The sequence below is a fragment of the Streptomyces sp. NPDC005262 genome, assembly GCF_042872425.1.
Lineage (GTDB): Bacteria > Actinomycetota > Actinomycetes > Streptomycetales > Streptomycetaceae > Streptomyces.
In genome coordinates this window covers 1-57,671 of the sequence record NZ_JBIAKK010000016.1, presented here as the reverse complement: position 1 = coordinate 57,671, position 57,671 = coordinate 1, and the positions used below count along the sequence as shown (strand labels likewise).

The window sequence follows — 57,671 nt, the reverse complement described above, 5'->3', positions numbered from 1 at the left end:
GGTCCTTCAGGTAGCGGCCGATGAGCTGTTCGCTGCGGCCGTCGCCGTACACGTCCGCCGTGTCGAAGAAGGTGACGCCCGACTCGACCGCCGCGTCCAGGACACCGAACGCGTCCGCCTCCTGCACCTCGCCCCAGTCGCCGCCGAGCTGCCAGGTGCCCTGTCCGACGACGGATACGTCCTGTCCGGTCCTGCCCAGTGTGCGCTGTTCCATGGGGATCATGCTACGCCGGTACGCACGGGCCGCCGGGGGCGGCGGAGCACACGGCTGTCCAGAACCGCCGCCCCGGTTCGAACACCGTTTCCCCGAAAGGCTATCGGCCGCCTCGCGCGGCATGCCGATAGAGTGGCTGCCGGGCGATGCCCATGGAGCGAGGAGTTCTTGCCCTGAACGGACACCTGCTGGCGGTCAGCGACCTGCACGTCGCATACGCCGACAACCGGGACATCGTCTCGTCCCTGCGCCCCGGCACCGATGCCGACTGGCTCATCGTCGCAGGTGACGTCGGCGAGAAGGTCGCCGACGTCGAGCGGGTACTGGCGCTGCTCGGCGAGCGCTTCGCGAAAGTCGTCTGGGTCCCCGGGAACCACGAGCTGTGGACCCACCCGAGCGATCCCGTCCGGCTGCGGGGCGAGGCACGCTATCTCCACCTGGTCGACCTCTGTCGAAGCCTGGGCGTCCTCACCCCCGAGGATCCCTATCCGGTGTGGGAGGACGCGGACGGGCCGGTGACCGTCGCCCCCCTTTTCCTGCTCTACGACTACACGTTCCGCGCCCCCGGCGCGACCACCAGGGACGAGTCCCTCGCCATCGCCCACAGGGCCGGCGTCGTCTGCGCCGACGAGCGCTTCCTCCATCCCGATCCGTACCCGACGCGCGACGACTGGTGCCGGGCACGGGTACGGGAGACCGAGCTGCGGCTGGCCGGCATCCCCGAGGACCACCGCACGATCCTGGTCAACCACTACCCGCTGGTGCGTGAACCGACGGACGTGCTGCGGCACCCGGAGTTCGCGCAGTGGTGCGGGACGGAGCTCACCCGGGACTGGCACCGCCGCTTCCGTGCCGCGGCCGTGATCTACGGGCATCTGCACATCCCGCGGGTGACCCATCACGACGGGGTGCGGTTCGAGGAGGTGTCGATCGGCTACCCGCGCGAGTGGCGGGCCCGCCCGCCGCGCGAGGCACTGCGGACGGTCCAGCTGTCGCCACGGCCGTCCGGCGACACTCCCTGAAGCCGGCACTCGTCCGGCCGCCCCGCCCTGCGCCGCCGCCGCCGGCAAGGCCGTACCGATGAGCCGGTCGCTGCACACCATGCGTTCAACTCTTGTTCCCAACAGACCCTGAAGCGGTACCTGTTGCACACCTATTGACGTGTCCGAGTCAAGAGAGAACTATCGTCCACAGCCTGAGAGCGCTCTCAGGCTGCGCGTCGTGCACCCGCACCACGACTCAGGAGACGAACCCCCATGTACGCACCCCCCGTACTCCGCAGACCTGCCCGTTCATCGCCCGGACGACGTACCGGTGTGCTCGCCGTCGTCGTCGGTCTCGTCATCTCGCTGCTGGCGTTCGTCCCCGCAACCCCGGCGAGCGCGGCGCCCTCGCTGCTCTCCCAGGGCGGAACCGTGACGTCCTCCAGCGAGGAGAACGCCGGCACCCCCGCCACCTCCGCCGTGGACGGCAATGACGGCACCCGCTGGTCGAGCGCCTTCTCCGACCCGCAGTGGATCAAGGTCGATCTTGGCTCCTCCGCCTCGGTCTCCCAGATCGTGCTGAAGTGGGAGGCGGCCTACGCCACCGGCTACCGGATCGAGTTCTCCACGGACAACAACACATGGACCACCGCCTACTCCACCACCGGCGGCCCCGGCGGCACGGAGACCCTGAACGTCTCCGGCAACGCCCGCTACGTCCGGCTGGCCGGCACCGCCCGGGCCACCCCGTACGGCTACTCGCTCTGGGAGTTCCAGGTGTTCGGCACCACCGGTGACCCGGGCGGCCCGCAGATTCCCGGCGGAGGCGACCTGGGACCGAACGTGCTGGTCTTCGACCCGTCGACGCCCGGCATCCAGGCGAAGGTCGACGAGATCTTCAAGCAGCAGGAGTCCGCGCAGTTCGGGAACGGCCGCTACGCACTGCTGTTCAAGCCGGGCACGTACGACAACATCAACGCGCAGCTCGGCTTCTACACCTCCATCGCAGGGCTCGGCCTCAAGCCGGACGACACGACCTTCAACGGTGACGTGACCGTCGACGCCGGCTGGTTCAACGGGAACGCCACGCAGAACTTCTGGCGCTCGGCGGAGAATCTGGCACTCAACCCGGTGAACGGCACGGACCGTTGGGCCGTTTCGCAGGCCGCGCCGTTCCGGCGGATGCACGTCAAGGGCGGGCTCAACCTGGCGCCCGACGGCTACGGCTGGGCCAGCGGCGGCTACATCGCCGACAGCAAGATCGACGGCCAGGTCGGTCCGTACTCCCAGCAGCAGTGGTACACCCGCGACAGCTCGGTCGGGGGCTGGACCAACGGCGTCTGGAACATGACGTTCTCCGGAGTCGAGGGCGCTCCCGCGCAGAGCTTCCCCGACCCTCCGTACACCACGCTCGACACCACCCCGGTCTCCCGTGAGAAGCCGTTCCTCTACCTGGACGGCTCCGAGTACAAGGTCTTCGTCCCGGCCGTGCGCACCAACGCGCGCGGCGTCTCGTGGACCGGTACGCCGCAGGGCGAGTCCATCCCGCTGAGCCAGTTCTACGTGGTCAAGCCCGGCGCCACCGCACAGACCATCAACGCCGCGGTGCAGCAGGGGCTGCACCTGCTGTTCACGCCCGGTGTCTACCACGTGGACCGGACCATCGACATCGACCGGGCGAACACGGTCGTTCTCGGTCTGGGGCTCGCGACGATCATCCCGGACAACGGTGTGACAGCGATCAAGGTCGGCGACGTGGACGGCGTGAAGCTCGCCGGTCTCCTGATCGACGCCGGTCCGCAGAACTCCTCGGTGCTGCTCCAGGTGGGCCCCGAGGGCGCCTCTGCCGACCACTCGGCGAACCCGACCACCGTGCAGGACGTGTTCATCCGGATCGGCGGCGCGGGCGCCGGCAAGGCCACCACCAGCATGGTAATCAACAATGACGACACCATCGTCGACCACACCTGGATCTGGCGCGCCGACCACGGGGACGGGGTCGGCTGGGAGACCAACCGTGCCGACTACGGGCTCCGGGTCGACGGAGACGACGTCCTCGCCACCGGCCTCTTCGTCGAGCACTTCAACAAGTACGACGTGCAGTGGAACGGCGAGAACGGCAGGACGATCTTCTTCCAGAACGAGAAGGCGTACGACGCGCCGAACCAGGCCGCCGTCCAGAACGGCACCGTCAAGGGGTACGCCGCCTACAAGGTCGCGGACTCGGTCGCCCACCACGAGGGCTGGGGCCTGGGCAGCTACTGCTACTTCAACGTGGATCCGACGATCCGCCAGGACCACGGCTTCGAGGCCCCGGTGAAGACCGGGGTGAAGTTCCACGATCTGCTGGTGGTGTCCCTGGGTGGCCAGGGACAGTACGAGCACGTGATCAACAGCACCGGTTCACCCACGTCCGGCACCTCGACCGTTCCCTCGACGGTGGTGTCCTTCCCCTGAGGAGGGTCCGGCCAGGACCCGGTGCCGTGAACGGATGACGTGGGGCCCGGCAGTGACCGGAGCCGGACCCGGTATGCGGGCCCCGCATCCACGGCGGCTGATGCGGGCCGGCCGTCCGCCCCGTTCGGCGGCGGCCGCCCCGAGGCGCATCAGCCGCCCGCCGGCCGGCCTGCCGTGTCGAGCCACCGGTGGCCGCCCGGCGAGATCTTCATGTGCGCCCCGGGCGCTGATGATCAATCGCCCGCCCGCCCGGGCCGCTCCACGGACCGGCCTTCCGGGCCCCCGTACGTATCAGTCTGGGTCCGCCGCGATCCGCCGACACCGTCCGTTGATACGGCCCTGACACGTCGCACACCCGAATTGACGCCACGCTGACATCGGGGCGAGGGGTGAAACAGACGTCCTGCCGGGTGCGTGAACGGACCGGTGCGGCGAACCGATACGCACCGCGCCGTTCCGCTCACACCGCGCCACCGGTGAAGGTCCTGGCCTCCGCATCCACGACGGGCGCCGGTGCGCTTCCGCTCGTCCCGACGGCCGACACCGCACATGATGAGAACGAGGGCATGACGCGAACGGGACGTCGCCCCGACGGTTCACTCCCGACATTGGAGGTGACATGGACATCGACACCACGATGGGCGACGAGGTCTACCAGCCGGACGGCTCGGAGGTGCAGGACGACGCCGGGCTGCTCGACGTGGAGGACACTCTCGACGACCGGGCCGGTGCGGATCCGCTCGATGCGGGCTATTCGCCCCCCGAGCGCCCCTGGGCCGTGGAACACCACGGTGTCACGGCGGCCGAGCAGCACGAAGGTGAAACGCTCGACCAGCGCCTCAGCGAGGAGGAGCCGGATCTCGTCGTACCGGACGGAGACGAGATCGGCGATGTGTCGGACACCGACGGTGAGGTCCGTGACGAGGAGGTCGGCGGTCTGCGCGCCGGACGGCTCGTCGCACCCGACGAGGGAGCTCACGAGGACGACGAGAAGGACATGATCGCGTTCGACATCGGCGTCGACGGCGCAGCGGCCTCGGCCGAGGAAGCGGCCATGCACGTGGTCCCCGCCCCGGAGGGTCCGTAGACCCGCCCCGCACCACCGACCGCCGCGCTCCCGGCACAGGGGTCGCACGGATCGTGGCGACGCGGCGCCGCATCCGGGCGCCACGCGGGCCGAGCCACGCGCCGGCTCGGCGAGCCTTCCGGCGGCGTCCCTCACATGCTTGCACGACGGCACCGAGCCGAACGACGACGTGGCCGGGTTGCCGAGCGGCGAGCACGGGCGGCGGCTGGTCGCGGTGGAGGCCGGTATCGACTGCCGGCATCGACCGATGCTCCCGCAGCCCCGCGGGTCGGCACGGAGTCCGCTCCGTCCGGGCAGGGAGCCCTGAGGACCCTTCGCCGGTCGACGACCGGCTCAGGCCAGCCGCAAGTCGATGAAGCGCACGCTGTCACCCGGCAACAGGTATCTCTCGACCTCGACGAACCCTCGCGCCTGCGCGAACCGCAGCCCGTCCGGGTTTGACTCCAGAACCACCGTCTCGATGACGTCGGCTCCGAGCTTTCGCGCCTGCGCCAGCCCCCGCGCGTAGAGTGCTCCGCCAAAACCCTGTCGCCGGTGAGCCGGGAGCACTCTGGCGATCACCGTGGCAACCGATGCTTCGCTCGTGGGCGGGCGCACGGTCGAGCAGCCGACAAGGACATCACCCAGATACGCAACCTCCAACCGGTTGCGTTCGACGCGCTCACGTACCTCGTCGAGAGACAGGGCGGCCGTGGGGACGATCGCGTTATGGACATGCTGCCAGTCGTGAAGCATGGCATCGCCGGCCACGTGCTCGATGCGAAGATCAGTCATCGCAGCAGGAAACCGCGCCCCCGGTGGGCCGTCAACTGCAATAGCCGTCCGGCGCGTCATGTCATCGTCCGGTCGGGCTTCCTTCCGCGGCAGCGAGGGTCAGCAGTTCGGCCCGGCTGATCAGGTCGGTCCCCGTCGCCGGCACGGTGCAGGCGTGGGCTCCGGCGATCGCGCCGTAGAGGCCGCACCGCTGTGGTGACTCGCCGGACAGCCGGCCGAACAGATAGCCCGCCACGAACGCGTCGCCGGCGCCGTTGGAGTCCACCACCCGCGCGGGCGGTGTGACCGCCGGAATGTGGGTCAGCTCCCCGTCGAGCAGTTGGTACGCCCCCTCGGCTCCCGCTGTGGCGACGACCGCTCGGGCCCGGCCGCGTTCGGCGATCTGCCGCATGGTCTTCTCCGGGTCCACCAGGGCGGCGGTCGACAGGAAGACCAGGTCGGCCTCGTAGGCGAATGCTTCGTGGTACGTCTCCGCGCCGTCCCAGTTGTGCAGGTCGGTCGAGATGCTCACCCCTGCCTCACGCAGCGTCGGAAGGGCGAACGCGCAGGGATAGGTGATGGAGACGTGGGCGTGGCGGCTGACCGCGGCGAGGGCACCCACTGTTTCCGGGGGCAGCCGGTCCGCTTCCTGCGAGCGGCTGTTGTCGTACAACGACAGCCGCCGCCCGTCGGGGCCGACGAGGTTCACCGCGCGCTTGGTGCCTGCGGGCAGGGGGACCTCGGTGAACGCGATGCCCCGGTCGCGGTGCAGCGCGCGGATCAGGTCGCCCGCGTCGTCATCGCCGATCATGTCGATGTGATGCGTGCGCAGTCCCAGAGCGTGTACCCCGAGCGCCACGAAGTCGCCGGTCTGTCCCGCCCTCGTCTCGATGGCGGGCACCATGTAGCTGTCGGCGTACGGAAGGGGTAACTGGGGGACGTACACAATGGTGTCCACGCCGGCACCCCCCAGGACGAGGATGTCGGTCTCGGTACTCAACGGCACTCCTCCGGCTCCGGTCACTCCGGGGTACAGGGTATCGGCGCGGAGCACCCCACCGAAGAGCATGGCCGCCACCCGGTCCGTTCGCTTCGGCACGGCAGTGGTGGACAGCGGTCCCGGCCGGACGCGTCCCCTTGTCGCCGCTCGGCCGGTCTGGTTGACTCCGCCCGCCGGGTCGCCAACTCACAGGCGGAGGACGCCACATGGAGATCACCCGCAGACGTCTGCTGGCCGCTCTGTCAGCCGCCGGTCTCCTGACGGTGATCCCCGCACGACCGGCCACGGCCGCCGGTGTCGCCGCGGGCAGCACCCGCCTGATGGCCAACACGATGGCGGTCCTCGCCGGGACCGCCGAGTCCAACTCCCGTCCCGAGACGGCCGCCAAGCTCGCCGCCGTGGACGACGTGGCGCGGGCGAATCTCAGGGCGATGGACTCCGCGGGCCCCGGTGAACTGTTCGCCGGGCTGGTGCTCGGCAGCAACGAGGCCAACCTCAACAGCGCCTTCCAGCGGCTGTACGAGATCGCTCTCGCCACCTGCACACCCCCGGGCGGCACCCCCTCGGACCTGTACGGGAACACCGTCGCGCGGCGCCGCGTGCTCGACGGCCTCGGCCGGCTGCACGACCACTACTACGGCGACCAGTCCAAGGGCTACTACGGCAACTGGTTCTACTGGGAGATCGGTCTCGCGCAGCACATCAGCAGGACCCTCGTGCTCCTCGCGGACGAAGTGCGTGCCTACCGCCCGGACCTCGTACAGACCTACGTCGCCTCCATGGACGCCTACCTCCGCAACGGCATCGACGGCGACGTGAATCTCGATTCGCGCTTCCACACCGGCGCCAACCTCGCCGACATCACCACCAACCGCATCCTGCAGGGCGCACTCCTCGGCGACGAAGCCCGCATCCGCAAGGCCCTCACCGACCAGCTGACGGTGTTCGCCACCATCGACCCGTACCACCTCGACCACGGCGTCACGGACGGCTATTACGCCGACGGATCCTTCGTCCAGCACGCCTCCGTCGCCTACACCGGTTCGTACGGAAAAGGCCTCCTGACCCGCGTCGTACAGACCCTCAAGCTCCTCGACGGTACGGGTTTCGCGCACGGCGAGGAGCTCGTACCGACAGTCCGCAGCTGGGTGCAGAACGGCTTCGCGCCACTGATCTTCGAGGGCTGGATGATGGAGATCGTCAAGGGGCGGGCGGTGTCACGGACGGACAGCGGCTACACCGACGTCGCCGTGATCGTGGAGGCCGTGGTCGACCTGGCCTCGCTCGCGAGCGGCGCCGACGCCGCCGCACTCAAGAGCTACGTCAAGCACATCCGGTCGACCTCGCGCGGCACGCTCGATCCGGGGCGTTTCGTCTCCCCGGTCAGTGTCGTACGTTACGCCGACATCATCGGCGACCCGTCCGTACCTGCCGAGGATCTCAACGACGCCTCGCGCAGCGTCGCCTTCAACGCCATGGACAGGAATGTGCATCGCAGGCCCGGTTACGCCTTCGCGCTCGCCCGCAGCTCGGACCGGATCAGCAAGTACGAGTACATGAACGGCGAGAACCTCATGCCATGGTTCCAGGGCGACGGGGCGTACTACCTCTATCTCTCCGGGCAGGACCAGTCGCAGGCGTACGGCGTCGACTACTTCACCACGGTCTCGCCGTACGGCCTCGCCGGGGTCACCGCGCCGGTCGAGCAGCGACGGACCGTCCCCGACCTGTACGGGAAGCCGTACTACGACAACCCCGGCCACCCGCTGAACTTCACCTCGTCCTCCGAGTCGCAGAACACCTACGTCTACTTCCCTCGTGGCACCGATCAGCGCTCCGGCGGTGCCGTTCTCGGGGCGTACGCCGCAGTCGGCATGGTGCAGTCCAGCGATGTCGCCGACCGCGACAGGCGTCTGCTGCCGGACGATTTCGTGGTCTACCGCAATGCGTCGGCGACGAAATCGTGGTTCCTGCTCGACGAGGAGATCGTGGTGCTTGCCGCAGGCGTCGGTGATCCTGACGGGCGGGCCGTGACCACGACCGTCGACGCCCGCACCGCCTCGCCGGGCGACCAGGTCTCTCTGACCGGGATGCTCCGAGGCGGACGTCCGTGGACCGGCGCGGGCACCGGTGACCTGCACTGGCTGCGCTACGCCAACACCACCCGACGCACCGCCGTCGGCTACGTCTTCCTCGACACCCCGCAGGTCCGGGTCTCGCTGGACGAGGTCACCCGCAGCCGCCGGATCGTCCGCACCTCGAACCCGGACACGGCCGTCACCCGCACCGTCCTCGGCGTAACGGTCGACCAGGAACCCGGAGCCGAACCCGCCCGCATCGCCTACGCGTTGGTGCCGAATGCGGGCGGGACTCAGTTGGCGTCGTACCCGAAGGGTCCGTTGCGGGTCCTGGCCAACACCCCGCGACTGCAGGCCGTGTCCCACACCGGCCTCGGTCTGAGGGCTGCCAATGCGTTCACGCCCGGCCGGCACGAGGTCGCGGGCCTGCGCATGGACGGCCCGGCGTCGGTGATCGTGCAGCGCCGCGGCCACCGGGGCCGGACCACCGTCGCCGTCTCCGACCCGACGATGGGCCGGGACACGGTCGGTGTCCTGATCCGAGGCAGGTCGCTGGGGAAGCTGGCGTCGGACGACGGGGTACGCGTGAGCCCGGTCCACGGCGGAACCCGGGTCGACGTCGACACCCGCCACGCCTACGGCCGCAGCTTCACGGTCACACTGCAGGACTGAGTCCGTGCCGTGACGGTGGGTGCATACCCTTGGCAGGTACCACTGCCTGACCGGCCTGGATCGAGGGAGCCACCGAGGAGACCGCGACGTGGGACGTCGGCGCCGTGCTCAGCGCGACCGCCGACGCTGCGGGCGAGGAGCTCACCCGGAGCGTCCTGCTACAGCTACCAGTGGGTTTCGACCTCCTTTTCGGCCACCCCCTGCCCACGTGACCGTCCGCCGGGAAGGTGCGCGGCATCCGGAAGTCGTTCGATGGCGACCATGGCCGCATCGTCTCCCAGACGCCCGCCCGCGTGCCGGAGGAGGTCGGCACGCACGTACTCGAGCAGCGATTCCGCACCGTCCCCGGACCGGGACGCAACTCGCTCGAACAGCGGGTAGAAGCATCCTGACCGGTCACGGGACTCGATGACGCCATCGGTGTACAGGAGCAGGACATCACCGGCGCCGAAGGTGAACGTCTCCGCCGTGAATGCGGGGGCGAGCAACTGCGCCAGCCCGAGAGGCGGAGCGGGCTCACCCACCTCGAGGGACAGCACCTCGCCCGCACGGAGCAGCAACGGCGGCGGATGACCGCAGCTGACCAGGCGAAGTTCGCAGGCGGTATCGGGGATCTCGAGCACGGCCGCGGTGACGAACGCCTCCGCAGCGTACGCGTCCTCGTCCTCCTCGTCCGTGGTGCCGTTGCGGTCCACCGTGACCCCGTCCTCCAGGTGTCCCACCAGCTCGGTCAGCCGCGCCTCCCTGTGGGCCAGAGCCCGGAATGCGCCAAGTACGCCGGCGGCTTCACCGATCGCATCGAGTCCCTTGCCGCGGGCGTCGCCGACGATCACGCGGGTGCCGTCGGCGGTGCGGGCGAGCGCGTAGAGATCGCCGCCCAGCTGCGCCTCCGCCTCTGCGGCCAGGTAGACCGAGGCGATGCGCAGGGGGCCGCTGCGGCGGGGCAAGGGCTGCATCAATACGTGCTGCGCCGCCTCCGCCACCGAGCGCAGCTGCGTCATCTCCTGCTCGTGCCGTTCCCTCAGATGTGCGAACAACGTGACAAAGGCCGAGATCAAACAAAGGGCAATGATCTGGTAGGTGTGATTGAGGTCGTTGAGGCTGGTGCGTGCGATGGCGACCACGGACTGGGCCAGCACGGCGACCGCGCCCACGAATGCGGTCATCCGGGGGCCGGCGAACGACGAGGTCACAGCGGGCGCTGCCACGAGAAACGGACCCAGGTGGACCTCCGGCGGCGCGCTGATGTCCACCACGGTGACGGCGGCGATCAGGGCGAAAGGCATCGCCACGAGTGCCTTCGAGTGCCGCCGGCTTGCGTGGAGGGAACGCAGGAACCGCTGCGAGTTCATAGTTCCGGAATACCTCAGACCGTCTGCGACCGCCCTCTCGGTGCCCGTGGTTCCGGGTGGGGCACCGCCGTCCGGGCGCTGCAGCATCCTGGATCTCACGCACGCGGCTCCGCCCGTGAGTGAACCCGGAGACCGCGTCCTCGGAAGGTGGGACGCAGACCGGCGGCCCTCTGTTCTGGCAGCCCCGGGGCCGAACCTCCAGAACCGGCCGACCGCACCCGAGTCCCTGGCCCGGCGCAAGCCCCGCCGGTAGGCTCACCGCCCATGCCCGACATGGACGAACAGGGTCGCCCGGAACCTCCCCTCGCGGCCGACGAGGCCAGCACGCTCCTGGGCTTCCTGGAGTTCCACCGCGCGACCCTGACGTGGAAGTGCGCCGGACTGGACACGGGCGGCCTCGGGGCGACCGTCGGCGCCTCCTCGATGACACTGGGCGGGATGCTCAAGCACCTGGCCTTCGTCGAGGACTACTGGTGCTCCCGTTGGCTGCACGGGCGGGACCCGGAGCCGCCGTGGGACACGGTGGACTGGAAGGCCGACCCCGACTGGGACTGGCACTCGGCTGCCGAGGACAACCCCGAGCAGCTTCGTACACTCTGGCAGGACACCGTGGCCCGCTCCCGCGTCCTGGTCACGCAGGCGCTGGCCGACGGCGGCCTGGAGCGACTGGCCCGGCGCACCTGGCCCGACGGTCGCGCACCCAGCCTGCGATGGATCCTGGTCCATCTGGTCGAGGAATACGCGCGCCACAACGGGCATGCCGACCTCCTCCGGGAGTCGTTGGACGGGCGCACCGGGGAGTAGCCACCGGGGCAGCGCTCGTCCCCGCGAACCCCGGCGCCACCGAGCGGCCGGCGGCCGCCCGCCATCGTTTCTCCTCCCATGACGCCGTGCGCCCGCTCCGTCCCCCGTCCCGCTGTCCCCGCGATCGGTTCAGAACTTCTCCGCGCCTGCCGTGATGGCCTCACGGATGCGGTTGTAGGTGCCGCAGCGGCAGATGTTGCGTATCTCGTCGAGGTCGGCCTGGTCGATCTCGCGTCCCTCCTCCCGGGCGCGCCGGACCTTGGCGACGGCGGTCATGATCTGTCCGGGCTGGCAGTAGCCGCACTGTGCGACGTCGTACTCCAGCCACGCCTCCTGCATCGGGTGCAGGTCCCGGCCGACCGTGGCGGGCAGGCCCTCGATCGTGGTCACCTCGTCGGCGGGACCGACATCCTTGACCGGGACGCTGCAGGGGTTGAACGCCTTGCCGTTGATGTGGCTGGTGCACGCCTGGCAGACGCCGAGCCCGCAGCCGTACTTCGGTCCGGTGACGCCCAGGACGTCGCGAAGCACCCAGAGCAGCCGGACGTCGTCCTCGATGTCCACGGTCACCGGTTTGCCGTTGAGGATGAAGGTGTGTTGCGGCACGGGAGCTCCTGGTCTTCTAGAAGGTGCGGTCGAGGCCGTCGGTGGGCGAGGCGGGGATCGGCGGGGTGGTGGGCAGCGGCTCGAAGCCGAGAGGTTCACCGTGGTTGATGGGGAAGGTGGTGGGCATGGTGCCGGTGGCCCGGCCGTAGGCGCAGGCGACGGCCGCCATCGCGCCGGCGACCGCCAGTTCCCCCGCACCACCGGGCTTGCCCGTGGTCGGTGGCATGACGACGATCTCGAGCTCGGGCGGGGTGTTCCACTGCCGGGTGTAGAAGTAGTTGTCCCAGCTCCCCTCGAGGAAATGCCCGTTCTGGAGGTGGAGGCCCGCAGTGAGGGTGATGGCGATGCCGTCGATGATGCCGCCCATCATCTGGGCCTCCAGGCCCCGCGGGTTGACGGCGAGGCCGACGTCGACGGCACAGACGACCTTGGTGACACGCGGGCCGGTGTAGCCGTCACGGACCTTCCGACCTGTCGTCTCCGGCCTGCAGTCGATCTCGGCGAGGACAGCGACGAAACCGTGGTACTCGGGGTGCACCGCGATCCCCTGCCCCGTTCCGGCAGGCATGGACCGGCCCCACCGGCCCACCTCCGCGACCTTGTCGAGGACGGCCCTGGCCCGCTCGTCCTTGAGGAACCGACGCCGGAACGCGTGGGCGTCCTTCCCCGTCCGTTTCGCCAGCTCATCCACGACGAGTTCCTGCGCGCAGCGGACGTTGGGCGAGTAGATGTTCCGCATGGAGCCGGTGTTGAAGCCTTTGTCCGTCTCGGCGAGGAGCTGGGTGGTGACCCCGAAGTGGTAGGGACTCTGCTGCGTCAGAGCGAAAATCGTTTCGGAGAACGTCAGGTCACCGACCGGCAGTCGGGCCGCCTCCGAGGTGATGATCTCGCCCAGGCCATGGCCGAAGTCGGTGGCCACGGACGTGTGCCGCTGCTCGTACGTCAGGACCTCGCCGAGCGTGTACGTGGCCCGCACCCGCGAGGTGGCCATCGGATGCGTGCGACCCTGGCGGAAGTCGTCGGTCCGGTGCCACATCAGCCTCACCGGCTTGCCCATGGCCCGGGAGATCTCGGCGGCCTCGCGGGCGGCGTCGTGGAAGAGTTTGCGACCGAACGAGCCGCCTCCCTCTGTGACATGGACCTTGACTGCGGTGGGCGGCAGACCGAGCTGGAGGGCGATCTCCTCCTGTGCGGCGATCGGTGACTTCAGGCTCGCCCAGATCTCGGCGGAGTCCGCTCGTACGTCCGCGACGGCGCAGTTGGTCTCCAGGGCACCGTTGCTGGCGAAGTGGAAGGTGAACCGTGCGTCGACGGCCTTGGTGAGGAGGGGCAGCGGCGGTACGACCAGGGGCAGTTCGGCTGTCCGCAGTCTGTTGAGGACGGTCGTGTCCGAGGCACCCTCGGCGGTACCGGGTGCCCAGGTGACCTTCAGGGCGCGGACCGCGTCGATGCACTGCCCGAACGTGCGGCCACGGACGGCGACGCCGGTGGAGATCCGCGCGACGTCGGTGATGCCCGGCATGGCCCGGACCTCGTCCAGGTTCTCCACCGAGCGGACCGTGCCGTTGATCGTCGGCGGCCTGCACACCATCGCGGGCAGGGCGCCGGGCACCTGCACGTCCATCGCGAACTTCTTGCGGCCCGTCACCGCCGCCAGGGCGTCGATGCGCCGCTGCGCCGTTCCGATGACCTCGAACTGCGAGGGCTCCTTGAGCGTGACCTCGACCTGGGCGTCCGCGTGGGCGGCCGCCTTCACCGCCAGATCGCCGTAGGTGATGCTCGCCCCGGCAGCGGAGGTGATGACACCGGCCTTCGCCGTCAGGGAGCCGATCGCTTCACCCAGCTCCAGAGCCGCCGCCTTCAGCAACTGCCCCCGTGCCACGGCCGCGGCCACCCGGATCGGGGTGAAGGTGGAGATGGTGGTGTTCGAGCCACCGGTGAGCTGGTTGAACAGCAGCTCCGGCCGGGCGTCGGCCAGCGTCACCGATATCTTCTCCAGCGGGAGGTCCAGTTCCTCGGCGATCAGCATCGCGGAGGACGTGGTGATGCCCTGCCCGACCTCCGCCCGCGGCAGGGCGAAGGAGGCGGTGCCGTCGGCACCGATCCGGATCGTGATTAGATTCGACGTGGGCAGTGCGGCGTGGGTCAGCATGTCGTTGAGGTCGTAGACCTCGGACGGTCCCGGCACCGAGGGGACCACGGCGGCGGCCCGCGACGGCGCCAGCACCACCTCTCCCAGTTGGGCGGCGACAGTGAGTGTCGATCCCGCCACGACGTATCCGAGGAACCGCCGTCTGCTCACCCCGGCCGCTCCACGACCGGAGCCATCGCCCGGGTTCTCGTCCCGCAGGCGCTTCTCCACATCCATCAACTGTCCTCTCGTGGAGTCGGAGTCGGATTGGGACCGGCGACGGCCGGCGCGGCGGGGCCGGCTCGCGCCCGGCCACCGCCCGGAACCACCTGTCATGTCGTCGGAATCACCAGAGTTATACGCGAACTGAAGCGTCGCGCCGGGCGGAGTGGTGAAAACTTCTACCGTATCGGCATGAAGAACGCACCAGTTGCGTCCCGCCTCGCCGGGCTCACCTGCCTCGACGGCCTGCGGCCCGCCCACCGCCTGCAGGAGGCACGCGGGCGAGCAGGCTGCCGGCGGCGGACGACCTGATCTCCCCCGGCCGCGCGTTCCTGGCCGGCCCCGGCCTGGTGAACGGCTCCGCATCGGCTCACTGGTCGATCCGGTGCGCGACGAGGGTGATGCGGGTCGGTGGAGAAACCGGTCACGCCGACCACCCCGTAACGATCACCGCGCCCCACCTGGCCAGACATCCGAACCGGCTCGGCAGGGAAGGCGAAAGGGCGTAATGATGGAAGACAACAAGCCGATGTCACTCAGTGCGTAACGACAACGACCGGCGGCCTGACCGGACTGACACGAGAACGCCGGCGGTGGTCCTGCTGTCGTCCTGCTCCGGCTGTGTCGCGGTCCGCCACATATGGCATGCCGCTGAAGGCGCCATGGTGACCAGACAACCGCCCTGCTGTGTCCTCGGTGGTCAGTCGGCACCGCCGCGGGACCTCGGAGCAGAGAAGAGCCCCCGGTGAAGTACATCCCTGAACAACTTCGCGCCTCCCCCGAGCCCGCCCCCGCTTCGGCGCGGTCCGCGGTGTCCGCGGCCGACTGCGGTCTGCTTCTCATCAGGTTGACGTTCGGCCTGATCATGGCAGGGCACGGCTCCCAGAAGCTCTTCGGCCTGTTCGGTGGCGACGGCCTCACCGCCACGGGGGCGTGGTTCGCCGCGAGGGGTTACCGCCCCGGGAAGGTCTACGCCGTCATCGGCGGCGGATCCGAATTCCTGGGGGGCCTCGGACTGGCTGTGGGACTGTTCACGCCACTGGCAGCGGCTGCCGTGATCGGTGTGATGATCAACGCCATGGCGACCGTTACGGCGACGCACGGTTTGTGGGCCCAGGACGGTGGCATGGAGTACAACCTGTGCATCGCGGTCGTCGCGCTCGGCATTGCGGCCATCGGCCCCGGGCGGCTCGCCCTGGACCGTCCCTTCCGCTGGGGGAAGGGCGGCTGGCGCGAGGCCGCCTTCGCTCTGTGCCTCGGCGGCGTGGCGGCCGCGATCGTGCTCAGCCTCTGAAGGTGGTCCTGTGTCTGCCGGACACCGCTCGTCCTGGAGTGCGTCGGCACCCCCGAGTCGATGCAGCAGGCCCTGCTCGACCCGCCCGGGTGTCGGCTTCGTCGGTGCCTCGTACGGCGAGCGGGTCGCCGGCGAGCCGTTGTTCCGGTCGCACGTCGCTCTGCGTGGCGGGCCGGCGTCGGTGTGCCGACTTCTTCCCGACATGACCGAACGGGTCCTCGACGGCCTGGAAGCCTGACCGGTCAGCTCTGAGGCCCGGTGCCAGGTGGTCCTGGCACGGCCTCCTGGGCTCTCCATCCCCAGGCCGTGATCATTCCGGGCGACAGCGCGGCGCAGTCGGGCGAGTCGAGATACCGGATCGCCGCGTCGACCGTCGCGTCGTCCACCAGTCCGGTGGCCACGATCGCCTCCCTCGCCCGCTCCCAGCTGCGGGCCCAGAAGCGGCTGATGGGGCTCCCGGCGACCAGGGGTGGTACCTGGATCTCGGCGGCGACGGAAGCGAGCCCCGCGGCGCGGAGCAGTTGTGGATACTCGGCCACCCAGGAGACGTCGGTGCCGATGGTGTCGCGAAGCCCCTGCCACATGGCCTGCATGACCCGGGTGTACGGCGTCGTGGACGCGGTCGCGGTGGTCAGGTCGACGGCGTCGCTGAGGACCAGCACCCCGCCGGGAGCCAGGAGTTCACCCAGTCCGGCGATCAGGCGGCGCCATGAAGGCAGATGCATCAGGAGGAATCGGGCGTGGACCAGCTCGAATCGGCCGGGGTCGAACCCCGGGGCGCTGATGTCCGCCTCAAGCACACCCAGGCCGGGCGCGGAATGGGCGGTGAGGAAACGTACATCGCGGTCGACAGCGAGCACGGTCGCTACGCCCGCCTCGTACAACAGCCGCCGGGCGACGGTGCCGGTGCCGGCTCCTACCTCGAGGCAGTTCCAGCCCGGCCCGGCCCCCAGGCTCCGCAGACGGGCCATCGTGATGTCGTCGTAGGCGAGAGCGCCGAGGTCGATGCGGTCGCTTTCCCCCGGCTGCTCGGGCCGGAACACCGCCTCGCCGTAGTGGCCTGCTGTGGACGGTCCCGGCGGCCGTCCACCGGGCCGGGCGCGTGCGCACATGTGTCAGCCACCGCCTCCGTGCCTCGTAGGGCATCATGCGCGGGGCGTGGTGCCCCTGGGTGACGGTCACCGCCCGCGGCGCGTACTCGTCCATTATGAGCGGAGTGCCCCGCGCCTTCCTGGCGGGACTGCGGGTGGCCCCGCGCTGCGCGACCCGGGCGCTGCCGGGCCGGCCGATCACGTCCTGTTCGTGCTCGGCGTCCTGCGTCACGTCGGCCCCGGCCCCGACGGCGAAGCCCGCGCCTACCGCCTCGCCGATCCTGTCCTCGACGGTCCGCGCCACGTCATTGATGCCCACCAGGTGGCCTGCCACCGGGCCCACGGGAGTGTCATCGGCCGGTGACCTCCACCAGTTCCAGACCGCCGAGGTCCGCCAGCGCCCGGAGTTCGGGCAGCAGCCGGCCGGTGGCCAGCACCCCGTGGTGCCCCACTCCGCTCGCGCTCCAAGCGCCCGTCCACTCCCCCGGGTCGGTCCCTGTGGCTGCTCCAGGAGTGCCTGCGCGCCTGGGAGTCGCAGGGAGGTACTGCAGCCCGGTGGCCGCGTACAGAGCGGTGGGCGGCAGCGCCCCGGCGACCTTCGCGGTGGCGCTTCCCGTACGGCCGTCCCGGTAGTGCACGGGGTTGCCGATGAGCGCGCCGTCCGCGTCGAGAAGCCGGACGTACGAGCTGGACGAACTGCTGCGCCGCGCCGCCGAGTCCGCTCCCCTTCGCTCGTTCGTGCACCGGCTGACCGGGGATCCAACAGTCGGTGGGGCACCCGGACTTCGGGTGCCCCACCGGCATGTCCGCCGACAGGTCCGTCCTCGGTCCGCGCACCGTCGGCCGGGCTCCGTCACATCGCCGCGCAGCGTGGGCAGGCGCTTCAGCACGCCGCACACGGGGCCGCCGGTGTCTGCGGCTACGTGCTGCTCCGCGGGTCCGTACGCGCCAGAACGTCGCGTACGGCATCCGTGGCCAGGCCGGAGCCGGCCCGGCCGGCCGCTCGCACCCTCGTGCCGCCGTCGACGAGCAGGTCCGTGCCGGTGACCCAGTCCGCCTCGTCGGAGACCAGCCACAGCACCGCGCGCGCCACGTCCTCCGGCTCGCCGATCCGGGCCAGCGGCAGGCTCCGGGCGATCCTCTCCTCGGCCCGCTCCCACACGAATCGCGCCATCTCGGTGCGCACCAGACCCGGCGAGACAGCGTTGACCCGCACGTAGGGCGCCAGCTCGCCTGCGAGCTGGCGGGTCAGGTGCAGCAGGGCCGCCTTGCTCGTGCCGTACGCGCCGACGTGCGGCCCCACGCCGTAGGTGCCCTCGGTGCAGATGTTGACGACTGCGCCGCCGTGCTCGCGCATCCATGCCCGCCAGGCGAGCTGGATCAGGCGGAGCGGCGCCTCCACGTTCACCGCAAAAGCGTCGCGCCAGACCTCGGGCTCGGCCTCCATCAGCGGCCCGAACGGAGCATTGGTCCCCGCGTTGTTGACGAGGATGTCGAGCCGGCCGAACTCCCGCACGGCGAGATCGGTGCACGCCGCCAGGTGCGCGGGATCCGCGACCGAGCCGGCGCAGCCGACCGCCCTGATGCCGGCGGCTGTGAGCCGGTCCACGGCCACGTCCACTCCCGCGGGATCGCGGGCGGTGATGCAGACCATCGCTCCCGCCTCGCCCAGGGCCTGCGCCGTGGCGAGGCCGATGCCCCGGGAGGCGCCGGTGACCAGAGCCGCCCTTCCGTCGAGTTCCGGTGATGACGTCATCTCCGCACCGTCTCATGACGGACCGTCAAAAAGGAGCGTACGTAGGCGCGGACCATTCACTTTCAGGACCACCGCGCGCAGCTGTCGGGACGTCGATGCGGCCCTAGCGGGGGCGCAGGCCGTCGAACGTGATGTTCAGATGGCGGGGGCCCCGCAGGACCGCGTTCTGCCGGTACGGGGGCGGGTCCTCCACCAGGCGAGGGTTGTCGAGCCTGCGGGCCAGCTCGGTCAGGGCGAGCTGCGCCTCCAGCCGGGCGAGCGGTGCGCCGAAGCAACTGTGGATGCCGCTGCCGAAGCCGAGGTGCTGGATGTCCTTGCGGTCCGGGTCGAACTGCTCGGGGTCCTCGAAGCGCTCCGGGTCCCGGTTTCCGGCGGCCAGCAAGAGCCAGATCGACGAGCCCTTCGGGATGGTGATACCGCGGACCTCGATGTCGGCGATACACGTGCGCTGCGGCACCAACTGCACCGGCGGCTCGTAACGCAGCAGTTCCTCGACGATGTTGACGGCGAGGCGCGGGTCGCCCCGGAGCCGCCGCAGTGCCTCCGGGTGTCGAAGCAGGGTGAGCATCCCATTGGTGATCAGGTTGACCGTCGTCTCATGGCCCGCGATCAGCAGCAGGGCAGCGGTGCTGAGCACTTCCATCGTCGTCATCGGACCGTCCGGTCCGTGGCTGGTCACCAGCTCGGACAGCATGTCGTCACCGGGTGCCTTGCGGCGCTCCTCGACCAGCCCGGCCAGATACATGCCCAGTTGCATCCTGGCCTCGTGCGTGACGCGGTTCCGCTCGGTGGGGTCGTCGCCCGGAACCGGGTCGAGGCCGGCGGCGATGGTGTCCGCCCACGAGTGGAAGCGGGCCTCGTCCTCCCGCGGCACCCCGAGCAGCCGGCAGATCACGGTCACGGGAAAGGGATACGAGAACTGGTCGACCACATCGATCCGGTCCGTGTCCCCGAAGCCGGCGATCAGGTCCGAGACGATCCCGGCGAGCTCGCCGCGCATGTCGTGGACACGTCTGGGGCTGTGCGGCGGGCCGAAAGGACGGTTGGTCATCCGACGCAGCCGGTCGTGCTCCGGAGGGTCGAGCCGCAGGAAGCTGGGCGGCAGAGCCGTCTCCTCCTGCTGCTCGGTCAACTCGCCGTCGCCGTGGGCGGTCAGATTGGAGGCGTCGGAGCTGATCCGCGGGTCGTGGAGCAGCCCCTGGATGTCCCAGTACGTGCTGATGACGAACGGGCCGCCGTCCTCCTCCTGGAACACCGGGGTCTTGCGGAGTTCCGCGTACAGCGGATACGGGTCGGCACGATTGGCGTAATCGGTGATCTGGCGCAGGAGCGGGGCTTGCGTCATGGCTGGTCCTTGGGGCGTGGGAGCAGAAGGGGCCGTTTCGGCGTCGGGCAGTGGGCTGTCGGGCCCCCGTGGTCAGGCGTGGGCCGGCTTGAAGACCAGCCGCCGGTCGGCCGGCGAGTAGCCGCTGAGGGTGACGGTCGGCCCGTGGGTGGGCAGTGAGGGGTCCGGGAAGTCGGCCGGGACGGGATGCCTGCCCTCGGGCCTGCGGTCCACGGTGAGGAACGCCGGCGGGAACGGTGCGGCCGTCTCGATCAGCCCCTGGTAGAACTGCAGCCACCGTGAATTGTCGAAGGTGACCGCACCGATGACGCGGCCCTGGTAGCCGTACGCACCGGTGAAGCGGCGCTCGGCGAGCGCCCCCTGCGCAATGAGGATCTCCTCGCCCATGGACGGGACGCCGACCGACTTGATGTTCACCCCGAACTGGGACGACCAGAAGGCCGGTACCCACATGTGCGGGCGGCGGTCCGTGCTGGAGCTGATCATGTTGTGCGCCGCCACCTCGGCCTGTGTGACGGCGTTGCCCCAGTGTTCGAGGGAGAGGAACTGATAGCCGAACAGCGGATGCGGGGACCGCGCCACATCACCGGCCACGAAGATGTCGTCGGTCACGATGCCCCGGTAGTCGAAGGCCCGGCATCCCGCGTCGCAGGCGATCCCGCGGGGTCCCGCGCCGAGTCCGGATCCGGCCAGCCATTCGGTGTTGCGGGTCGCGCCGAGCGAGACGACCACCACGTCCGTCTCGACGGCGGTGCCGTCGGACAGGTGAGCGGCGCGCACCCTCCCCACCGAGTCGCCTTCGAGGCCGGTGACCATGACGCCGGTGCGCAGGTCCACCCCGTTCTCGCGGTGCAGCTCCGCTGCGACCGCACCGACCACCCCTCCCAGCGCACCCACCAGGGGCGCGTCGGCACGCTCCGCCACCGTGACCGAGAGATCCTGCGCGCGGCAGGCGGACGCGATCTCCGAGCCGGTGAAGCCGGCGCCGATCACGAACACCCTGCGGGGCGAGGCCATCAGCCGGCGCTGCAGCGCGGCCGCGTCGTCGCGCGTCCGCAGGACGAAGACGCCGTCCAAGTCGGCCTCCGACTGGCGCGGCCACGGCCTGGCCCGTACACCGGTGGCGATGAGCAGCCGGTCGTACTCCGCCTCGTCGCCGTCGGCCAGCAGCACCCGCTTGGCCGCCATGTCCAGCCCGGTCGCCGCGACACCGAGCCGCCACTTCGCGTCCACCGATCGGCGGCGGGGCAGCTCGGTATGGTCCGGCGACGCCTTGCCCAGCAGCACCGACTTGGAGAGCGGCGGCCGGTCGTACGGCTCGTACGGCTCGTCACCGATCATGGTGAGCGACCCCTCGAAACCCTCGGCGCGGAGCGTCTCGGCCGCCCGCAGGCCGGCCAGCGAGGCGCCGACGATCACGATCCGGCCCTCGCGCCTGAGCCACTCCAGGAATGCGTCAGCGGCCATGGCACTCCTCCTCGCCCGGCGCGGCCGTCATCTCTCCCGGTGTGTCCAGAGCGTCGGCCAGAATGGCCTGGACGGGGCACGCCGCGACAGCCCGCGCCACGTTGTCGCGCTGCTCCTCGTCGGCCCGTGGGTTGTAGGTGAGCGCCTCTTCGCCGTGCATGGCGAAGACATCGGGCGCGAGGAACGCGCATTGCGCGTATCCCTGACACTTGTTGAGATCGACGACAAGCCTCATCGATGCTCCGCCCCTTCCGGCAGCCTGGTCCGGCGCCGTCCACGCTTGCTCGGCGGCGGGACGGCGGGTCTTCTCCCCCACGCCAGCATCGAAGGGCCGGTGGGCTCGGCGCTCGCGCTGGAGAGCCGAAGGAGTGAGCGTGCCCGGAAGGCCGGGCCGCGGCAGTGACGGTCAGGCCGCCTTCGCTTCACCTGGCCCGGGGGCGCGGCTGACCACGAGAATGTAGATGCTGACGATCAGTGACCAGAGCGGGAAGACCAGCTCGGACCAGGCGACGGTGGCCGCCACGAAAAGCAGCGTCAGGGCGACGAGGAGGCCCAGCAGGGTGAGCCACCGGGAGAAGATCCCGAGGCGGTACCCCAAGGTCGACGTCGTGAGTGTGAACACCGCGCCATCCGCATCGCGTAGTCCGTCAGCAGCGTGTACGCGAAGTGGCGGCCGAAGTCCCAGGACGGCGGCCCCGGATCGTTCCCGGACGGAGACCCGACGGACAGCACGCCCCCTGCTGCCGCGGCCGCCGCGAACATCGAAGCCACGAAGATCAGACCGCTTCCCAGGAAGACGGTGGCGACGAACTTGTCCTCTGCGTCCCCGACGTGCGCGCGCAGCACGCCCACGAACCACAGGAAGAAGATGCCCGCGAAGGGGACGAGCGCGAGCGCCGCCTTCACCGCGCTCCGGCGCGAGGAGTCGTCGAACCCCCGGACCGTGACCGCGTCGGCACCTTCGGGGATCGCCAGCCGGATCAGGATGATGGCGGCCGCGAGCAGCACCGCGAAGACCACCCCGGCCAGTCCTGCCGCCCGTGGAGTCTGCAGCGGGTGCCCCTTCGTCCTCTGTGTCGCCATGAGCGCTCGCTTCCTCTCCCCGGGGGACCCTGGGACCAGCAAGCAGCCGGCTGTGCGGTGTCGCCACCGGGAGGCGGCCGAACGGCAGTGCGCCGTACCCGTCGAAAGAGCGAGGTGCGGCGCGGGAGATGTGTACGGGCCCGGTCGTCCGGAACACTTCCCCGGCCGACGGCGGCGACGGCCATGACCGGGGACTCGTGCGGCGGGCCGACGGAACGTCCCCGATCTCGCTCGTCGCCGTGCTGCCGGGCCCGTGCTCCCGCCTCCGACCCGGCACCGCGGCACTCACCGCCTCCGCTGTTCCCCGCGGCCCGGACGTGGGCGTCGAGCAACCCGGCCTCAGCCGGCGGCCGGCCACGGTGTGACCACCGGGCGAAGAGACTGAGGCGTGGCCCGCCCCTCCGCCCCGTCTGCCGTTGTCCGGGGGGCCGGGGCACTTCTGGCTGCTCGCTCGCCCGGCTCACCTGACGCCCGCATCCTGCTCAGCAACTGGGTTACCGTGAGCGGCGTGCCCAGTACCGCGCGGGTCGGACGACGCCGACGGAGCTGCTGACGTGACGGGTGGCAGCTCTCGGCCGGGGCGGGCACGTACCTGTGCTGCCGGCGCCCGATGTCGCGGGCCAGAGCCTCGCGGAGCAGGGGCAGGTGTGCGGATACCGCTGCGAGGCAGTCGTGTTCGTCCCGGCAGGCGGAGCAGGTGGTCAGGTGGGCGCAGACCCGAGCGGCTTCCTCGGGCGCGAGGGTGTTGAGTGCGTATCCGGCGAGCAGCTCACGGATCGTGCTGCATTCCTGGGGCGAGGTGAACATGATGGGTCCTCTCCGTGCTGTGCGGTCCGCGCGGTCGGCGCGGCCATGGGTTCCGGCGGGGGCGTCATCGTGGTGTCGCTCGGTGACGTCCACGGCGGTGCCCGTTGTGCGGTGCTGTCGTGAGGGGTGTGGGTTGGGGTTCGGCTGCCGGCTCGTGCTCTGGCGAGGAACGGCGGCATGGTGATCCGGAGGGTTCGTCCATGGACCGGGGATACGGTGGGGGCTCCGTCCGCAGCGTGTCGATCAGGCCGCAGGGTCCCGCAACGGCTCTTGTCCGGGCCGGTGGCGCCGGTGCGGCGCTTCCTGCCGCGCCGTCAGGCGTCGCGTCGCTTGAGGAGCCATGCGGCGATGCCCAGGAGCGCGGCTGCGTATCCGGCGAACAGTGACAGACCTGTCCAGGGGGCCATCGCGGGATCGGGGAGGACCGAGAGCACGGCTTGTCCGGCATTGCTGGGCAGGTAGGGGTCGATGCGCTGAGCCCAGTCGGCCGGAAGCAGGGCTCCCAGTCCGGGCAGCACGAGCAGGATGCCCACCAGTGTGGCAATGGCTCCCGCGGAGCTGCGGATGATGGCGCCCAGGGCGACGCCGAGCAGTCCGACGACGGTGAGGTAGAGGGCGGTTCCGAAGACCACACGGGTGACCCCGGGGTCGGAGAGCTGCATGGACAGGTGAGCGTGAGCGGAGGACAGGACAGCCTGGCCACCGAGGAAGGCGGCGATGGAGGCCGCGGTCATCAGGACGAGGACGACGCCGGTGAAGACGGCTGCCTTGGCCGCCAGCATGGGCAGCCGCCTGGGGACGGCCGTGAGGGTGGCGCGGATCATTCCGGTGGAGTACTCACCCGTGAACATCAGGACGCCGAGGACACCGACGGCCAGCTGTGCGGGCCGGTACATGCTCAGACTGACCTCGGCACCGTTGAAGTGCGCCAGTTCCCGCGCGTCGAGGTCGCCTGCCCGGAGGTGGGTGACCAGCATGCCCAACCCGACCATCGCGGCCACGGCGGTCAGCAAGGTGATCGACGTGGAGCGCACGGTGCGCAGCTTGATCCATTCGGACCTGAGCACCCGGAGCAGGGTCACCTTGCCGGGGCGCACTGTCGCGCCGAGCGGGCGCGTGAGGATCGTGGTCATGACGCGCTCCTCGCTGCGACCGTTTCGCCGGCGGTGGTGGAGCGGTACTCGACCGCGTCCCGGGTCAGTTCCATGAATGCCTCCTCCAGGGAGATCCGCTGGGGAGAGAGTTCGAGCAGCGTGAGCCCGTGGTCGGCGGCCGTGAAGCCGATCTGGTCAGTCGTCAGGCCGACGACATCCAAGGTGTACGGCGCACAGGTGGTAAGGGTGACGTCCGGACCCGCCAGCAGCTCTTTGAGACGGTCGATGTCCGGGCAGCGCACGCGCACCACGGTGCGGGCCGCACTGCGGGTGAATTCCTCGACCGAGGTGTCCGCGATGAGCCGGCCGCGGCCGATGACGACAAGATGTTCGGCGGTGACCGCCATCTCACTCATCAGATGCGACGAGACGAACACCGTTCGCCCCTCCCCCGCCAGGCCCTTGAGAAGATTGCGGATCCACCGGATGCCCTCCGGATCGAGGCCGTTGACCGGCTCGTCGAGGATGACGGTGGCGGGGTCGCCGAGAAGCGCGCTGGCGATGCCGAGGCGCTGGCCCATGCCCAGGGAGAAACCGCCGGCCCTTTTGCCGGCGACCTCGCGCAGGCCGACGAGGTCGATGACCTCGTTCACACGCCGGCGGGGGATGCCGGTGGTGGCGGCCAGGGCCAGCAGGTGGTGGTAGGCGGAGCGCCCGGTGTGGGTGGCGCGGGCCTCCAGCATCGCCCCGACCTCGTACAGGGGTGCTTCATGGTGTGCATAAGGGCGGCCGTTGACGGTGACATGCCCTGCGGTGGGGGCGTCCAGGCCGAGGATCAGCCGCATGGTGGTGGATTTGCCGGCCCCGTTCGGACCGAGGAACCCCGTCACGATGCCGGGGCGGACCGTGAAGGACAGATCCTCGACGGCTGTCTTGCTGCCGTACCTCTTGGTAAGGCAGTGGGCTTCGATCATTGCGAAACCTCCGTTCACCACCTCACTCTCGCCCGTGACCAGCCCCTCGCACATCGTCCCCGTGCAGCGATTCCCGGCTACCGCGTCCGCGGTACTGGGTACATCGGCCTACGGCCGGGACAGAACGCCCCACGTACCCGTGCCTGCGACTACACGGGTGTCGACGGACCGCTCGGCTCCATGGCCGGGCTCACCAGGCCGCACTGGTAGGCGATGACCACGAGCTGGGCCCGGTCACGAGCATCCAGCTTGGTCATGGCCCGGTTGACGTGGGTCTTGGCGGTCAGCGGGCTGATGAACAGGCGATCGGCGATCTCGTCGTTCGACAACCCCAGTGCGACGAGCGCCAGGACATCTCGTTCCCGTGGCGTCAGGCACGCCAGCCGCTCGTGCATGACCGCCGGGCACGCTTCCGGCTGCGTCAGAAAGCGCGTGATCAGCGCTCGGGCGGCCGACGGGCACAGCAGTGCCTCCCCGCCGGCGACCGTGCGCACGGCATCGAGGAGCTCCTCGGGCCGCGCGCCCTTGCCGAGAAAGCCACTCGCACCCGCGCGCAGCGCCTCGGCGACGTACTCGTCGTCCTCGAAGGTGGTCAGGATGAGGACCTTGACCCCCGCGAGGTCCTCCGACTCGCTGATCAGCCGCGTCGCGGCGAGACCGTCCATCTCGGGCATGCGGATGTCCATCAGGAGCACATCGGGGTGCTGGGCATGCGCCAGCTCCACCGCCTCGCATCCGTTGGACGCCTCGCCCACGGTCTCCATGTCGTCCGCGGCATCGAACAGCATCCTGAAGGTGCCCCGTAGCAGGGCCTGGTCATCGGCTAGCAGTACGCGGGTCGTCATACCCATCTCTCCTCGACGGTCCGTCCGCTGCCGGTCCGCCCGTTGCCGTGCCGGCTCGCAGGGGCAGATCGGCAGTCACAGCGAAGCCGCCCTGCGGGCGTGCTCCCGCGTACAGCGTGCCCCCGACGATCGCAGCACGCTCGCGCATCCCGATCAGCCCGTGGCCGGTCCCCTGGCGGGGCCGGTGGTGGTGCGGGCCGACGCATCCGTCGTCCTCGACGGTGATCGTCAGCCATTCGGGGCGGTAGTGCAGAAACAATCGGGCGTGGTCCGCGCCGGCGTGCTTGTGCACATTGGTCAGCGCCTCCTGCACGATGCGGTACGCGGCCAGGTCCACCGCCGGCGCCAGCGGTTCGCTGATTCCGCGCTGGCTGTGCCTGACAGCCAGTCCGGCACCTTCGAACGACGCGAGCAGGTCCGGTAGCTGTGTCAGACCCGGCATCGGATCGCGTGGCGCCGCCGGATCGTCGGTCTGCCGCAACAGACCTACGGTCGCCCGCAGTTCGTCCAGTGCTGACCGGCTGGTGTCCCGGATGGTCTCCAGGGCGGCGAGTGTCTGCTCCGGCTGCCGCTCCGCGAGATGGACGGCTACGCCCGCCTGAGCATTGATCAGGGCGATGTGGTGCGCGACGACATCGTGCAACTCACGCGCGATCCGGACCCGCTCGGCCGCCACCCGCTGTTGTGCCTCCTGCTCACGGGTCCGCTCCGCGTGCTCCGCCCGTTCCTCCACGGCCGCCACATAGGCATGGCGCGACCGCACCGCGTCGCCGATGGCGGCAGCCAGAGCCGTCCATGCCAGCATCACCGCCTTCTCCGGCTCAAGCCACGATCCGGGGGTGAACAACAGGGCCGTGCCCACCAGGACGGCAGCCGTGGCCGCCGCCGTGGTCCAGGTGGTGCGCCGGTCGGTCCGCACGGCAACGGTGTAGAGGGACACCACGACCGGGCTGGACACCAGCGGACTCTCCCGGAACCCGAGCACCTGGAATGCCACCCCGCAGCCGACCGCGACAGCCAGTACGCCGAACGGGTGGCGGCGTCGCCACATCAACGCCGCGCAGCCGATCGCCGCCAGCACCACGCCCGGCCACCGGAACGCAATCCGGTGCTCGTCGGGCACCACGGCAGAAGCCAGTCCCGACAGCGCGAACAGCACGGCCGCCAGCAGCGCGTCCACCGCACCGGGCCGGGCCCGCGCCTCCCGCCTCCAACCGTTGATCACTGCCATCCCACCACCGTAAGCGCGGTGGCCGGACCGGGCAGTGCGGCAGCGCCGACCCCTGAACACACTGCCCGATCCGCAGTGGACGATGTGCGGGCGAGCCGTGGAACGGGCCGGCCTTGAACCGGTTGGCCGCGACGAACGGTGCAAACCCTGTTCCGCGGGTCACCGGCGCCACTTCGGACGCCTGTCGTGGCAGGAGCGCCGTCGGCCGCTGACCGGAGCGCCGGATGACAGCGGGACACCCCCCCTGCGAACCGGCGGCAGAGCGCTCACCCTCTGCCGCCGTTCCCCTCGTCGGTCAGCAGGAGTGCGTCAGCCGTGGTAGGTGATGTAGCCGTTGCGGTCGCGGTCGGAGCCGGTCTTGGTGTAGGAGTGGACGTCCGCCCGGCTTCCTGACGGCTTGTACAGGTAGATGGTGTCCTTGTCGTTGTTCCAGATGAAGTTGCAGTTCTGGCGGTAGACGACGTTCTTGGCGTCGGAGTCGGTGCCGTGGCCGCCCCGCAGCTTCACGTAGTCCCCGGGCTGGAGATAGTGGCTGGCCGAGAACGTGAAGCGATTGCCGGTGGCGTCCTTGACGACGTAGCCCTTGAGATTGACGGTCGCCGTCGACGAGTAGTTCTTGATCGTCAGGTACTCGTCCTTGCTGTTCCCGGTGGAGCACTTGTTGGAGTCCGTGCCGGGCGCGTCGTACTGGACACCCTTGACCTTCAGCGCCGACGAGTACTCGGCTGCCTGTGACGGAGCGGCGGCGACGACTACGACGGTTCCGGCAGCGACAACAGTGGATATGACATGGCGTATGCGCATGAGGAATCCCCCCAGTGGTGCGAACAGAGCGCCTGGAGCATACATAATCCGTGATGATGAGATGTCGAAAAGGTGATGAACATGTGAAAGTGGTCGTGCGGTACATGCCGATGTCGGTCGGGTGCACGGCACAGCTGACGAGTCGGCAGACCTGGCGGACCGGGCGATCACGGTCGTCACGGTTTCGGCGCCGATCGTCCGATCCGCGCCTGCTCCACCGCTCCCGCTCCGCCCATGGAGCGCTTCCCCCCTGCGGGCAAGGGCGGTGAGCCCTACCAGATCGTCGGCGAAGAACTGATCCCGTTCAGCGACGTGGCCACGGTGCCCGAACTCGCAGCCGCGCGAGGGTGGCAGGCGGCAGCCTCAGGTCACCCTCGCTCGCTCCGTGCCCGCTGCGGAGGTCGTGCCGGGAGGTGGCGCGGAGGGGTTGTGCGGCGGGACGCTCTCGGATCCCGGCGCTCTCAGCCGGCGCCGCCGGAGGCGAAGGTGACAGGCAGACGCTCGGGGCCTCGCAGCCCGCCCGGCCGCCAGCGCAGGTCGCCCGGCGGCACGGCCAGCGCGAGGTCCGGGAGGCGGCGCAGGGCGGTTCCGATGGCGATCTGTCCCTCCAGCCTTGCCAGCGGCGCCCCCAGGCAGTAGTGGATGCCGTGGCCGAAAGCGAGGTGGGCGGTGTCCCGCCGGGTGATGTCCAGCCGGTCCGGATCGGAGAACCGTGCCGGGTCCCGGTCCGCGATAGCGGAAGCGATCAGCACGGTGGCACCGCACGGGATGTTCACGCCCGCGATCTCGACGTCCTCGCGCGCGAACCGGGCGATGCCGGGGTTGACCGGTCCGTCGTAGCGCAGGAACTCCTCGATGGCACCCGGCAGCAACGCCGGATCGTCCCGCAGCATCTCGAGCTGACGGGGGTTGGCGAGCAGCGCCGCGATGCCGCCGCCGATCAGGTTGACGGTGGTGATGTATCCGGCCACCAGCAGCAGGAACGACATGGCGATCAGCTCGTCCTCGTTCAGCTGATCCTCGTCCCTGGCGGTGATCAGCGCGCTGAGCAGATCGTCCCCGGGCCGGGCCCGTTTGGTTTCCAGGAGCTTGGCCAGGTACGAGTGCATCCGCTGCCACGACTCGTCCACGAGTGCCGGGTCCGGAAGTTCCGCTCCTCGCAGGAGCATGTCGTCCGTCCACCGCTGGAAGTCGTACCGGTCCTCCACGGGCACACCGAGCAGCTCGCTGATCACGGTGACCGGCAGCGGAAGCGCAAAGTCCGCGACGAGTTCGGCGCGGCCGGCCGGCGCGACCGCGTCGAGCAGCCGGTCGCTGATCTCCTGGATACGGGGCCCCAAATCGGCCACCCGGCGCGCCGTGAACGCCCTGGAGACCAGACGGCGCAGGCGGGTGTGGTCGGGCGGGTCGGAGCGGAGCATGTTGCTGATCATCGACTCGCGTTCCGTCACGGGCAGCTGCCGCAGCAGCCGGGGATCCGAGGCGTCGCGGACGTCGCTGCTCAACCGGGGGTCCGCCAAGGCCGCGAGGCCGTCGTCGTACCGCGTGACCAGCCACGCCTCCAGGCCGCCGGCGATGACGGCACGGCGCACCGGGCCCTCCTCACGCAGCTGCCGGAAGAGCGGGAAGGGATCCGAGACGAAGTCCGGGTCGGCATAGGGCAGAAGTACCGGCTGCTGGCTCATGATGCCTCCAGGGACACGTTGCGCCCCACTGGTGCTGACTTGTCGGAACTGAGGGTATATCTCCCGATATGACTTACCCGGGGATTTCACCGAAGGAAGCGGTCGCGACGGAGCGGACCACGTGCTGCGTGGTGGGCGGTGGCCCCGCCGGTATGGTCCTCGGGCTGCTGCTGGCCCGGGCGGGGGTGGCGGTCACGGTCCTGGAGAAGCACGGCGACTTCCTGCGCGATTTCCGCGGTGACACCGTGCATCCGTCCACCCTGGCGCTGCTGGAGGACCTGGGGCTGGCTGAGCGATTCAGCCGGCTGCCGCAGCGGCGGGTGACGACGGTCCAGCTGCCCCTCGGCCCGAACCGTTCGCTGGTCACCGTCGGAAACATCGCCGCGCTGCGGAGCAAGTACAACTACATCGCGATGGTGCCTCAGTGGGATCTGCTCAACCTGCTCGTGGACGAGGCCGGGCGGGAGCCGTCCTTCTCCGTAAGGATGAACACCGAGGCGACCGCCTTCCTCATGGAGCCCATGGAGGTCCCACCCGGTCGGGCGAAGCCGCGAGCTCGCGGGAGGGTCACGGGGGTCCGGTACCGCACGTCCGACGGCCGTACCGGTGAGCTGCGGGCCACCCTCACCGTGGCCTGCGACGGCCGGTCCTCGCTGGCCAGGGCGCTGCCCGAACTGGGACTGCGGAAGTTCGCCTGCCCGATGGACGCCTGGTGGTTCCGGCTGCCGCGGCGGGAGGACGACCCGCACGGGCTCGTGGGAGGCGTCGGCGACCGGTTCTTCAGCGCCATGATCGACCGCGGGGACTACTGGCAGTGCGCGGCACTGATCCCCAAGGGAACCGACACCCGGCGCCGCGCCGCCGGTCTCGGCCGGTTCATGGGCGAATTCACGGCTGCCGTCCCCTGGCTCGCGGACCGGGTGCACGCGCTCGGGTCGTGGGACGACGTGAAGCTGCTCGACGTACGGCTCGACCGCCTACGGCGCTGGCACCGCCCTGGACTGCTGTGCATCGGCGACGCGGCACACGCGATGTCACCGGTCTTCGGCATCGGCATCAACCTCGCCGTCGAGGACGCGGTGGCCGCCGCCCGGTATCTCGTCGAACCGCTGCGCGCGGGCGCGGTCGGCCTGCGGTCCGTACGCCGAGTCCAGCGCCGCCGCTGGCCGACCACCGCCGCGACGCAGGCCCTGCAGCGTTTCGCCCACACGAACGTCGTCGAACCGGTCCTGTCGGGCCGCCCGGCATTCGGAAGCCGGAAGCGCGCCCAGCGGCTGAGCGAGCTCATCACGACCTCACGGTGGCTGAACCGTCTGCCGGCGTATTTCCTCGCCTACGGCGCCCTGCGCGAGCGCCCGCCGGCCGCGTCGGTGCGCTGAGCAGGGCCCCGGCCGGTCCGTCACCAGGCAGTCGTCCAGCCTGGTGACGGTGTCGTACTGATCCACTTGCAGCGCCGTTCCTCAGTGCCACCGGGAGACCGTGGCTCTGGGCCGGGGGCCGGGGCGACGGTTGGACCTTCCCAACCCGGGCCACCGCCGGCCTTAGGTCGGGAAGGAATCTCAGGTGATCTTGAACCTACGGTGAGTGCCGTCGCTCGGGCCTTGGGAACCCGCCCGCGACCGATCGGCGAAACGGCCGCGGGCGGGAGTCATTGAGCGCGCGGCTGCGCGCCGGCGAGCTCGTCCAGGACGACGGTGCAGTCCGAGAGGGAGCGGACCAGCTGACTGGCGAGGACCCACCGCCCGGCGGGGTCGCCGTACTGCACGACACCGGGCGTCAACGGTCTGCCAGGCAGATAGCAGACTCCAAATATCCCACTCACCTCGGATGCCCCGACCCGTACAGCCCCACACCGGCCGGGGAGGTTGGGGCAGGAGCGGACGGCGGGCGCACGGGGCGCACACCGGCGGGTGCGTCGTCAGCAGACCGATCGGCCAGCCCTCCCAGTGAGCGCGGTGGTCCTCCAGCAGCCAGAGCGTGCCCCGCTCGTCCTGGTCGGCCGACCCGCCGCAGTCCTGGCACAGCAGTCGGCGCATCACGCGCCGCTGCCGCAAGGGATGCACCCTGCCGAAGTCCGGGCGCCCGCAACCCTGCTTGGCCGGCGCCCGTAGCCACCGGTAGCCGTCGGCATCCCGGTCGTACGGGCCCTCGTCCTGGTAGGCGATGCCACCGCGGGGACCGACCACCACGAGGCTGCGGGCCTGCTCCTGAGACCAGGACGCGATGTACGGAACGACGAGCGGCCGGGGGAAATTCACCGGCACTGCCGCGAGGGCTTGCAGTTGTCGCACAGAGGGATCGTCGCCCCTGCGGCGCTGGGGGCGGGAAGGCTGGTCGTCCCGCAGCTGGCGCAACGCCGGCAGGTCGTCCTTCCCCAGCGTGGCGAGGCCGTAGTCGAGGAGCTCTTGCCAGAGGCCGGCCGTGAATTCGACCGTCCGCCGCCCCGCCTTCGACTTCGGCGGTCCCAGGTACCACTCCTCGCCCGGCACCCGCTTCCAGGCCCGGGTGACGCGCAGCTCGTACTCGCCGGACCGGGGGTTGCGGGCGTGGCACGCAGCGAGCGCGCTGATCTCGCCCCACCGCAGTCCGGTCTCGTACGCCGTCCGTACGAGCATCCGATCGCTGGGCCGCGGGAAGCACTCGACGAGGGGGATGGGGGATGCCGCGGCCCACGGGGCACGGGGCGTGCCGACCCCTCGGGCCGGCACGGTGGTGCCAGCCGACCCGTCGGGCCGGTCCGCACCACCGCGCGGCGCCGGCCGGCCGGCTACCCGGCCGGCCAGTGCGGCCACGCCGGGGCGAACGCGCACCAGTACTCGGGGCAGCCGACTCGGTAGGCCCGCGTGACGGTCTCCGCGACCGACGCGCCGGAGTGGTCCGCGGCGGTCACCTTCAATGAGACCCAGCCGGTGCTCATCGCGGGTACGGTCACCCGCCGGACGCCGTCACGGCCCCGAACCTCTGCCGGCTGCCAGCTGGCGCCGTCGTCCGTGGAGTACCGCACCGACACCCGCTCGATGCCGGCCCTGCTGTGCACGCCCACCTGGCGACCGATGTCCAGGCCGAACGTGAACTCCCGATCCTCCGGCACCGAGTTGTCCCCATCGAGCCCCGCCATGTCGAAGCGCGTGTCGAGCAGTGGCAGCGGACGCTCGCCACCCGTGTGCTCCGAGCGGAACCGCCAGGTGTCCGTGACGTGCGTGCCCAGCGTCCACTCCGGGGTGTCGCGGTGTGCGGACGACGTGAGTTCGTACCACCGGCCACGCGCGGGCACGTCGAAGACACCCTGCCCCGGCTCGTCGTTACGGGCGAGCACCTTGCCCGAGCCGTCGCGCAGCACCGTCTCGCCGGACTCCAGATCCCGCACGGGATCCGACTGGTGGCCCGCCGCGTCCGAGAACATCGGCAGCGAGAGACGCAGTTTGTCCCCGTCGCGGGTGGCCTGCGCCCGGCCGTCGGGTCCGTTCACCGACAGCGACGGGTTGAAGGGGCCCGTGAGCCAGTTGTCGCCGGTCGTGCGTCCCTTGCGGTAGACGGTCGGATTGGTGAACTGCAAGCCGAGCGCCCCGACGGAGTCCAGCGCGTACTCGAACGTCGCCGTCGTCCACGGGACATCGGGCGTGTAGTACGCCGTCATCCGGTGCGGTGCGCGGAACAGCGTCGACTGCTGGGCCAGACGCAGGCCGCCGTAGGTCACCCAGCCGTAGATCCCCTTGGTGTCGTTGGGGAAGCCGGTGGTGCGGAAGCTGTGGTCCACGCGCGCCAGGTCCCGGCGCCGGTCCTGCCAGTGGGCACCGGCCGGTACCCCGTCGTCATGGGTGTGGAAGGTGAAGTAGGTGCGTTCACCGTTGCGCTCACCCTTGATCCGAAGGGTCACCTCTCCCTTGGCGAGCTGCTCGCGCAGCAGCTCCACGCCCTGGGGATCGATGCCCAGCGGCGGATCGGCCGGGTCGATCGACGCCGACCCCGCCAGCAGGATCGCCGCTGGCTGCTGCTCCTTGATCGCGTCGTAGCGCCGGCTCTGCTCCTCCCACGGCACGCTCCAGTCCGACTCGAGGAGCACGATCCGGTCCTTGAGCTGCAGACCCGTCAGATCCCCGCCGTCGCCCGCGTCGGTGACCCGCTTCTCCATGTTCCATTCCAGCCGTTGCCACGACATCAACCACACCGGCACGTCCAACGGGGCGCCGGAGCCGCCGACCGTCGTCGCGAGGACGTACGGCTGCTGCCAGGATGCGGCGGAGAAGTACGTCAGCCCGGGTATCCGGCCGCTGCCCGCGGCATACGACCTGTACGCGCCGGCGTAGATCGGTGCGGCCAGTCCGACGGGAGTGCCCGCGCCGGTCGACGAGACCTGCCCGGTCGCCGACCCCTGCTCATTGATCCGCATCTCCGGATCATCGATGCCCGTAGTGACCGGCTTCGCCGCGGACGTGTCGGTCTTCAGCGTCCGGTCGCCGGTGAGGGAGACGCGCCTGGCGACGGCGACGGACCTCTCGGGCATGCTCGCCGTGCCGTGGCGGACGTACTCCCACACCCCGCCGAACACCCGGTAGTCGCCGACCGGCAGCCGGACCTCCTCGGGCTCCTTGGTGAGGCCGACCAGCTGTGCCTCGCCGGTCTTCTCGTTCTGCACCACCAGATTGGTGTACGCCGCCTCGACCCCGGGCCTTACGGCGGCGGGTTCGAGGGTGAGCGTGGCGGCCGCGGCCTCCGCGTCGATGCCGACGGGAGTGCGCACCGTGCTGCCGTCACTGCCGCGCGCGGTGATCCAGCCGCCGTGGGCGCCGGCGGACGCCCTGCCGGTGTCGATCCGGACGGTCGCGGCGGCGGTGCCGCCCGCCGGAACGGTCAGTTGCCGCGAGGCGAGCGAGACCGGTGCTGTCCCGGCCAGGGAGAGGCTCAGTCGCACGTCCTTGCCGCCGTCGTTGCGGTAGGTCACCGTGCGGGTCGGGCTGCCGCCGTACGGCCAGGCCAGCTCGGCGGAGACCGTGCTGGGGGAGGCGGTGATCCGGGACGAGAGCGCGTCGGGCACGTTCACGCTGCCCGAGCCCTCCTCGTACACGTCCGCGCCGACGACCGGGTCGGCGGTGGCGACGAGAGCCGCCTTCAGCCGCTGTGCGTCCCAGTCGGGGTGTTGCTGCTTGAGGATGGCGGCCGCCCCGGCGACGTGCGGGGTCGCCATGGAGGTGCCGCTGATCGTCGCGTAGAACTCGTTGTTCGCGGCGGCGTCCAACGTCCCCGCGGCGCGGGCGGCGGTGATGGAGCTGCCGGGCGCGGTGATCTCGGGCTTGACACCGCCGTCGGTGACCGCGGGTCCACGGGAGGAGAACGACGACATCGCGCCCTCCTTGGTGATCGACCCGACGGTCAGGGCGCTGGGTGCGGCGGCCGGCGAGCCGATGCTGCGCGACTTGCCCGCGTTGCCCGCCGCGATGACGAACAGCGGTCCGCCGTCCCTGGACAGGGTCTCGACCGCCCGGGAGAGCGGATCGCTGCCGTCGCTGGGCAGGCTGGATCCGAGGCTCATCGAGACGATGTCGGCGTCCTGCGCGGCGGCCCAGGCCATGCCTTCGAGGATGCCGCTGAAATCGCCGGACCCACCCGCGTCGAGCACCTTGCCGATCAGCAACTGGGCCCCGGGCGCTATGCCCTTGTACCTGCCCTGCGACGCGGCACCACTTCCGGCGACGGTCGAGGCGACGTGCGTGCCGTGGCCGTTGAGGTCGGTGACGCTCTCGTCCCAGGAGAAGTTCTTCTCCGCGACCACCTTGTTCTTCAGGTCGGGATGGGTGGGGTCGTACCCGGTGTCCAGGACCGCGACCTTCACACCCTTGCCGTCGAGGCCCTTGCGCCAGGCGATGGGCGCGCCGATCATGGCGGCGGACCGGTCCAGGCTCGCCTCGACCTTGGCGTCGAGCCAGAGCTTCCCGGCCGCGGCGGCGCGTGACGTCCCGCCCGTGGCGGCGAGGAAACTGCGCCAGGCCGTGGCAGCCTCGGACTTGCGTACCGTTCGGGCTGTCAATCCCAGCTCGGGAAACGTGTCCCGCTGCACGGAACCGCGCAGTGCGGGTCCGGCCTGCGTCGTCGCGATCAGGGGAATGGAGGACCGGGCCGCGTCGTCGTACCCCTGCGCGGCGAGCGCGGTGACGTCGAAGAGCTGCCGGTCCACCCGTTCGTCGGCGAGAGCCTGCGTGGCGTCGACCGGGATGACGTATTCGTGGTCGTTGATCCTGGCCCGGGTGAACGCGATGTGCTCCCGCCCTTGGCCGGGGGTCACCCCGCTGACCTGAAGGCCACCCCCGCTGCCGGTGAAGCCGACCCGGTCACCGCTGATCAGTGTGACGGTGTGCTGGGCGGGTGCCGCGGCAGGCGGCGCCGTGGAATGCCCGGCCCCGGCCCCGGGCTCGGGGTCGGCTGCCGCCGGCAGCCCGGTGGCGACCAGCGCCACCGCGGTGGCCGCGACCACGGCCGCGGTCCTCGATCTGGATCTCATTCCCTGCACCAACTCCTCAAAGGCGTTGCCATGAACGAGTAGCAGCCCATTCAAGTCAGGAGTTGAGGTAGTGACAGATGGTGGACCTGTCGCAGATGTGCCATGGCACATCTGCGACAGCCGCTGCCACGGACTTGTCCGGCCGATCATGGTCACATCGTCAGGTCGACACTGGCCGGCACACCTCGTGCATGCCTACGCCCGAGGCACGAAGGGGCTTTTGTCTCGAACAGCAGAGAGCAGTGTCCGCTGAGCGGACTCGGAGTTTCACCTATGTGACAGCCGCAGGGTCTTCCTAGCGGTGTGGGTAAGGCAGTTGAATGCGCCAGCGGTCCGATCGGGCCGCGATCGGGCGGGGACATCGTCATCCCCCGGGGTCACCTTCGGTTTCGGGAGAAACTCCTTGCGTACAGCCCGTCTCAGACCGAGCGGTGGACGTGCAGGGCGGGCCGCTACCGCGGTTGCCGGCCTCATGTCGGCAGCACTTGCCCTCATCGGACTCCAACTGCCCGCCGCAGCCCCGGCGGTCGCCGCGCCCTCCGGCAAGGCAGCAGCCGCAGTCGTCCGGCAGTGCGGCGACCCCAAGCCCGGGGAGTTCGCCTGTATGGCGATGCGCCGCACGGACGTGGCCGCCCGCAGGGGTGTTCAGCCACTCTCCACCACGCCGATCGGTTTCGGCGCCGGCGACCTGCAGAGCGCCTACGCACTACCCGTCGACGGGGGCGCCGGCCAGACCGTCGCGATCGTGGACGCCTTCGACGCCCCGACCGTCGAAGCCGACCTGGCGGTCTACCGCCAGCAGTACGGTCTGCCCGCGTGTACCACGGCCAACGGCTGCTTCACCAAGGTCGACCAGCGCGGCGGCACGAACTACCCGGCCGCCGACCCGGGATGGGCCGGCGAGATATCCCTCGACGTGGACATGGTGTCCGCCGCCGCCCCCAACGCGCACATCTTGCTGGTCGAGGCGGACAGCCCGGGCTTCGCCGACCTCGGTGCCGCGGTGGACGAGGCGGTCGCGCTCGGCGCGAAGTACGTCTCCAACTCCTACGGCACCTTCTACGACAGCACGCCGGGCAGCGGCGAGGACCCGTCGGAACTCACCGCCATGGATCCCTACTACAACCACCCGGGCGTCGCGGTCGTCGCGTCCTCCGGTGACAGCAGTTACGGCGTCTCCTATCCGGCGGCCTCTCAGTACGTCACTTCCGTCGGCGGCACCGCCCTGGCCAGGAACTCCGGTACCAGCCGCGGCTGGAGCGAGTCGGTGTGGCACGGCCCCAGCGGTGGCGGCCCCGGTTCGGGCTGCTCGCTCTACGAGCCCAAGCCGTCGTTCCAGACCGACACGGCGTGCGCGAACCGCACCGTCGCCGACGTCTCCGCGGTCGCCGACCCGGCGACCGGCGTTTCGGTCTACCAGACCTACGGCGGGAACGGCTGGTCGGTGTTCGGCGGAACGAGCGCATCCGCCCCGCTCATCGCCGGCGCCTACGCGGACGCCGGCACCCCTGCCGCGGGAACGTACCCCAATTCCTACCCGTACGCCCAGGCCGACTCGCTCAACGACGTGACCACCGGCAACAACGGCACCTGCACCCCGGCGGCGCTGTGCACCGCGGGCCCCGGCTACGACGGACCCACCGGGCTCGGCACCCCCCGCGGTATCAACGCCTTCCGCACCGGCCCGCACGGTGTGATCAGTGGCACGGTCACCGACCGTGCCACCGGCAAGCCGATCGCCGGAGTGACCGTCAAAGCCGGTGACAACACCGCCATCTCGAATGCGTCCGGCACGTACCGGCTGGACATCCCGGCCGGCACCTACGACATGACCGCGAGCGTGTACGGCTACGCCACCGGCCGTGCCGGCGGCGTCGTGCTGGCCGACGGCGGGACTGTCGCCGAGTCCTTCGGGCTCGACGCCCTGCCCACGCAGAAGGTCTCCGGCAAGGTCACGGACGGCTCCGGCCACGGCTGGCCGCTCTACGCGAAGATCACTGCCGATCGTGTGCCCGGCGGACCGGTCTTCACCGACCCCGCCACCGGTGCCTACTCCCTGCAGCTCCCGCAGGGTGCCTCGTACACCCTCCACGTCACGGCCAACTACCCCGGCTACCAGACGGTCGACAAGACCGTTGAGGTCGCAACCGCCGACGAAAAGCTGAACATCGCCGTACCCGTGGACTCGGCCGCCGCCCGGGCGCCGGGCTACGCCGTGCACCTGCACGGGCCGACCGAGGCCTTCGACTCCACCGCCGGACCCACCGACGGCTGGAGCGTGGCCAACGCCGACGGCGCCGACGGCGGCTGGGCCTTCGACAACCCGGGCAGCCGCGACAACCGCACCGGCGGCAGCGGCGGCTTCGCGATCGTCGACAGCGACTTCAGCGGCATCCAGACGCAGGACTCCTCGCTGGTCTCGCCGTCGTACGATCTCAGCTCGGCGACCACCCCCATCCTGGCGTTCGACACCGACTACGCCGGCTGGGCGGGCAACACAGCGGACGTGGACGTCTCGTCCGACGGCGGCACCACCTGGACGACGCTGTGGGAGAGGAGCTCGCTCTGGGTACCCGGTCCGGCCCACTTCGAACTGCCGCTCGACGCCTATGCGGGCAAGAGCGACGTCCGAGTGCGCTTCCACTACACCACCAGTGACTGGGGGATGTGGTGGCAGCTCGACGACGTCTTCCTCGGGCAGCGCACCTACGACGCGGTGCCCGGCGCACTCCTCGTCGGCCACGTGACGGACGCCAACACCCACGCGGGCGTCAACGGCGCCACCGTCACCAGCACCGACGCACCGGCACCCGGGGACCACACCACCAGCACGGCCACGCCCGACGACCCGCAGGTCGGTGACGGCTTCTACTGGATGTTCTCGCACCTGACGGGCAACCACCCGGTGGTCGCTGCGCTGTCCCGCTACACCACGACCACCGACACCGTGAACATCACCCCGGACGCCACGGTCAAGCACGACCTCCCGCTCAAGGCCGGCCGGCTCAAGCTGACCCCGGCCTCCATCGCCAAGAACGTGGCCTGGGGCAAGAGCGCCGGCCAGACCGTGACCGTGACCAACGACGGCACCGCACCGGCCACGCTCAACCTCACCGAGAAGACCGGAGGATTCACCGTACAGCGGGCAGCCGCCTCGCGGCAGCAGGCGGGCGCCCCGCTGCACCTGGTCAAGGGCTCCTACTCGCCCCTGCGGCTCACCTCGTCCGCAGCCGCGTCCAAGGCCGGCCAGGCCCACGCGACGGATCGCGCCATGGGTACCCCGGGCACCGCCTGGCAGCCCGTCGCCGACCTGCCCACGGCCACCGGCGACAACGCCGTCGACACCTACCAGGGCACCGTCTACTCCGCGTTCGGCTCCACCGGGGGCCACGGCACCGCGGATCTGTACGCGTACAACGGCAGTTGGACCAAGCTCGCCTCCGCCGCCGACTCCCGCGACGCCCCGGCTCACGGCGTGATCGACAGCAAGATCTACGCGGCCGGCGGCTGGGGCACCAGCGGCAGCCCCGACGGCAAGCTGGAGATCTACGACATCGCGACCGACACCTGGAGCACCGGCGCCACGATGCCTAAGCCGCACGCCGGCGCGGGCAGCGCGGTACTCGACGGGAAGCTGTACTCCGTCGGCGGCTGCTTCACCATCGGCTGTGGTTCCACGGACGTCTCCGTCTACGACCCGGACACCGACACCTGGTCGATGGCGGCCCCCTACCCGCAGCCGGTGGCCTGGGAGTCCTGCGGCGCCATCGTGGACAAGCTCTACTGCTCCGGCGGCGAGGCCCAGCACGCGACCACCAAGCACGCCTATGTGTATGACCCCGACACCGACACCTGGTCGCCGGTGGCGGACCAGCCGACCGACGCCTGGGGTGCGGCCTACGCGTCGGCAAACGGCCTGCTGCTGATCCGGGGCGGCTCGGTCAACAACGGCACCGCGCTGACCAACCAGGTCTGGGCCTACGAGCCGAACGAGAACACCTGGACCGCCCTGCCCAACGCCAACACCTCGGTCTACCGCGGCGGCGGCAGCCTGGGCTTCTACACGATCGGCGGTCTCACCAGCGGGGGCACTCCGGTCAAGACCTCCGAGGTCCTGCCCGGCTACGACCAGGAGCGCGCCGCCGACGTCACCTGGCTGAGCGAGAGCGCGAACAAGGTGACCGTCCAGCCGGGCGCCTCCACAACGGTCACGGTCACGCTCGACGCCTCCGTGCCCGAGATCACCCAGCCCGGCACCTACACCGCCTTGCTGATCCCGCGCAGCGACACCCCGTACCGGCTCGACCCGGTCGGCGTCGCACTGACCGTGAAGCCGCCCGCCACCTGGGGCAAGATCGCCGGCACGGTGACGATGGCCGGCGGCGGCCCGATCACCGGCGCGACCGTGCAGGTCTCCACCTGGGTCACGCACTACACGCTGAAGACCGCCGCGGACGGCAGTTACGCACTGTGGCTCGACGCCCGCAACAACCCGCTCCAGGTCATCGCCGCCAAGGACGGCTACCAGCCGCTGGCGGTCACGGTGAAGATCAAGAAGGGAGCGACGACGGTCCACGACTTCACCCTGCTGACGAGCTGACCCCGCCTGCGCTCTGACGCATACCCGAGACGTCCCCGCCACCGGTGCCACCCGGCGGCGGGGACGTCTCCTTCCCGCCGCCGGAATGCATCCGAGCGCAGGCCACCCCGCACTCCGCAGCGAACGCGTGCGGACCGCTGCCGGGCCGCTGGACTCGGCGAGGACACCGTCTTCGCGACCGAGCCCGAGCCGGTCCGCGCGATGATCGAAGCGGTGACCGAACGGTTCCTGGATGCCGGACACCACGTCGGCCGGGTCACCGGGGACGGGGTCTACGGCGGCAAGGGGCCGGACCGCGGCGAGCGTAGCGATCAGGCGGGAGACGGTCGGGTCGGCGGCCACCGGCCCGAACACGACTGGCTCGGCCCGCAGCAGGGCGACATCGGCCAGACAGTCCCCTCCCAGCGCGACCGCCGGCGCGACATCGACCAGGATGTCGCAGGGGTCGTGCACGGCCCGGTCTTTGCACCACGGTGCCAGCGCCGCGCAGACCGGGGCGGGTTGGGGATGGCGAAGCCCCGCGCGGCGAATTCTTCGAGCAACTCCCCGTAATGTGCGCGGGAGCCCCCGGACCAGGCAGGATAGGTACGGGCCGTACGGGCCCGGGTCGGCGTCACAACTCGCCCAACCCGTAAGGCCCTTTGCATGTCACGGCCGACTCACTCCCGTCCTTTCCTCAGGGTGGTTAGGGTCGGGCCCATGGCTTCCCTAGATGTCTCCCTGCGTCCCGTGCGCCCCAGCGATCTGCCCGTGTTCTTCCGGCACATGAGCGACCCCGAGTCGAATCGGATGGCCGCCTTCACCGCCGAGGACCCGACGGACCGGGCCCACTTCGACGCACATTGGAAGCGCATCCTCGCCTCGTCCGACGTCGTCACCCGCACCGTGCTCGCGGACGACGATGTGGTCGGGCACGCGGCCGTCTACGGCGAGCCGGGCGAGCGGGAAGTCACGTATTTCATCGATCGCTACTACTGGGGGCGGGGCATCGCGACCGCGGCGCTGCGGGGGTTGCTCGCCGAGGTCCCCGAACGCCCGCTGCTCGCCCGGGCGGCGGCGGACAACACCGGATCGGTGCGGGTCCTGGAGAAGTGCGGCTTCAAGGTCGTCGGCGAGGACCAGGGCTTCGCGAACGCGCGGGGAGCGGAGATCGACGAGCTGGTGCTGCGGTTGGATGAATAATTTTCCCCTCTCCGTAAACGTCTGGGGCCCATGGTGCCCGCCTTGCCGCGACGAGGCCCCCCTTCGCCAAGGTCGCAAAGGAGGACAAGGCCAAGGGCGTCGCATTCGTCGGGATCAACACCCGCGACTCCGGCCGGAGACCGGCCATCGCCTTCCAGAAGGACTACGGCATCAAGTACCCGAGCCTTTACGACCCGCCGGGGAAGCTGGTCTTGTACAGATTTCCGAACGGAAGCGAGGCCTCGGACTGGTCGGAGCCGCGCCATTTCACGATCGACAACACCGCAGCGTCGGCGCCACCGACGGTCATCTCCTCGAAGAGGGCAGCGGAGCGAACAGCAGCCCCGGCGTCCCCGGCCCGCCCGCCGAGCGACAGGCAGCCGCGGCGCGGCACGAGGACGAGGACGAGGACGAGGGCCGACTCGATCTGGCTCATGCTCCGCTGGTGGATCCCATGCGCACCGGAGATGTCTGTTACGCGAATTACCGGCCATGGCGTAGATGCGACATGGCTCAACTGCGACATCCCGAGACCGCCACCTCAAACCCAGTGCGGCCGATCATCAGGTGCCCGTTCTTCGGTTCCCCTGAGGAGTCGCTTTGCCCCGCGTTCCCATACCCAGACCAGGTCCGGTCGCGCTTGCCGCGATCGCCGCTCTGACGGCGGGGGTCATACCGGCCACCGCCATGACGCCCGCCGACCAGGCCGCTCCGCGGCTGTCCGCCCGCGCGGCGCACCAGCCGACCTCGCGCACCGTCACCCTGATCACGGGTGACAAGGTGACGATCAGCACTGGTGCCGACGGCAGGGTCACCCGTTCCGTGCAGGGCGCTGACGGCCGGCTCACCGGCTTCACGACCTACACGGTCGGCAAGGACACCTACGTGTACCCGGACTCCGCCGTCCGGTACATCGCCGCGGGGAAGGTGGACCGCGAACTCTTCAACGTCGCCAAGCTGTTGGCGGACGGTTACGGGGACGACCAGAGCAGCAGCCTGCCGCTGATCGTCACGTACACCGACGCCGCCGTCCGTTCGCGGACCCAGGCAGTGCCCGCGGGCGCCACCAGGACCCTCGCACTGGGCAGCATTCAGGGTGCGGCGCTGTCGGAGCAGCGGACGAAGGCCGCCGACTTCTGGGCCTCGCTCACCGGCGAGACCGCTGCGACCGGTCGCAGCGCCGGCGCCAAGCCCCAGCTGCGCAGCGGGGTCGCGAAGGTCTGGCTGGACGGGAAGGTCAAGGCCGACCTGGCCGACACGACCGCGCAGATCGGCGCACCGCAGGTGTGGGCGGCTGGTGACACCGGCCAGGGTGTGGACGTGGCCGTGCTGGACACCGGTGTGGACACCCGGCACCCCGACCTGGTCGGCCAGGTGAGCGCAAGTACGAGCTTCGTGCCCGACCAGGACGTCGAGGACCACAACGGTCACGGCACGCACGTCGCCTCGACCATCGTCGGCACCGGTGCCGCTTCCGACGGCAAGGAGAAGGGCGTCGCCCCCGGCGCGCGGCTGCACGTCGGCAAGGTTCTCGCCAACGATGGCTCGGGGCAGGAGTCCTGGGTGCTGGCCGGTATGGAGTGGGCCGCCCGCGACCAGCATGCCAAGATCATCAGTATGAGCCTCGGTTCCGGGCCCACTGACGCCAGCGACCCGTTGAGCCAGGCGGTCGAAGCGCTCAGTGCCGAGACCGGTGCGCTGTTCACCATCGCGGCCGGCAACGCCGGCCCGCACTCCGTCTCGAGCCCGAGCGTCGCCGACGCCGCGCTGTCGGTCGGCGCCGTGGACACCTCCGACACCCTCGCCGAGTTCTCCAGCACCGGTCCGCGCCAGGGCGATGGCGGCCTGAAGCCGGAGCTGACCGCACCGGGCGTCAACGTGCTGGCAGCCCGTTCGCAGTACGCCGAAGACGGCGAAGGCTACTACCAGACGTTGAGCGGGACCTCGATGGCCACCCCGCATGTCGCTGGCGCCGCTGCGCTGCTCGCCGAGGCCCACCCGGAGTGGACCGGGCAGCAGCTCAAGGACGGCCTGGTCAGCACCACCCAGTCGACTCCCAAGTACACCCCGTACGAGGGCGGCAGCGGCCGTCTGGATGTCGCCGCCGCCGTCAAGGGCACGGTGTTCGCCACCGGCAGCGTGTTCGGCGGCTACCGCGACTCCACGGTGCCGGCCGGCGACAGGACCGAGAAGGAGGTGATCTACACCAACACCGCGGACCGTCCGGTCACCCTCGACCTGGCGGTTCAGGCCCCCGGTGCCGCCGCCGGGGCGTTCTCGCTGTCGGCAGCTCAGGTCACCGTCCCCGCACACGGCAGCAGCAAGGTGGCCCTCACCACCGCGTTCGACCTGGTGAAGCCGGACACCACGACCTCGGGGCAGATCCTCGCCACCGACGCGTCCGGCGCGCTGCTGGCCCATACCATCATCGGCGCCTACGAGCAGGCCCCGCGCCACACCCTCACGATCAACGCCAAGGACCGCAGCAGCCGCCCGCTGGGCGGTGAGGTGTACGTGTTCAGCGACAAGGCCTTCATGGGACCGCTGCAGCTGGACGCTACGGGCACCGGCACGGTCGACCTGCCCGCCGGGAAGTACTTCGTGAGCCTGGAAAGCGATGTCCAGGGCGCTCACGGGCCGCGCTCCAAGGGCAAGGCCGTCCTGACCGCTCCCGAGGTCGTCCTCGACAAGGACGCCACGGTCGACCTGGACGCCTCCAAGGCCAAGCAGATCTCCGTCCGGACTCCGCAGGAGACCACCCTCGCCGAGACCCGCATCGACCTCTACCGGGGGTTCGACAACGGAAGCGCGTTGACCATGGGGCGGTGGCCCGATGCCACGTACGACAGCGTCTGGGCCCTGCCCACCAAGCCGGTCACCGTGGGCACCTTCGAGTTCGGGTCCAACTGGCGCCTGACCGAGCCGGCCCTAACGGTCACCTCCCGTACGCGCGCCTTTGACGACCTGCGTGTCCAGCGCGGACGCATCCCGCTCACCGATGGCACGCGCCGGTACGAGGCCGTCTACGCCGGGGAGGGCGGCCCCGCCGCCTACGCCGGGCTCGACGCCAGGGACAAGGTCGTCGTGGTCCGGCGCAGCGATGCCGTCGGACCTGCCGAGCAGGCCGAGACGGCGGCCAAGGCCGGCGCGAAGGTGCTGCTCGTCGTCAACGACGGCTCCGGACGCCTGGAGCCGTGGGGTGTCGATCTCGACAACCCCTGGTCCCAGACCGGGAACCCGCCTCCCCTGACCGTGGCCACGCTGACCGCGGACGAGGGCGACGAGCTGATCGCCCAGATCGAGCAGGGCCGGAGGACGGCGCTCCAGGTGACCTCCCACCCGACCACGGACTACCTCTACGACATCTCCCACCATGTGGCCGCCGTCCCGGCGGACCCGACCTACCGGCCGCAGCGCCGTGACCTCGCGCGGGTGGATGTCTCCTTCCGCAACAACCGGCCCGCGCGGGGCATGGAGTTCCGCTCCGCCGTCTGGCGCGGCGACTACGGATACAACATGTTGCCCACCCCCGCCCAGGGCAAGCGCACCGACTGGGTGTCCAGCGACACGGACTGGGCCGAGTTCGCCCAGGTCAACCAGCAGCTTCAGATCGGCAGCGACATCCTGAAGCGGTACCCGACCGACCAGACCTCCCACCTGCATTACTTCGGGCCGATCCAGCGCCCTCGGGTGGACGGTTCCCACCGACCGTTCCGCGTGGATGACAAGGTGTACGCGCAGATCCTGGGCTGGGGCGACTCGGATGCCGGACACGTCGGCACGACGTACAACAACGTCGATGTCCAGAATAAGGTGGCGCTCTACCAGGGCGACACCCTGATCAGGGACTCCGTGACCGACACCCTGGGCAGCTTCCGGTTCCCCCTCGTCCTGGCTCCCGAGACGCTGCGATACCGCCTGGTGTCGGAGAACGCCCGTGGCACCTGGACGAACGAGTACTCGACCACCACCAGGACCGAGTGGAGCTTCACCTCCGGGCGGGCCGCCGCCGGCACCTTCGACGTCCTGCCGCTGATCCAGCTCGACTACACCGTCGAGGGCATGAACGACGCCGGCAAGACAAGCCGCCAGGCCGACATCACCGTCACTCCCTCGCACCTCCCGGGCGCTCCCAGCTCCGACACCATCGGCACGGTCGGCCTCGACATCTCCTACGACGACGGCGCAACCTGGCACCACACAGCCCTGACCCGCACCGCCCAGGGCTGGAGCACCCAGCTGAACGCCCCCACCCGCGCGCGGTTCGTGACGCTGCGCACCAGCGCTGCCGACAACCAGGGCAACACCGTCACGCAGAACATCAACCGGGCCTTCGGCCTGAAGTAAGTACCCACCGGATCAGCCCCGGCTGACCGACCCGGGGCGGGACCGCATCCAGCGGTCCCGCCCCCTCGCATTGCCGGGGAGCGAGTTGACCCGGCGCGGTGGGAGTCGCTCACGTCGAGGTCTCGACTTCCACGTTGCCGTGGGTGGCGATTCGTTGGCGAGCGAGTGCGGCCAATTCTTCGCCCGGCTCGATGGCGGTCACTGAGCATCCGAGCGCTGCCAGCGAGGGCGTGGCCTGGCCGGTACCGCAGCCCACCTCCAGCACCGACGACCTTTCGTCAATGCCGGTGACGGTGACAAGGTCCGTGAACAGCTTGTCGGGGTATCCCGGCCGGACCCGGTCGTAGAGTTCCGGCACCTCGTTGAACACCCGACCGAGGTCATGTCGATTCAGGCGCGTCTTCGGGTCATCTGTCACGAGCGCACAAGCTATGAGGCTCGTCCACGGGGACGCCACTGGTTTAGCGGCGGCTCCTCGACAGTACGACAGCAGCCGTGCTTCGCCGTAGTCCTCCGGGTCGTCGTAGCCAGGCCCGTAGCCGCGCCGCCTTCTGGCCGGCGGCGCGATCCAGGGCGAACCAATCGGGGACGTCACCAAGAAGTCGTGGGCCTCGGCCCGCCCGGTCCAGACTGCCGGGCAGTGTGATGCGACTTACCCTGGAATGGATGCGGATTTCCCGGCGTCGTCCATATGGGATCACGACCACTCACGGCACTGGCTTGACCCGCACCAGTGGTTCCGGGCGGTCGATGGCGGCCCCTGGGCACGAGCAAGCAGCCGGCCAAGGGAGCCGTCACACCAGGGCTGTTCGGTCTTGTAGCCATCAACACCGGCCTCCTGCAGCGGGTCGCCAATCGTGTGACTGAGCGTGTCAGCCTCGATCCGCGTCATCGATCGACCGACACCGGCTCTCCAGTCCACGGCCCAGACGGCTGGCCGGAGTTCTGCGGTGCGACCGGGGGATTCGCGAGGTCACTGCAGCCCGCCTGAGCCACGGACCGAGGGCACCTTCGTTGCGGAGGCGCCACCTGCTACCGGCCGCCTTGAGATCTACCCCTTCGCGGCGGCCGCCAGGGAGTGATCATGAAGGCAGCGGTGTACGAGGGACCGCGGACAGTCACCGTAAAGGATGTGCCGGACGCAAAGATCGAGCATCCGTGCGACATCATCGTGAAGATCACCACCACGAACATCTGCGGCTCCGACCTGCACATGTACGAGGGCCGCACCGACTTCGAGACGGGCCGCACTCTGGGGCACGAAAACCTCGGTCAGGTCGTCGAAGTCGGCCCGGCCGTCAGCAAGGTCAAGGTCGGCGAGTACGTCGTCCTGCCGTTCAATATCGCCTGTGGTTTCTGCAAGCAGTGCGAACAAGGGCTGACCAACTACTGCCTGACCATGCAGCCGGAGCCGGCCCTCGCCGGAGCCGCCTACGGGTTCGCCGACATGGGCCCGTACCAGGGCGGCCAGGCGGAGTTGCTGCGGGTGCCGTACGGGGACTTCAACGCCCTGCGGCTGGGTGAGGACGCAGCAGAGCGCCAGGTGGACTACGTGATGCTGGCCGATATCTTCCCCACCGGCTACCACGCCACCGAGATGGCGGACGTCAAGCCCGGTGACCAGACCATCGTGTATGGAGCCGGTCCGGTGGGCCTGATGGCCGCCTACTCTGCGGTGCTCAGAGGTGCCGGCCGCGTCTGGATCGCCGACCACCACCCCGACCGGTTGCGCGTCGCGGAAGAGATCGGCGTCATCCCGATCGACACCACCAAGGAGAACCCGGCCGAGGTAGTCAAGGAGGCAACCCTTGGACTCGGCGCCGACAACGGCTGCGAATGCGTCGGATACCAGGCTCACGACCCGCAGGGACACGAGGACGCCAGCCTGACCCTCAACGGCCTCATCGACTCCGTCCGTTTCACCGGCGATATCGGAGTCGTGGGCGTGTTCCTGCCCCAGGACCCTGGAGGAGCGGAGGCCCAGGGAGACCTTGAAGCTCACGGCAAGGTGCCGATCGACTTCGGCCTGATGTGGTTCAAGGGCCAGAAGATCGGCACGGGCCAGGCCCCGGTCAAAAGGTACAACCGGGCCCTGCGCGACCTGATCGTCGGCGGCAAGGCGGAGCCCAGCTTCATCGTCTCCCACGAACTCAGCCTCGACGAGGCCCCCACCGCCTACGAACACTTCGACGCCCGCGACGACGGCTGGACGAAGGTCGTCCTGCACCCCAACGGCAATCCCTGACCACCGCAGCCGAACCCACGCGCGACCCGGGCGAACGGCGCCTCTGCGGCGCGTCAGCGCTCTCCGGAGCAGGGCTCGCCGTACGTGGCCCCGCATCGCCCGCGCGAGGAGGACGAACTCCTTCTCGTCCACGGCGATGAGGGGCCACGCCGCACCGGCCCGCCAGTGATGCAGCGGATTCCAGCTGTCGTGTTGTCGCTCGTCACCGTATCTCCGTTCTCGGGGCGAGGCCGGACTGGTCATGGTCGTCAATCACTGCCGCAGCCGAGGTCGTCCTCACTTGTCCCTGTCCCTGTCGCGGGCTTCGGTGAGCTTTCGCTGACGTCTCCGGTGGCGTTGCCCGTACGCGGCGTCGCGTACCTCCTCGGCGTTCTCGAGTCCCGTTCCGAAAGCGCCGCCGATCATGGAGCTGGACGTGACGAACCAGCTCAGCGTGGCGTAGTCCGAGGCGTCGACGGCGTGCTGTGTGATGCTGCCGAAGACGGCCGGGGGCACAACGAGGAACGAGACTGCCACGAGGGTCACGAAGAGCGTGGTGTAGAGGAAGAACACCCCCAGCCCGATGGTGAGGAGCGTGACCAGGTTGTAGGGGTACAGCGATGCGTGGGTATCCGGCAGGTCTTCGGCTCGTTCCCACAGCCCGTGATCGATGATGATCCACCCGGTGAGGGCGAGGGTGGACAGCACGGCGATGACCGTCAGCTGCGCGATGCCGAGCGTGGTGGAGACCCGCCAGGTCGTGTTGTTGAGAAACCCGACGGCTGCGGTGGCGAAGACTCCGGCCATGGCGCGGGAGAGGCTCGTGAACAGCCGCCAGGGGCGGTTGGCGCGCACCATGCCCAGGACCAGACGGACGTGGCCGCGCAGCCCAGGCACGACGTAGCGCTCGCGCTTGGACTCTTCGCTGGGCGCCGGACGGCCGACGACCGGAGAATCCAGCGGCTCTTCGTCCTGCGCGGTCAGCTGCCTGACGACGTCGACCACCGCCTGCCGCACCCGGCGCGGCAGACGCCGGGAGCCGAGGGCGGGCAGGGAGATCAGCGCGATCCTGCGCTCCGGGTCGACCTCAGTGCTGACCGGGTTGCGCGCCGCCCGGCGCGGCAGATCGGTGAGGAAGACGCCGATGTCCCAGTCGCCGTCCTCCCCTCGGGCTTCGACGATTTCGGCCAGGCTGGACACGTCGGCCTGCTCGTCGGCCACCAGGGGTTCCGTCACGGTGTCCACCTGCCAGCGGATCCCCCTGCCGATGCGCCGGCGCAGATGCTCCGGCAAACGGCGGGAGAGGTTCCGGGCGATCTCGGAGGGCAAGCCCGGGTCGGCAATCAGGACGAGCCGCAGCCTCCTGCCGGTCGAATCCGCGTTGGGATGCCTCATACACCCTCGCATTACCGCCGAGTGGCTTCGGTGATGTCGTGCCGCGTCCCCCGCCCTCAGGCTGCCACCACAGGGAGCACTGCGCCCGTCCACCCGTTCGCCCCGCCCGCCGCGCCTGCGGGTGGAGGCGACCAAACCCAAGATCTAGTGGTTGGATTGTTTCAGCCACTCAGGTGAGGCCGGCGGAAGCGTTGTCGTCCCAGCCGTCCTCGCGCTGCATGTAGCCGAGCATGGAGCGGGAGTGGCGGGCCCAGCCGCCCTGGTCGGCGATGGAGAGGAGATTGCCGTCGTCGTCGCGGAAATCGAGCTGCCAACCCGCCGGGTGTTCCTCTCCAGGCCAGAGAGCGGCCAGTACGCAGGTGTCGTGCTGCCCACGTGACGGCCGCCGTGCCCAAATCGTTGAGGTGAGCATGGGGCGGGGCGATCTAACGGATGCCGCGTGGGCACGGCTGCGGCGTTCCTGCCGGTCAGCAACAGGCGTTGTGGCAGGTGGCGGGATCTCCGGCAGGTGATTGACGGGATTCTGCACCGGGTGCGGACCGGAGTGCAGTGGCGTGATCTGCCCGAGAGGTCGGACCGTGGAAGACCGTCTATGAACGCCACCGTCCGTGGTCGGCCGACGGGACTTGGGAGCGTCTGCTCCAGCAGGTCCAGGCCGAGGCCGACGCGGTCGGGGAGATCGACTGGGACATCTCTATCGACTCAGCCGTCGTGCGTGCACATCAGCATGCAGCCGGCGCCCCCGCACCGACCCGCCGCCAGAATCAGCCATGTTTCGCCGGTTTCCGCAGGTCGGAGTGAGGATGCGCGACGGCGACCGGAGCCCCTTGTGGGACGGTTCCGGTGTCGTGCATGAGGATGGTGCGCCTTTCATCGTGCTGGGTGGCGTCGCCTGCCCCGCGGGGCGGCGCCACGGCCCCCGGCCCGGAAGCAGCGACGGCCCGGCGTGCGGGCGCACGCCGGCTGCGGGAGTCGCCGGGGGATTCACCCCATGCTCGGATATCGGACACCGCACGCAAAATCGCCGGTGAATGTTCACTGGCGTCACGGCCGTGACCGAAAATCGGACGGGTCCGGGCCCATGTGACCGTGCATCCTTCGTCACGGGTTCGAAGACTCCGACTGCCGCCGCAGTCGGCGCTCGCCCGCCTGACGTGCCGGGTACGGCCGACGCGAGGGGGCGGCGTGGGGCGTCCAGGAGCCGGCCCGGCCAGGGCTCCGTCGGCCCACCTCGGCCGGCGCCCGGCCGCCCCTCCGCGTATTCGATCCGCATCCACGGCCATCGACGATCGTCCGGTGGAACACCACCCGGACACCGGGCCGCCCGCGGTCCGGGTGGTGACGGACACCCGAGCGATATACGTTCGGAGCGGTCGCGCTGCGCCGTCGCGCACGTCGCGACGGCCGGTCTTCGGCCCTGCAACCCATCGCCGGGGAGGTCCTCCCATGAAGGTCCAAGGGTCTGTCGCTTTCGTCACCGGAGCGAACCGCGGACTCGGCGAGCAATTCGTGCGGGCGCTCTTCGATGCCGGAGCGGCCAAGGTCTACGCGGGATCCCGCGACCCCGGAAAGGTCACGGTGCCCGGGGCGATCCCGGTCGCGGTCGACATCACCGACCACGAATCCGTGCGCGCGGCAGCCGCCCAGGCCCAGGACGTGACGCTCCTCGTCAACAACGCCGGTTCAACGACCCGGGCGGACGTTCTCGCGTCCGACCTGGACGCGTTCCGGAAGGAGTTCGAGACGCACGTGGTCGGCACCCTCGCCATGAGCCGGGCCTTCGCCCCCGTTCTCGGGGGCAACGGCGGCGGCGCGCTGGTCAATGTCCTGTCCGTGATGTCCTGGATATCGATCCCGGCCAGCGCCGGATATGCCGCGGCCAAGGCTGCCGAATGGTCGATGACCAACGCCTTGCGGATGGCTCTTGCGGAACAGGGGACGCAGGTCACCGCTCTGCACGTCGGCTACATGGCGACGGAGATGGTCGCGCATCTGACCACTCCGAAGGTCGATCCCGCTGCGGTGGCCCGCGCGGCCCTCGACGGTGTCGAGGCCGGACTGTACGAGGTGCTCGCCGACGACGTCAGCAAGCAGGTCCAGGCAGCGCTGTCCTCGGGCCCGGAGGCGCTTTATCCACAACTCGCCGGCCGCCCGGCGCTGATCTGATCCCCTCGCCCGAACGCCATCTCTTCCGCCGTCCCCTGAGCTGCTCCTTCCTGGTGGTCAGTGGGAGATGAGCTGCTGGCCGCCGTCGACGTCGTACGTTCCGCCGGTGAGCGCGTCGTTGCACATGATGTGTACGGCCAGAGCGGCCACGTCGGCCGGGACGACGACCCGCCGGATGGGAAGCGTCGCGCGCAACTCCTCGCGCCGGGCATCGAGCTGATCGCCCAGGAGCGTGGCCGACAGGGGTGTGTCGACGAATCCGGCAGCGATGAGATTGACCCGGATCGGCGCCAGTTCGAGCGCCAGGTTCGCAGTGAGGGCGGGCAGAGCCGCGGTGACGGCGGACATGACGGCCATGCCGACACCGGGGCGCCGACCGCCGGTGCCGCCGATGAACAGCAGCGTGCCTCCGGCTCGGACCTTGCCACGGCTGTAGAGGGCGACCGCGAGTGTCATGGCGAGGCGCTCGTCGAATGCGCGGCGGGCGGTGGCGAGGTCCATGCTTTCCAAGGGCATGTAGAACGGGCCGCCGGCTGTGACCATCACATGGTCGACCGGGCCGGGCAGATCCTGGAAGAACTGCTTGAGACGGTCGGCATCGGTGGCGTCGAAAGCTGCCGTGCCGAGAGGGTGGAGCTCGAGCGCAGCCTGCTGCAGCCGTTCGGGGTTGCGGCCGACCAGCACGACCTGGCCGCCGCGTGCGCGTACCTGGCGGGCGGTTTCCAGTCCGATGCCCGCGCTGGCGCCGATCACCACGACGGTCCGACCGGCAAGGTCGGGCCCGCTTCGGGTGCCCGGACCGCTGGGTGCGGCAGTCATGACGAACCACCGCCGCCAGGAACGGTCATGCCACGGCCATGGTGTCTGCTGCCCGTCATCCGTACCTCCGGGTATCGGCCTCTGGTTCTGTGGTCACGCTTCAGGCCGCAGATCGCCTGCCTGTCGACCCGCCCGCCTGTCGACCCGACTGCCTGCACCGTGCCCGTCGCGCCCTGGGTCACCTGGCCCGATCGCCGCCGGAGACGGGCAGCACGATGACTTCGAGTTCCGGATCCACGCGGAGGTCTTTCTCTCTTGACGTCCGTGGATCCCGCGCCTCGTGCGTCGCCGGTTCGACGTGCGGCGATCCTCACACGAGGCAGCGCCGGCGGCAGTCCCGACCCGCCGACCTGACCACCACGGCCCAGCACCACGCCCACCGACGTGCGGTGCCGGTCACCGTTGCGCCCAGCCCCGTGACGGACTGCACGGCGTCGATCGAGCCGGGAGCCTTCCGCGTACGCGGCCTTCACGCGGGTGCGGCTCGTCGCGCCCGCGAATCAGCTACGTGCCGTGGCGCCTGCTGTCCTCATGTGCTCTCACGGAAACCCGCGCGTCACCGATCGGTCCCCCTCCCCTGGATGGGGCTCGGCCCGGACTGTCAGCAGCTGACCGACTGCGCCGGCTCCAGGGCGGGCGGCCACGATCTGGGGCGGCCCCCGGCACTCGCCGGATCGATGCTCCGGACCGGGACCCGGTGATCAGCCGGCCGGGGTCACTCATCCCCTCTCACGCCACGTCGGCCCCGCTCCCGCCACTCGGAGGAAGCACACGGTCCACCAGGTGTTGCAGCCGCTCGTCCAGGAGCTTGCGCGCATCAGGCGTGCACGAGGCGAGCGCGACCATGCCCGTCACGATGACGTCGCACAGCTCCTTGTTGACGTCGTCCCACGTATGGGACGCCCCCTTGCGAGGGTTGGCGCCCATGACGCCGTGCAACGCCTCGGCGACCTCACCGAACTCCTCGCCGATCTTCAGTACGCGCAGCAGCCGCACATCGCTGTCCGACGCCTGAACGGCGTTCTCGTCCAGCCAGGTCCGCAGCCGCTCCACACGATTCCATGCTTCGTCCTGCATCGGGTTCCCCTCGGATCGTCCGTACATGTTCACCCCGCAACCGCCCGGAGTGTCAGCTCGTGCCGAGGGATGCGCCTTCCTCGGTGTCGAGCTGGTGGTCCGCCCAGATGTAGCTTTCGGGAAGCAGATCGGTGATGGAGACGGTTCTGAGGCTGTCGCTCGTACCGACGATGACCTTGAGGGCCGGGAAGTAGTCGACGAGGACCTGGCGGCAGCGGCCGCACGGCGGCACGACGCCTCGGTCCCGGTCACCCACGGCGACGATGGTGTCCAGGTCGTAGACGCCCTGGGTGGCGGCCGTGCCGATGAGGACCAGCTCCGCGCACGGGCCTCCGGTGAAGTGGTAGGCGTTCACTGCGGTGACGATGCGGCCGTCCCCCGCGCGGGCCGCAGCCGCCATCGTGTGGTTGTCGCCGCGGCAGCGTGAGCCGGCGACGTGAGCCGCCGCCCGGATCAGTTCATGGTCGACGCAGTCTGTCCGTGTGGTCATCTTCTCTGCCTTCAGGTGATGTCAGGCGACGTCGGCTCGGGTGTCGATGGTACGGAGGCGGGCATCGGCACGCTGTCGTCCTCCGACGTGGAGTCGACGGGCACCGCCGCGTACCGCTGCACCACCGGTCACCCGTACCCGTCGGCATATCAGTGAGGCACCCCTCCGCGCTACGGCACCGGGGAGCCGCGAATCGACGCCACCGGCGTCAGGCCTTCACGACGTCCAGGCCGCTCTCACCCACGACCGTCACCTCGTACGGCCGGTCCGTGTCCGCCGTGACACGGACCAGGTTGCCCGCACGGACCACCTCGTACGTCGCGGCAGGCGCGCCTGTGAGGTCGGGGACCGTCACCGTGCGGGTGAAGTCGCCGATCCCCTCGGGGGCGTGGACCCGCAGCTCCAGGTTGTCCGGCCAGTCGCCGTCGGGCCGGGAGGTGTCGGCGCCCAGGGGCAGGACCGCGCCCGGCCGGACCAGCAGCGGGAGGCTGTCGAAGCCATGAATCTCCTTGCGCCAGGCCGGGCCGGTAACGGTCTCACCGGAAAGCAGGTGGGTCCACGTGCCCTCCGGGACGTAGTACTCGACCTGGCCGTCCTCGCTGAAGACCGGGGCCACCAGGAGGTCCGGGCCCAGCAGGTACTGGCGGTCCACGGTACGGGTGGCCGGGTCGTCGGGAAATTCCAGGAGCATGGGGCGCATCGTCGGGACACCGGTGCGATGGGCCTCGACTGCTGCCCCGTACAGATACGGCATGAGGCGGTGCTTCAGCTGGGTGAACTGCTTGGCGACCTCGACCGCCTCGTCGCCGAACTCCCACGGCACCCGGTAGGACGAGGATCCATGCAGTCGGCTGTGCGAGGAGAGCAGGCCGAAGGCGAGCCAGCGCTTGAAGACGGCCGGGTCGGGGGTGCCCTCGAAGCCGCCGATGTCGTGGCTCCAGAAGCCGAAGCCGGACAGGGAGAGTGAGAGTCCGCCCCGCAGGGACTCGGCCATCGCGCCGAAGGAGGACCAGCAGTCGCCGCCCCAGTGAACGGGGAACTGCTGGCCACCGGCGGTGGCCGAGCGGGCGAAGAGGACCGCGTCGCCCTGGCCGCGTTCCTTCTCCAGGAGTTCGAAGACGGCCTTGTTGTAGAGGTGCGTGTAGTAGTTGTGCATCCGCTCCGGGTCGGCGTCGTCGTGCCAGACGACGTCGGTGGGGATGCGCTCGCCGAAGTCGGTCTTGAAGCCGTCGACACCCTGATCGAGCAGGACCTTCAGCTTGCTCTGGAACCAGGCGGTCGCCTCGGGGTTGGTGAAGTCCACCAGCGCCATGCCGGCCTGCCAGCGGTCCCACTGCCAGATGTCGCCCCCGGGCGCGTGCACGAAGTAGCCCTTCGCCGCGCCCTCCGCGTACAGGGGGCTCTTCTGCGCGATGTAGGGGTTGATCCACACGCAGATCTTCAGGCCCTTCTCCTTGAGCCGGGCGAGCATGCCGACCGGGTCGGGGAAGGTCTCGGGGTCCCATTCGAAGTCGCACCACTGGTACTCGCGCATCCAGAAGCAGTCGAAGTGGAACACCGACAGGGGGATGCCGCGCTCGGCCATGCCGTCCACGAAGGAGGTGACGGTCGCCTCGTCGTAGGAGGTGGTGAACGAGGTCGTCAGCCAGAGGCCGAACGACCAGGCCGGGGGCAGGGCCGGACGGCCGGTGAGTGCGGTGTAGCGCGTGAGGACGTCCTTGGGGCTGGGACCTGCGACGACGAAGTACTCCAGCGTCTGGTCCTCGACGCTGAACTGCACCTGGCCGACGGCCTCGGAGCCGACCTCGAAGGAGACCTTGCCGGGGTGGTTGACGAAGACGCCGTAGCCGCGCGAGGACAGATAGAAAGGGATGTTCTTGTACGCCTGCTCGCTGCTGGTCCCTCCGTCCGCCTGCCACATGTCGACGACCTGGCCGTTCTTGACGTACGGAGTGAAGCGCTCGCCCAGGCCGTGGATGGTTTCGCCGACTCCGAGGGCGAGCTGGGCGAACATGTGGTGGCCGCCGTCCTGGACGGTGGCGAAGGCGGTGCCCTTGTGTCCGGCGGAGGTCAGCAGGTGGCCGTCCGCATCCAGGAACTCCAGACCGAAGCTGCCCTCTGTGGCCAGCCGCAGAGTGAGGGGGCCGCTGGTCAGTTCGGCGGCCCGGCCCTGCGTACGGGTGGTGGCGGCAGCCGTCCCGGTCGCGCCCGGCAGGGCGAAGTCGGGCCCGGGGTGCCGCTTGCCCGCGAGGTGGGTGACGCGCACACCGATGACGCCTTCGGCGGCCGCGTACGCCTCCACCGTGATCAGGGGCGCGTTGAGGGTGTCCCCGCGCCGTTCGACACGCTTGACGGCGGCGTAGGCGGTGAGGCGGTCGTCGCCGATCTGCAGGTCGCGGATTTCGGTGGCGTACGAGGCGTGCACACCGTCTCGCATCTGCCAGAAGCCGTCGGTGAACTTCATGGGGTCTTCCTTAGCCGGTCAGGAGTGCGTGTTCAGAAGTGACGGGGTGGCGCGGGCAACCGGGTCACGGGAGCTCTCGCGGGCGCCGTAGCGGGCGGGGCGTCGACGATCGCGGCCCTGGTCGACCGGGGGGAGCTGTCCACTCCGAGGACGGCCGATACCGGTGCGGTGGCCGCCTTCGTGGCCGGTCGAGGCGGCATGACGTACCTCGTTCCTACGAATCCCGATTTTGATCGTACACAAAACAAAAATTTTGTCGAAGCGCTTCGACAGTGCACGAACACCCTCCGAACCCGCCCCCACCATGCGCAGACCCCTGGTGGAGAGCGGTCAGGTTGTCTGCATGTGACGTGTGTGTCACATGGATGCTCTAGAAACAAACGTCAAGATGCCGTATTAGTACTGCCAGCCAACAAATTGGTCGGTCGGCGGTGCGTCGTCCGAGCCCTTGTCGACAAGAGGCAGATTCATGTCGAAGCGCTTCACCCCCACCTCCGCGGACAAGTTCACCTTCGGTCTCTGGACCGTCGGCTGGCGCGGCAACGACCCCTTCGGTGACGCCACCCGTCCCGCGCT

The 57,671-nt window shown here is 70.0% G+C and carries 44 protein-coding genes and 3 pseudogenes (1 of these 47 running past the window's edge); 16 read left to right on the top strand and 31 right to left on the bottom strand.

Features of this window, described 5'->3' with window-relative positions; genetic code table 11:
* Positions 1-223 carry the 5' end (the start) of an aldo/keto reductase gene (locus tag ACFYP5_RS30480; RefSeq protein ID WP_389041989.1) on the bottom strand. 770 nt of this gene lie to the left of the window's left edge, so the window shows 223 of its 993 coding nt (coding positions 1-223); it begins with the start codon at positions 221-223; its stop codon lies off the left edge, out of view.
* Positions 224-366: 143 nt separating this feature from the next.
* Between ACFYP5_RS30480 and ACFYP5_RS30475 the strand changes: the two genes are divergently transcribed.
* From ACFYP5_RS30475 to ACFYP5_RS30465, 3 genes are all read left to right on the top strand, one after another.
* Entirely contained in the window at positions 367-1,236 is an 870-nt protein-coding gene (locus ACFYP5_RS30475; protein WP_389041987.1) for a metallophosphoesterase family protein, read from the top strand.
* A gap of 234 nt (positions 1,237-1,470) precedes the next feature.
* Entirely contained in the window at positions 1,471-3,654 is a 2,184-nt protein-coding gene (locus tag ACFYP5_RS30470) for a discoidin domain-containing protein (RefSeq protein WP_389041986.1), read from the top strand.
* Positions 3,655-4,273: 619 nt separating this feature from the next.
* The gene (locus tag ACFYP5_RS30465) at positions 4,274-4,741 is read left to right on the top strand and encodes a DUF5709 domain-containing protein (RefSeq protein ID WP_389041984.1); all 468 of its coding nucleotides are present in this window, start codon (positions 4,274-4,276) and stop codon (positions 4,739-4,741) included.
* 333 nt (positions 4,742-5,074) lie between these two features.
* On the opposite strand, the gene ACFYP5_RS30460 is transcribed toward ACFYP5_RS30465, so the two are convergent.
* Positions 5,075-5,515 (bottom strand): GNAT family N-acetyltransferase, encoded by a 441-nt coding sequence (locus ACFYP5_RS30460; protein ID WP_389041982.1) that lies wholly within the window; start codon positions 5,513-5,515, stop codon positions 5,075-5,077.
* 61 nt (positions 5,516-5,576) lie between these two features.
* Complete coding sequence (locus ACFYP5_RS30455) at positions 5,577-6,494, bottom strand: adenosine kinase (protein ID WP_389041980.1); 918 nt, start codon at positions 6,492-6,494, stop codon at positions 5,577-5,579.
* Between the two features lie 206 nt (positions 6,495-6,700).
* Here ACFYP5_RS30455 and ACFYP5_RS30450 point away from each other — a divergent pair, with 206 nt between their 5' ends.
* Both ACFYP5_RS30450 and ACFYP5_RS30445 read left to right on the top strand, forming a co-directional pair.
* Positions 6,701-9,244, top strand: coding sequence for a polysaccharide lyase family 8 super-sandwich domain-containing protein (locus ACFYP5_RS30450; RefSeq protein WP_389041979.1), 2,544 nt, complete (start codon positions 6,701-6,703; stop codon positions 9,242-9,244).
* A gap of 53 nt (positions 9,245-9,297) precedes the next feature.
* A pseudogene (locus ACFYP5_RS30445) lies at positions 9,298-9,456 on the top strand (DUF2267 domain-containing protein); the annotation flags it as partial.
* On the opposite strand, the gene ACFYP5_RS30440 reads toward ACFYP5_RS30445, so the two are convergent.
* Entirely contained in the window at positions 9,409-10,596 is a 1,188-nt protein-coding gene (locus tag ACFYP5_RS30440) for a PP2C family protein-serine/threonine phosphatase (protein ID WP_389041977.1), read from the bottom strand. The pseudogene ACFYP5_RS30445 and the gene ACFYP5_RS30440 sit on opposite strands and share 48 nt — an antisense overlap.
* Positions 10,597-10,860: 264 nt before the next feature.
* Between ACFYP5_RS30440 and ACFYP5_RS30435 the strand changes: the two genes are divergently transcribed.
* Positions 10,861-11,400 carry a DinB family protein gene (locus ACFYP5_RS30435; RefSeq protein WP_389041976.1) on the top strand — a complete coding sequence of 180 codons (540 nt, stop codon included), beginning with the start codon at positions 10,861-10,863 and terminating at the stop codon, positions 11,398-11,400.
* 129 nt (positions 11,401-11,529) lie between these two features.
* Here ACFYP5_RS30435 and ACFYP5_RS30430 read toward each other — a convergent pair whose 3' ends face one another.
* Complete coding sequence (locus tag ACFYP5_RS30430; protein WP_327123391.1) at positions 11,530-12,006, bottom strand: (2Fe-2S)-binding protein; 477 nt, start codon at positions 12,004-12,006, stop codon at positions 11,530-11,532.
* Between the two features lie 16 nt (positions 12,007-12,022).
* Positions 12,023-14,374, bottom strand: coding sequence for a molybdopterin cofactor-binding domain-containing protein (locus tag ACFYP5_RS30425; protein WP_389041974.1), 2,352 nt, complete (start codon positions 14,372-14,374; stop codon positions 12,023-12,025).
* A 739-nt stretch (positions 14,375-15,113) separates the two neighbouring features.
* Between ACFYP5_RS30425 and ACFYP5_RS30420 the strand changes: the two genes are divergently transcribed.
* Entirely contained in the window at positions 15,114-15,653 is a 540-nt protein-coding gene (locus ACFYP5_RS30420; protein ID WP_389042088.1) for a DoxX family protein, read from the top strand.
* 242 nt (positions 15,654-15,895) lie between these two features.
* Here ACFYP5_RS30420 and ACFYP5_RS30415 read toward each other — a convergent pair whose 3' ends face one another.
* Positions 15,896-16,765 carry a class I SAM-dependent methyltransferase gene (locus ACFYP5_RS30415; RefSeq protein WP_389041972.1) on the bottom strand — a complete coding sequence of 290 codons (870 nt, stop codon included), beginning with the start codon at positions 16,763-16,765 and terminating at the stop codon, positions 15,896-15,898.
* Between the two features lie 46 nt (positions 16,766-16,811).
* Here ACFYP5_RS30415 and ACFYP5_RS30410 point away from each other — a divergent pair, with 46 nt between their 5' ends.
* On the top strand, positions 16,812-17,108 hold the full coding sequence (locus ACFYP5_RS30410) for a hypothetical protein (protein ID WP_389041971.1): 297 nt from the start codon (positions 16,812-16,814) through the stop codon (positions 17,106-17,108).
* Here ACFYP5_RS30410 and ACFYP5_RS30405 read toward each other — a convergent pair.
* From ACFYP5_RS30405 to ACFYP5_RS30345, 13 genes are all read right to left on the bottom strand, one after another.
* The gene (locus ACFYP5_RS30405; RefSeq protein ID WP_389041969.1) at positions 17,095-17,382 is read right to left on the bottom strand and encodes a hypothetical protein; all 288 of its coding nucleotides are present in this window, start codon (positions 17,380-17,382) and stop codon (positions 17,095-17,097) included. The two genes, ACFYP5_RS30410 and ACFYP5_RS30405, sit on opposite strands and share 14 nt — an antisense overlap.
* A 281-nt stretch (positions 17,383-17,663) precedes the next feature.
* Positions 17,664-18,500: an SDR family oxidoreductase gene (locus ACFYP5_RS30400; protein ID WP_389041967.1), complete on the bottom strand. Its 837-nt coding sequence runs from the start codon at positions 18,498-18,500 to the stop codon at positions 17,664-17,666.
* Between the two features lie 103 nt (positions 18,501-18,603).
* Positions 18,604-19,845, bottom strand: coding sequence for a cytochrome P450 (locus ACFYP5_RS30395; protein WP_389041965.1), 1,242 nt, complete (start codon positions 19,843-19,845; stop codon positions 18,604-18,606).
* 72 nt (positions 19,846-19,917) lie between these two features.
* Positions 19,918-21,312 carry an NAD(P)/FAD-dependent oxidoreductase gene (locus ACFYP5_RS30390; protein ID WP_389041963.1) on the bottom strand — a complete coding sequence of 465 codons (1,395 nt, stop codon included), beginning with the start codon at positions 21,310-21,312 and terminating at the stop codon, positions 19,918-19,920.
* Positions 21,302-21,547: a ferredoxin gene (locus tag ACFYP5_RS30385; protein ID WP_389041961.1), complete on the bottom strand. Its 246-nt coding sequence runs from the start codon at positions 21,545-21,547 to the stop codon at positions 21,302-21,304. Before ACFYP5_RS30385 ends, ACFYP5_RS30390 begins: the two co-directional genes overlap by 11 nt.
* A 299-nt stretch (positions 21,548-21,846) precedes the next feature.
* A complete protein-coding gene (locus tag ACFYP5_RS30380) occupies positions 21,847-22,395 on the bottom strand; it encodes a hypothetical protein (RefSeq protein WP_389041959.1) in 549 nt (182 codons plus the stop codon).
* A gap of 339 nt (positions 22,396-22,734) precedes the next feature.
* Positions 22,735-23,202 carry a zf-HC2 domain-containing protein gene (locus ACFYP5_RS30375; protein WP_389041957.1) on the bottom strand — a complete coding sequence of 156 codons (468 nt, stop codon included), beginning with the start codon at positions 23,200-23,202 and terminating at the stop codon, positions 22,735-22,737.
* Positions 23,203-23,516: 314 nt separating this feature from the next.
* Positions 23,517-24,335 (bottom strand): ABC transporter permease, encoded by an 819-nt coding sequence (locus ACFYP5_RS30370; protein ID WP_389041955.1) that lies wholly within the window; start codon positions 24,333-24,335, stop codon positions 23,517-23,519.
* Positions 24,332-25,270: an ATP-binding cassette domain-containing protein gene (locus ACFYP5_RS30365; protein WP_389041954.1), complete on the bottom strand. Its 939-nt coding sequence runs from the start codon at positions 25,268-25,270 to the stop codon at positions 24,332-24,334. The genes ACFYP5_RS30370 and ACFYP5_RS30365 overlap by 4 nt, the downstream gene beginning before the upstream one ends.
* A gap of 149 nt (positions 25,271-25,419) precedes the next feature.
* Positions 25,420-26,115, bottom strand: a complete 696-nt coding sequence (locus tag ACFYP5_RS30360; RefSeq protein ID WP_030925727.1) for a response regulator transcription factor — start codon at positions 26,113-26,115, stop codon at positions 25,420-25,422.
* Positions 26,087-27,346 (bottom strand): sensor histidine kinase, encoded by a 1,260-nt coding sequence (locus tag ACFYP5_RS30355; protein WP_389041952.1) that lies wholly within the window; start codon positions 27,344-27,346, stop codon positions 26,087-26,089. Before ACFYP5_RS30355 ends, ACFYP5_RS30360 begins: the two co-directional genes overlap by 29 nt.
* A 309-nt stretch (positions 27,347-27,655) precedes the next feature.
* On the bottom strand, positions 27,656-28,150 hold the full coding sequence (locus tag ACFYP5_RS30350; RefSeq protein ID WP_389041950.1) for a lamin tail domain-containing protein: 495 nt from the start codon (positions 28,148-28,150) through the stop codon (positions 27,656-27,658).
* 461 nt (positions 28,151-28,611) lie between these two features.
* Entirely contained in the window at positions 28,612-29,835 is a 1,224-nt protein-coding gene (locus ACFYP5_RS30345; RefSeq protein ID WP_389041949.1) for a cytochrome P450, read from the bottom strand.
* A gap of 68 nt (positions 29,836-29,903) precedes the next feature.
* Here ACFYP5_RS30345 and ACFYP5_RS30340 point away from each other — a divergent pair, with 68 nt between their 5' ends.
* Complete coding sequence (locus tag ACFYP5_RS30340; protein ID WP_389041947.1) at positions 29,904-31,214, top strand: FAD-dependent oxidoreductase; 1,311 nt, start codon at positions 29,904-29,906, stop codon at positions 31,212-31,214.
* Between the two features lie 180 nt (positions 31,215-31,394).
* Here ACFYP5_RS30340 and ACFYP5_RS30335 read toward each other — a convergent pair whose 3' ends face one another.
* Positions 31,395-32,450 (bottom strand): hypothetical protein, encoded by a 1,056-nt coding sequence (locus tag ACFYP5_RS30335; RefSeq protein ID WP_389041945.1) that lies wholly within the window; start codon positions 32,448-32,450, stop codon positions 31,395-31,397.
* 152 nt (positions 32,451-32,602) lie between these two features.
* Positions 32,603-36,331 (bottom strand): S8 family serine peptidase, encoded by a 3,729-nt coding sequence (locus ACFYP5_RS30330; RefSeq protein WP_389041944.1) that lies wholly within the window; start codon positions 36,329-36,331, stop codon positions 32,603-32,605.
* Positions 36,332-36,803: 472 nt separating this feature from the next.
* Between ACFYP5_RS30330 and ACFYP5_RS30325 the strand changes: the two genes are divergently transcribed.
* Positions 36,804-40,931 (top strand): carboxypeptidase regulatory-like domain-containing protein, encoded by a 4,128-nt coding sequence (locus ACFYP5_RS30325; protein WP_389041942.1) that lies wholly within the window; start codon positions 36,804-36,806, stop codon positions 40,929-40,931.
* A gap of 270 nt (positions 40,932-41,201) precedes the next feature.
* On the opposite strand, the pseudogene ACFYP5_RS30320 reads toward ACFYP5_RS30325, so the two are convergent.
* Positions 41,202-41,462 (bottom strand): annotated as a pseudogene (locus ACFYP5_RS30320) (hypothetical protein); the annotation flags it as partial.
* Positions 41,463-41,630: 168 nt separating this feature from the next.
* On the opposite strand from ACFYP5_RS30320, the gene ACFYP5_RS30315 reads away from it, so the two are divergent.
* Positions 41,631-42,113, top strand: a complete 483-nt coding sequence (locus ACFYP5_RS30315; protein ID WP_389041940.1) for a GNAT family N-acetyltransferase — start codon at positions 41,631-41,633, stop codon at positions 42,111-42,113.
* Positions 42,114-42,300: 187 nt separating this feature from the next.
* On the opposite strand, the gene ACFYP5_RS30310 is transcribed toward ACFYP5_RS30315, so the two are convergent.
* On the bottom strand, positions 42,301-42,549 hold the full coding sequence (locus ACFYP5_RS30310) for a hypothetical protein (RefSeq protein WP_389041938.1): 249 nt from the start codon (positions 42,547-42,549) through the stop codon (positions 42,301-42,303).
* 164 nt (positions 42,550-42,713) lie between these two features.
* On the opposite strand from ACFYP5_RS30310, the gene ACFYP5_RS30305 reads away from it, so the two are divergent.
* Positions 42,714-46,460, top strand: coding sequence for a S8 family serine peptidase (locus ACFYP5_RS30305; RefSeq protein ID WP_389041936.1), 3,747 nt, complete (start codon positions 42,714-42,716; stop codon positions 46,458-46,460).
* A gap of 109 nt (positions 46,461-46,569) precedes the next feature.
* On the opposite strand, the gene ACFYP5_RS30300 is transcribed toward ACFYP5_RS30305, so the two are convergent.
* Positions 46,570-46,878, bottom strand: a complete 309-nt coding sequence (locus tag ACFYP5_RS30300; protein ID WP_389041934.1) for a class I SAM-dependent methyltransferase — start codon at positions 46,876-46,878, stop codon at positions 46,570-46,572.
* Between the two features lie 666 nt (positions 46,879-47,544).
* On the opposite strand from ACFYP5_RS30300, the gene ACFYP5_RS30295 reads away from it, so the two are divergent.
* A complete protein-coding gene (locus ACFYP5_RS30295) occupies positions 47,545-48,705 on the top strand; it encodes a glutathione-independent formaldehyde dehydrogenase (RefSeq protein ID WP_389041932.1) in 1,161 nt (386 codons plus the stop codon).
* Positions 48,706-48,981: 276 nt separating this feature from the next.
* Here the strand turns inward: ACFYP5_RS30295 and ACFYP5_RS30290 are convergent, their stop codons facing one another.
* Both ACFYP5_RS30290 and ACFYP5_RS30285 read right to left on the bottom strand, forming a co-directional pair.
* Positions 48,982-49,920 (bottom strand): hypothetical protein, encoded by a 939-nt coding sequence (locus ACFYP5_RS30290; protein WP_389041930.1) that lies wholly within the window; start codon positions 49,918-49,920, stop codon positions 48,982-48,984.
* Positions 49,921-50,248: 328 nt separating this feature from the next.
* Entirely contained in the window at positions 50,249-50,491 is a 243-nt protein-coding gene (locus ACFYP5_RS30285) for a hypothetical protein (protein ID WP_389041928.1), read from the bottom strand.
* Between ACFYP5_RS30285 and ACFYP5_RS30280 the strand changes: the two are divergent.
* Positions 50,490-50,820, top strand: a pseudogene (locus ACFYP5_RS30280) (IS5 family transposase); the annotation flags it as partial. The gene ACFYP5_RS30285 and the pseudogene ACFYP5_RS30280 overlap by 2 nt on opposite strands.
* 705 nt (positions 50,821-51,525) lie before the next feature.
* Positions 51,526-52,245 carry an SDR family oxidoreductase gene (locus ACFYP5_RS30275; protein ID WP_389041926.1) on the top strand — a complete coding sequence of 240 codons (720 nt, stop codon included), beginning with the start codon at positions 51,526-51,528 and terminating at the stop codon, positions 52,243-52,245.
* Between the two features lie 57 nt (positions 52,246-52,302).
* On the opposite strand, the gene ACFYP5_RS30270 is transcribed toward ACFYP5_RS30275, so the two are convergent.
* The 3 genes from ACFYP5_RS30270 to ACFYP5_RS30260 form a co-directional block, all read right to left on the bottom strand.
* On the bottom strand, positions 52,303-53,064 hold the full coding sequence (locus ACFYP5_RS30270) for an SDR family oxidoreductase (RefSeq protein ID WP_389041924.1): 762 nt from the start codon (positions 53,062-53,064) through the stop codon (positions 52,303-52,305).
* A gap of 729 nt (positions 53,065-53,793) precedes the next feature.
* A complete protein-coding gene (locus tag ACFYP5_RS30265) occupies positions 53,794-54,141 on the bottom strand; it encodes a MazG-like family protein (protein WP_389041922.1) in 348 nt (115 codons plus the stop codon).
* Positions 54,142-54,193: 52 nt separating this feature from the next.
* The gene (locus tag ACFYP5_RS30260; RefSeq protein WP_389041920.1) at positions 54,194-54,631 is read right to left on the bottom strand and encodes a cytidine deaminase; all 438 of its coding nucleotides are present in this window, start codon (positions 54,629-54,631) and stop codon (positions 54,194-54,196) included.
* Positions 54,632-54,649: 18 nt separating this feature from the next.
* On the opposite strand from ACFYP5_RS30260, the gene ACFYP5_RS30255 reads away from it, so the two are divergent.
* The gene (locus ACFYP5_RS30255) at positions 54,650-54,787 is read left to right on the top strand and encodes a hypothetical protein (protein WP_389041919.1); all 138 of its coding nucleotides are present in this window, start codon (positions 54,650-54,652) and stop codon (positions 54,785-54,787) included.
* Positions 54,788-54,839: 52 nt separating this feature from the next.
* Here ACFYP5_RS30255 and yicI read toward each other — a convergent pair whose 3' ends face one another.
* Positions 54,840-57,095, bottom strand: a complete 2,256-nt coding sequence (gene yicI / locus ACFYP5_RS30250; RefSeq protein WP_389041917.1) for an alpha-xylosidase — start codon at positions 57,093-57,095, stop codon at positions 54,840-54,842.
* Positions 57,096-57,671: the final 576 nt, after the last annotated feature.

Bases quoted from the DNA above. Each gene is read 5' to 3' on its own strand.
- ACFYP5_RS30475 (WP_389041987.1), top strand. From the start codon at position 367: ATGGAGCGAGGAGTTCTTGCCCTGAACGGACACCTGCTGGCGGTCAGC.
- ACFYP5_RS30470 (WP_389041986.1), top strand. From the start codon at position 1,471: ATGTACGCACCCCCCGTACTCCGCAGACCTGCCCGTTCATCGCCCGGA.
- ACFYP5_RS30465 (WP_389041984.1), top strand. From the start codon at position 4,274: ATGGACATCGACACCACGATGGGCGACGAGGTCTACCAGCCGGACGGC.
- ACFYP5_RS30460 (WP_389041982.1), bottom strand. From the start codon at position 5,515: ATGACTGATCTTCGCATCGAGCACGTGGCCGGCGATGCCATGCTTCAC.
- ACFYP5_RS30450 (WP_389041979.1), top strand. From the start codon at position 6,701: ATGGAGATCACCCGCAGACGTCTGCTGGCCGCTCTGTCAGCCGCCGGT.
- ACFYP5_RS30440 (WP_389041977.1), bottom strand. From the start codon at position 10,596: ATGAACTCGCAGCGGTTCCTGCGTTCCCTCCACGCAAGCCGGCGGCAC.
- ACFYP5_RS30435 (WP_389041976.1), top strand. From the start codon at position 10,861: ATGCCCGACATGGACGAACAGGGTCGCCCGGAACCTCCCCTCGCGGCC.
- ACFYP5_RS30425 (WP_389041974.1), bottom strand. From the start codon at position 14,374: ATGGATGTGGAGAAGCGCCTGCGGGACGAGAACCCGGGCGATGGCTCC.
- ACFYP5_RS30415 (WP_389041972.1), bottom strand. From the start codon at position 16,765: ATGTGCGCACGCGCCCGGCCCGGTGGACGGCCGCCGGGACCGTCCACA.
- ACFYP5_RS30400 (WP_389041967.1), bottom strand. From the start codon at position 18,500: ATGACGTCATCACCGGAACTCGACGGAAGGGCGGCTCTGGTCACCGGC.
- ACFYP5_RS30395 (WP_389041965.1), bottom strand. From the start codon at position 19,845: ATGACGCAAGCCCCGCTCCTGCGCCAGATCACCGATTACGCCAATCGT.
- ACFYP5_RS30390 (WP_389041963.1), bottom strand. From the start codon at position 21,312: ATGGCCGCTGACGCATTCCTGGAGTGGCTCAGGCGCGAGGGCCGGATC.
- ACFYP5_RS30385 (WP_389041961.1), bottom strand. From the start codon at position 21,547: ATGAGGCTTGTCGTCGATCTCAACAAGTGTCAGGGATACGCGCAATGC.
- ACFYP5_RS30380 (WP_389041959.1), bottom strand. From the start codon at position 22,395: ATGGCGACACAGAGGACGAAGGGGCACCCGCTGCAGACTCCACGGGCG.
- ACFYP5_RS30375 (WP_389041957.1), bottom strand. From the start codon at position 23,202: ATGTTCACCTCGCCCCAGGAATGCAGCACGATCCGTGAGCTGCTCGCC.
- ACFYP5_RS30370 (WP_389041955.1), bottom strand. From the start codon at position 24,335: ATGACCACGATCCTCACGCGCCCGCTCGGCGCGACAGTGCGCCCCGGC.
- ACFYP5_RS30365 (WP_389041954.1), bottom strand. From the start codon at position 25,270: ATGATCGAAGCCCACTGCCTTACCAAGAGGTACGGCAGCAAGACAGCC.
- ACFYP5_RS30360 (WP_030925727.1), bottom strand. From the start codon at position 26,115: ATGACGACCCGCGTACTGCTAGCCGATGACCAGGCCCTGCTACGGGGC.
- ACFYP5_RS30355 (WP_389041952.1), bottom strand. From the start codon at position 27,346: ATGGCAGTGATCAACGGTTGGAGGCGGGAGGCGCGGGCCCGGCCCGGT.
- ACFYP5_RS30350 (WP_389041950.1), bottom strand. From the start codon at position 28,150: ATGCGCATACGCCATGTCATATCCACTGTTGTCGCTGCCGGAACCGTC.
- ACFYP5_RS30345 (WP_389041949.1), bottom strand. From the start codon at position 29,835: ATGAGCCAGCAGCCGGTACTTCTGCCCTATGCCGACCCGGACTTCGTC.
- ACFYP5_RS30340 (WP_389041947.1), top strand. From the start codon at position 29,904: ATGACTTACCCGGGGATTTCACCGAAGGAAGCGGTCGCGACGGAGCGG.
- ACFYP5_RS30335 (WP_389041945.1), bottom strand. From the start codon at position 32,450: ATGCTCGTACGGACGGCGTACGAGACCGGACTGCGGTGGGGCGAGATC.
- ACFYP5_RS30330 (WP_389041944.1), bottom strand. From the start codon at position 36,331: ATGAGATCCAGATCGAGGACCGCGGCCGTGGTCGCGGCCACCGCGGTG.
- ACFYP5_RS30325 (WP_389041942.1), top strand. From the start codon at position 36,804: ATGTCGGCAGCACTTGCCCTCATCGGACTCCAACTGCCCGCCGCAGCC.
- ACFYP5_RS30315 (WP_389041940.1), top strand. From the start codon at position 41,631: ATGGCTTCCCTAGATGTCTCCCTGCGTCCCGTGCGCCCCAGCGATCTG.
- ACFYP5_RS30310 (WP_389041938.1), bottom strand. From the start codon at position 42,549: ATGAGCCAGATCGAGTCGGCCCTCGTCCTCGTCCTCGTCCTCGTGCCG.
- ACFYP5_RS30295 (WP_389041932.1), top strand. From the start codon at position 47,545: ATGAAGGCAGCGGTGTACGAGGGACCGCGGACAGTCACCGTAAAGGAT.
- ACFYP5_RS30285 (WP_389041928.1), bottom strand. From the start codon at position 50,491: ATGCTCACCTCAACGATTTGGGCACGGCGGCCGTCACGTGGGCAGCAC.
- ACFYP5_RS30275 (WP_389041926.1), top strand. From the start codon at position 51,526: ATGAAGGTCCAAGGGTCTGTCGCTTTCGTCACCGGAGCGAACCGCGGA.
- ACFYP5_RS30270 (WP_389041924.1), bottom strand. From the start codon at position 53,064: ATGACTGCCGCACCCAGCGGTCCGGGCACCCGAAGCGGGCCCGACCTT.
- ACFYP5_RS30265 (WP_389041922.1), bottom strand. From the start codon at position 54,141: ATGCAGGACGAAGCATGGAATCGTGTGGAGCGGCTGCGGACCTGGCTG.
- ACFYP5_RS30260 (WP_389041920.1), bottom strand. From the start codon at position 54,631: ATGACCACACGGACAGACTGCGTCGACCATGAACTGATCCGGGCGGCG.
- ACFYP5_RS30255 (WP_389041919.1), top strand. From the start codon at position 54,650: ATGTCAGGCGACGTCGGCTCGGGTGTCGATGGTACGGAGGCGGGCATC.
- yicI (WP_389041917.1), bottom strand. From the start codon at position 57,095: ATGAAGTTCACCGACGGCTTCTGGCAGATGCGAGACGGTGTGCACGCC.